The following is a 55565-nucleotide window of genomic DNA, read 5'->3' on the forward strand; positions in this document are numbered from 1 at the left end:
GAACACGAGCACCATCGCCAGGCCATACTTGAGCAGATGGAAGCGGTCAGCCACGTCCACCAGCAGGAAATACAGTGCCCGCAAGCCCATGATGGCGAACAGGTTCGACGTGAAGACGATGAACGGGTCCGTCGTGATGGCGAAGATCGCCGGGATCGAGTCGACCGCGAACACCAGGTCCGTCACCTCGATCAGGATCAGCACGAGGAACAGCGGCGTGACATAGCGCAAACCACCCTTGTTCACGAAGAAACGTTCGCCGTGGTCGCCGTCGGCCACCCGCAGGTGGCGGCGGGCAAAGCGCAGCACCGGGTTGTTCGCCACGTCCGGCTCGGCGTCGGCGGCCACCAGCATGCGGAAGCCCGTCACCAGCAGGAAGGCGCCAAACAGGTACAGCACCCAGCTGAACTCGCTCACCACCCAGGCGCCGGCCATGATCATCACGGCGCGCATGACGATCGCGCCCAGCACGCCGTAGATCAGCACACGGCGCTGGTACTGCATCGGTACCTGGAAGGCGCCGAAGATCAGCAGGAACACGAACACGTTATCAACCGACAGCGCTTTCTCGATCAGGTAGCCGGAGAAAAATTCCAGCGCCTTCTGGTTCGCGATCTCGGGTCCGGCCGTGCCGTTCAGGTACCACCACAGGCCGCCGTTGAACAGCAGGGCCAGGCTGACCCACACGAGCGACCATGTCGCCGCTTCCTTGACGCTGACCTTGTGCGCCTTGTTGCCGCCGAAGACGAACAAATCGAGCGCCAGCATCAGCAATACAAAAGCGATGAAGCCGGCCCACATGGGCGCCGTTGCAATGCTCTCCAGGCCGTTCATCGGCGGCCTCCCTTATTGTCTGTTTCTGTCCTGATGCCCATGGCACTCTCCTTGCATGAATGAGCAGTCATCATAGACGCAATTGAAACATCGAACAAATCGAATATAATTTACGAATACATCGAAAAACTCGATGAATTAACCAAGGATCGACGATGTCCACGCTCAACTTCAAGCACTTGCGCTATTTCTGGATGGTGGCCAAGACGGGCAGCATCGCCCGCGCGGCCGAACAGCTGCACCTGACGCCGCAATCGATTTCCGGCCAGCTCAGCGACTTTGCCGACACCCTGGGCGTGGAACTGTTCCGCCGCAGCGGGCGCAAGCTGGAATTGACGGAAACGGGCAGGCGCATCCTCAGCCATGCGGAAGAGATCTTCAGCACGGGCGACGAATTGCTGGAAATCGTGCGCGACCAGTCGCGCACGGCGACGACCACGTTTCGCGTCGGCTGCGCCGATTCCGTATCGAAGCTGATCGCCTGCCGCCTCGTCGAGCCGGCGCTGGGGCTGGCCGAGCCGCTGCGCATGATCTGCCGCGAAGGCCGGCTGGCCAGCCTGCTGGCGGACCTGGCCGTGCACCGCCTGGACCTGATCATCGCCGACCGCCCCATGCCGTCCCATCTGAGCGTGCGCGGCTACAACCATTTGCTGGGCGAAAGCGGCATGACCCTGTTCGGCACGCCGGCGCTGGCCGCCACGCTGGAAGGCGGCTTTCCCCGCTGCCTGGACGGCGCGCCGCTGCTGCTGCCGGGCGAGGATTTCGCCATCTATGGCCGCCTGCTGCAATGGCTGGGCGAGCACAATCTGCACCCGCGCATCGTCGGCGAGTTCGACGACAGCGCCATGATGCAGGCCTTCGGCCAGTCCGGCGCCGGCCTGTTCTTCGCCCCCACCGTGATCGCGCCCCAGGTGTGCGAACAGCATGGCGTGGTGGCGCTGGGCCGGGTCGACAGCCTCGTCGAGCAGGTGTATGCGATCACCACGGAGCGGCGCCTGAGCCACCCGGCCACCATCGCCATCAGCCAGAGCGCGCGCCACGAGCTGTTCGTCTAGGGCTACTCGGCGCCGACGACGATCTTGCCCGGCTGCCCGCCCCGCTCCAGCAGCACATGCGCGCGCCGCAGGGTGGCCGCGTCCAGCGGCGACAGACGCTGCCGCACCGTAGGGCGCAGCACGCCCTCGTCCAGCAGCGCCGCCACGCGGTGCAGGATGCGGTGTTGCCCGATCATGTCTTCGGTGCCGTACAAAGGCCGCGTAAACACCATTTCCCAGTGCAGCGACACGCTTTTCCCCTTCAGCGGCGCCGCATCGAAAACAGCGTGGTCGTCGATGACGCCCAGCTTGCCGTGCGGCGCGATGATCTGCGTCAAGGCCGCGACATGGCGCGCCGTGTGCGACAGGGCGGCGATGTGCGTGACGGGGGCGACGTGCAATGCCGCCACCTGCTCCGCCATGGGCCGCGCATGGTCGATCACGTGGTGGGCGCCCATGGCGCGGCACCAGTGCGCGCTGTCGTCGCGCGAAGCCGTGGCGATCACGGTAAAACCCGTCAGCCGGCGCGCCAGCTGGATCAGCATCGATCCCACGCCGCCCGCGCCGCCCAGCACCAGCAAGCTGCCCCGTGGCTGCGTGTCGCCGGGCGCAATGGCAAAGCGCTCGAACAGCAGCTGCCACGCCGTCAGCGCCGCCAGCGGCACGCCGGCCGCCTGCGCAAAATCGAGCGTAGCGGGCATGCGTGCGGCAATGCGCTCGTCGACCAGGTGGTACTCGGCGCTGGCGCCCGGGCGGTCGAACGAGCCCGCGTAATACACGGCCTGCCCCGGCGCGAACAGGGTCACGGCGCTGCCCACCGCGTGCACGACGCCGGCTGCATCCCAGCCCAGGGTGGTGACGGCTTGCGGCACGGCGACCCGCCCGGCGCGCACCTTGGTGTCGAGCGGGTTGACGCCCACGGCGCGCACCTGCACCAGCACGTCACGCGGGCCGGGCACGGGCATCGCCCCCGTCATGTCGAACAAGCCATATTCGTCGTCCACGCTGCTGCCCTTGTTGAAACCGATCATCTTCATTGCATGCTCCCAGCTAAATCCGCATGGTAGGCAGCCACGCGACAAAGAAAAATATGCTTCAATGCGTTTCACTGCTGACCAAACTGTCATGAATCATGCAAAACCAGGATACCGATAATCTCTCCGGCGTGGCCCTGTTCGTGCAACTGGCCAAAGCGGGCAGCTTTGTCGCCGCCGCGCGCCAGGCCGGCATTTCACCGTCGGCCGTCAGCAAGAGCCTGGCGCGGCTCGAACAACGGCTGGGGGCGCGCCTGTTCCAGCGCAGCACGCGCCAGCTGAGCCTGACGGCCGAAGGCAAGCTGTTTCTTGCGCGCAGCGAACGCATCCTGGCGGAAATGCAGGCGGCACAGGAGGAACTTGCAGGCAACTTGGCGCCGCACGGCCGCCTGCGCCTGGGCTTGCCGGAACTGGGTGGCCTGTTCCTGCCCGCGCTGGCCGCATTTGCCCAGCTGCATCCCGACATCGCCCTCGACCTCGATTTTTCCGACGCGCTGGCCGACGTCGTCGGCGACGGCTTCGACGCCGTCATCCGCATCGGCGCGCCGCGCGACTCGCGCCTGGCCGCCCGCAAGCTGGGCCAGTTCCGCTCCCGCCTCGTGGCCTCGCCCGCCTACCTGGCGCGCCACGGCACGCCGCAACACCCCCTTGATCTGCAACAACATGCCTGCCTGCACTACCGCTTCCGCCACAGCGGCAAGATCGAAGCGTGGCAGCTGCGCCTGGTCGATGGCGTGGCGCTGCCGGACTTGCCGCTGTCGATGGTGTGCAACAACGTGGAGGCGCGGCTGCACTTCGCGCGGCAAGGCCGGGGCATCGCCTGGCTGCCCGACTTTCATGTGCGCGGCGCCATCGCCGACGGCAGCCTGGTCGAAGTGCTGGCCGACTACGCGACCGGCGAACTTGCGGCCCACGGCTGCTGGCTGCTGTGGCCGTCCGGGCCGCACCTGGCGCCGAAGGTGCGCGCCCTCGTCGATTTCCTGGCCAAAACGGATCTTCTGTTGCCGGCTGCCCACGGATCAAGCACATGAAATACATTTGGACAAATATAGCTTTATAATGGCAAGCCTCCCCGACGCCCTGCGCGCCCCTTCCAGGACTTGCCGCAATGAAGCACTTGCACGACATCCCCTCTGCCTTCAAGCATGAATTTGCCAACCCGCGCCTGTGGTGGTCGCGCGCCGTCGTCGTCGGCATGGCCGCCGTCGCGGGCCTCGTCGTCGTGGGCTTTACGTGGCTGGCGGAAACAGCGCTCGATTGTTTTCTCTTTTTTAATGGCAAGGCCTGGTGGTTCGCCCTGCTGTGGACGCCCGCTTGCGCCGCCCTGCTCGTCTGGCTGACGCGGCGCTACGCCATGGGCGCGGCCGGTTCCGGCATTCCGCAAGTGATGGCCGCCCTGGACGCGGCCGTGGCGCCGGAACAGCGCTCGCTGTTTGTCTCGCTGAAACTCAGCGCCGCGAAGATAGTCCTGACGGCGGGCGGCTTGCTGGGGGGATTGTCGCTGGGGCGCGAAGGGCCGTCCGTGCAGATCGCCGCCGGCGTGATGCTGGCCGCGCGGCGCTGGCTGCCCCGCCACTCGCAGGTGAGCGCCCACTCGCTGCTGGTGGCCGGCGGCGCGGCCGGCATCGCGGCCGCCTTCAATACGCCGCTGGCGGGCGTCATGTTCGCCATCGAAGAACTGTCGCGCTCGCCCGAGCAGCGCAACAGCGGCTTGATTGTCGCCGGCATCGTGCTGGCCGGCATGATGGCCGTCTCCATCCACGGCAACGCCACCCATTTCGGCATCATCCATCCCGGCCCCATCGGCCTGGCGCTGGCCTTGCCGGGTTTGCTGGTCACCCTGGTGGCGGGCGTGGCCGGCGGCCTGTTCGCCCGGCTGCTATTGGCGTCCGCCCGGGGCAATCCGCTGGGGAAGTTGTCCGCGTGGAGAACAGGCCGGCCCGTGCTGTTCGCCGCCGTCTGCGGCCTGCTGGTGGCGGCCATCGGCATCGCCAGCCAGGGCGCCACCTTCGGCAGCGGCACCGTGGCCACGCGCGCCATGCTCGAAGGTTCCAGCGACGTGGCGCCGGCCTTTGTCGCCTTCAAGTACGTGGCGACGTGGCTGACCGTGTGGTCGGGCGTGCCGGCCGGCATCTTCGCCCCATCGCTGGCCATCGGCGCCGGCATCGGGCATGACATTGCGCAATTGCTGCACTATCCGCACGCGCCCGCCCTGATCGCGCTGGGCATGGTGGGTTTCCTGGCCGCCGCCACGCAGGCGCCGCTGACGGCGTTTATTATTGTCATGGAAATGGTCGATGGCCACGGTATGGTGCTGAGCCTGATGGCGTGCGCCGTGGTGGCGAGCACCGTGTCGCGCGTGCTCAGCGAACCGCTGTACGGGGCGCTGGCCCAGCTGCAGCTGCAACGGCTGCCGCATGCCAGCCGGGACACTACATCGTAAACGGAAACGGCTGCAGCCCCGCCTTGCGGTCATCGGGGGCGACGACGGCCAGCAAGGCGCTCAAGCCCCGGTTCAGCTGCGCCAGGCTGTCGGCATCGAGCTGGCCCAGGGCGCTGGGCAACAAGCCGCGTGCCGGCTGCGGCGCGCCGGCGATGACGGCCTGGCCTTGCGCCGTCAGGGTCAGCGTGACCACGCGCTGGTCCGGCTGGTCGCGCGCCTTGCGCACATAATTTTTCTTCACCAGTGCGTCGACCAGGTTGCTGGCCGTCGTCTGGTGTATCGACATCGTGGCGGCCAGCTCGCCCATGCGCAAGCCTGGGTGCTCCAGCAATTCCTGCATTACCCACAGTTGCGCGCCCGACACGCCGCACTGCTTCTCGATCTGCGCCGAGTGCCGCTGCGCCGCGCGCATGACGACGCGCATGTTTTGCAAGGCCAGGCTTTGCGCCTTGACCATCGCCGATACTTCCGCTTCCACCACCGTTGCCTCCAGTTATCCTGCCGGCTTCGCGCCTGCTGGCGGGCCGGAATCCCTGCATGATACCTGCAAAGGCGTGCGGCTCCTAGCGCATGGGCACTGGCTCTCCGGCCTGCCATGCCTGTTCCGGCAGCAGCTTGCCGGCCTCGTCCCACTGGCGTTCGACGCCGTGTTTCCTGCCATGTTCATACGGCACAAGCTGCCGCAGGCTGCCGTCGCCGTACCAGGCTTGCAGCAAGCCGTGGCGCTGGCCGTCGCGCATGGGCGTGACCTGGGCGCGCACGCCATTGTCAAACCACTCGATCACGTCGCCCTGCTCGCGTCCCTGCGCATCCTGTTGCCAGGCAACGGCCGGCTGGCCGTTGGCGCGCCACTTCTGCATGCGCAGCAACTTGCCCTTGCGGTACAGCGCTTTCTGCGCCAACTGGCCATTGTCATGGCTGTCAAACGACCAGCCGTCGGGCTCGCCATTGCGCCATGTCATGCTGGCGAGTACCTTGCCATCGGGCGCCAGGGTGACGGCCTCGCCCTCCTGCTGGTCATGGATGAAATGGCTGCGCTGGAACAGCTTGCCGTCGGCGTAAAACAATTGTTGTAGGCCATGCATCCTGCCGCTCTTCAGGAAAGCGCGGCTGCTGACCTTGCCATTCGGGCCATACGACACATACTCGCCATCGGCCATCTGCTGGCCGTGGTAAGTGATGCGGTTCATCAGCTGGCCATTCTCATGGTAGGTCTCGGCAATGCGGTCGCGCCCGTTCGGCAGCAGGGTCACTTTTTGCTTGAGCCGGCCGCTGTCATAGAACGACGTGCCGCCAGCCGGCGCCTGCGCCTGCGCCGCCAGCGGCAGCACCGTCAGCAGCGCCGCCAGCAGCACCGGCCGTATTGTCTGTCCATGCAGCATGCCGTTCCCCCTACTGCGCCGCAACGGGCTGGCCATCGTGCCAGGCCTGTTCCAGCACCAGCTTGCCGGACTTGTCCCACTGGCGCTCGATGCCGTGCTTCTTGCCGTGTTCGTAGGGCACGATCTGCCGCAGGCTGCCATCGCTGTACCAGGCCTGCAGCAAGCCGTGGCGCTGGCCTTCGACAAACGGCGTCACGCTGGCGCGCACGCCGTTGGCATGCCAGTCGGTCGTGTCGCCGTGGTCGCGTCCCTGCGCGTCTTTCTGCCACGCAAAATTGGGCCGGCCATTCGGGCCCCACGTTTGCAAGCTGAGCACGGCGCCTTTCCGGTACAGTGTCCTGTTCGACACGACGCCATTGCCATGGCTTTCAAACGACCAGCCGTCGGGCTGGCCGTGCACCCAGACGGTCCTGGCCAGCACCTTGCCGTCCTCGGCATACATGACGAACTCGCCCTCGCGCTGGCCATCGACGTGCCGTCCCCTTCGGAACAGCTTGCCATCCGGATAAAACGATTCCTCCACGCCATCTATCTGGCCATTGCGCCGGTACGAGCGGTTGCTGACGGCCCCGTTCGCGCCATACGACACTTGCTCGCCATCGGCCATCTCGTCGCCGTGGTACACGGTGCGGCTCATCAGCTGGCCGTTCTCGTGATACGTTTCCGAGATGCTGTCGCGCCCGTTCGGCAACGCAGTCACTCTTTGCTTGACCTGGCCATTCTCGAAGTACACGCAGCCGCCCAGCAGCTCCTCGCCCTGGGCATTGAAATAGGTTTCGCGCAGCAGCTGGCCATTTTCGTAGTAATACTTGCGAAAACGCAGGAACTTGATCTGGCTCAGGTCCAGGTCCGTGGCATAGGTTTCAAAGGCCAGCACGCCCGGCGTGTCGGGAAATTCGAGCCGCACATGCCAGGCGCCCAGCGCCTCGTCGCGCACGGGCGGCGTGCGCAGCGCATACGCGGCGCGGCGCTGATTGCTCGGCATGAAATTTTCATCCAGATACATGGTGTGGTCCTTGCTCTCGTCCATTGCCTGCGCCGCCTGCCGTAGCGGCTCCGCTTCCTGCGCCGCCAGCGGCATGGCTGCGCTCATGCCCAGTGCGGCGGCCAGCAGCCAGCGCTTCGCCTGTTGATTCGTCATGTTGCTCCATTGTTCATGTTGCCTTACGGCCAGCATCATAAAGGCAAGCGCCGCGCGCCGTGGGCACGATTGCCGCGCCACCATAAAAAAAGGCCGGACCTGCTGGTCCGGCCCCGGTCCGGGGACATGCGCTGGCGCGGCAGGCGTCAGACAGCGCCATCCTTGACAGGCGACAACTGGCTCGCATGCAGCCGCGCATACGCGCCGCCCTGCTGCAGCAAGGCGGCATGGCGGCCCGACTCGACCAGGCGGCCGCCCTGCATGACGACGATGCGGTCGGCGCTTTCGATGGTGGATAATCTGTGGGCGATGACGATGGTGGTGCGGTTGCGCATCAGCACTTCCAGCGCCGCCTGCACCGAGCGCTCCGACTCCGTGTCCAGCGCACTGGTGGCTTCATCGAGCAGCAGTATCGGCGCATCCTTGTACAGGGCGCGCGCGATGGCCAGGCGCTGGCGTTGCCCGCCCGACAGGCGCGAACCGTTCTGCCCCGCCTGGGTTTCGTAACCCTGCGGCAACTGCATGATGAAATCGTGGGCGTAGGCGGCGCGCGCCGACGCTTCGATGCGGGCCATGTCCGGGGCAGGATCGCCGTAGGCGATATTGGCCGCCATCGTGTCGTTGAACAGGATCACGTCCTGGCTGACGAGGGCGAACTGGCGCCGCAGGGCCAGCAAGGCGTAGTCGCGCACGTCCACGCCGTCGAGCAGAATCCGGCCGCCGCTGACGTCATAGAAGCGCGGCAGCAAGCCCAGCAAGGTCGTCTTGCCGCCGCCGGAGCCGCCCACGAGGGCCACCGTTTCGCCGGCGCGGATGTCGAGCGTGATATCGCTCAAGGCGGTGGGCGCATCGGGATCGTCGCTGTTGTAGCGGAAGTGCACGTTTTGCAGGGACAGATTGCCCTGCACGGCGGCCGGGGCGATGGTGCCCGGGTCCGGTTCCAGCGGCGTGTCGATCAGGCCGAAGACGGACTCGGCCGCCGCCAGGCCCCGCTGCAGCGGCTCATTGATCTTGGTCAAATTCTTGATCGGCGACTGCATGGCCATCAGGGCGCCCATGAAGGCAACGAAGGCGCCCGGCGTGATGGCGCCGCTCTGCGCGCGCAGCATGGCGAAGTAGATGACCGACGACAGGGTGACGCCGACGAGCATCATGATGAAGCCGGAATTCATGGCCGACGTGGCCGCATGCTTGACGGCCAGCTGGCGGTTGCGCTTGACGACATCGACGAAGCGCGCCTGCTCGTAATCCTGCCCGCCGAAGATTTTGACGACGCGCTGGCCGGCGATGCTTTCGTCGAGCACGGACGTCAGCTCGCCCACGGCTTGCTGCGAACTCTTGCTCAGGTGGCGCATGCGGCGGCCCGCCAGGGTCACGACGATGGCGACGATGGGCATCGAAGCCATGCAGAACAGGGCCAGTTTCACGTCGATGCTGAACAGCAGGATCAGGTAGCCGACGGTGGCGACGGAATCGCGCACCATCACGTTGAGCACGTTCAAGCCCGCCTGCGAGACCTGGCTGGCGTCGAAGGCCACGCGCGACTGCGTCAGGCTGGTGGTGGTGGTGTCGAAAAAGCGGCTGGGCAGGCGCATGATGGTGGCGAACATCTTTTCGCGCAGGTCCGCCTGCACGCGGCTCGATAGCCATACGGAACCGTAATCGCCGGCAAAACTGGACACCATGCGCAGCACGGCCAGGCCCAGGATGGTGGCGGGGATCACCCACAAGTCCACCTGCCCTGCCTGTGCCGGCAGGAAACGGTCGACCCAGCCCTGCAACATGCCCATCATGCCGGACGTGGGGACCACCTGGGTACCGGCCGTGTCGCGCATGGCGTCGACGACGTTTTGCAACTGGCGGATTAACAACACATCGGTGGCGGACGCCACGCCCACGGCCAGCAAGGTGGCGGCCACGATGGCGCCATAACGGCGAAACTGGCCGGCCAGGCGGAAGAACAGGAGGCGACTTTGCTGCATGCAGGTGATGAAAGTGAGGGTAAAGCGTGATTCTAACCGCTGCCAGACTTAGCTATGAGAAAGTCGTCACCTTGCCGGCGCAGGACCGGCAAGGGAAAGCGCGGACGATCAGCTCTTCGCCACTTTCCACGCGGCCGTGCCAGCCTTGCAGACTTTCAGCTTGAGGGTCTGTTCCTGGCCCTTGGCGTTCAAGCCCACCTGTACCTTGCGGCAGGTTTGCGCATCCGTCTTTTCCGTATCGCTGGCCGTGATGTCGGCGGCGATGCGCACGGAATTGCGCAAGCCTTCATTGCTCCATTGCACGGTTTCGCCATCTTTCTTGTCGTTGAGCACGTCGGTGACGGCTTTCACGAAGACGGGCTTGTCGTTCTTGTTCAGGTAAGCCATCGGCGTATCGGCCAAGAAACCCAGGCCGACGGCGGAAGCGGAGGCACACAGGACGGCGCTGCCGAGGATCAGGGCGGAAAACAGTGGTTTGGTAGGGATACGCATCGGAAGACTCCTGGTAAGAAAGTAAATAAGGGGCAATTGTACGGGCAAGCCGTGCTTTACCGGAATCGGCTGGCGAAATACCGCCCGTTTCAACAAGGCGGCCGCGCGACAGATCGGCAGCATGCTCTGTGAATTTTCATGACCAAAGTTTCTATCTCCATTGCCGAGGCTGCCACTAAGCCGCCGTGACGGCGGAAACACGGGGCAAGCTTACCGTTTGGCAAGCCGATGCTACATTCTTTTCCGTAAAGCAAGTGCACGCTTGACTTGGGACCGCTGGCGGCTTTCAATGGGAATAGTTTCTAATCATTAACTTTGCCTGCTGCCACGCTCCCGGCGCGGCAGCGATGAAAGGATGGCGCGATGGCCCTGGCACACGAGCAGCATCTGGCGGACACGGGGCAGACGGGCGGCTTGAAGCCGCGCGCCTGCGACTGCGGCGGCACCGTCTTCACCATCCTGCACCAGCGCGTGATGGCGGACATGCAGCGCCGGCAATTTCTCGGCGGCACGGCCGCCATGCTGGCGCCGTTCATCGGCCTCGGCCTGTCCAGCGGCAACGCCATCGCCCAGCAGCCGCAAGCCGCCGACCGCCCCCTGTTGCTGACCAATCTGCGCCTGTTCGATGGCACGGGCAAGGCGCCCCGCTCCGGCATCCACGTGCTGGTGACGGGGGCGACGATTACGGCCCTGCTGCCGGCCGGCGAAAAAGTCGAGGGGGCGCAAGTGATCGATTGCCAGGGCAAGCTGCTCATGCCGGGCCTGATCGACGCCCACTGGCACACCATGCTGGCCGCCATCAACCAGGTGACGGCCATGACGTCCGACGTCGGCTATTTATATCTGGTGGCGGCGCAGGAAGCGCGGCGCACCCTGCTGCGGGGGTTCACGTCCGTGCGCGATCCCGGCGGCCCCGCGTTTGCATTGCAACGCGCCATCGATGAAGGCATCGTCGACGGCCCGCGCATCTTCCCGTCCGGCGCCATGATTTCGCAAACCTCGGGTCATGGCGACTTCCGCCTGCGCTCGGAGATTCCCCGCGCGGCCAACGCGCCGCTGGGCATGGCGGAAACGGCGGGCATGGCCATGATCGCCGATGGCGAGGCGGAAGTGCTGCGCCGCGTGCGCGAGCAGCTGATGCTGGGCGCGACGCAGATCAAGATGATGGCCGGCGGCGGCGTCGCGTCCACGTACGACCCGCTCGACAGCACGCAGTATTCGGAACGCGAACTGCGCGCCGGCGTGGAAGCGGCCGCCGACTGGGGCACCTATGTGATGGCCCACGTCTACACGCCGAAAGGCATACAGCGGGCCATCCGCGCGGGCGTGCGCAGCATCGAGCACGGCCAGCTGGCCGATGACGAGTCCGCCCGCATGATGCGCGACGCGGGCACGTGGTGGAGCCTGCAACCGTTCCTGCAGGATGAGGACGCCAATGTGTATCCCGACGCGGCGCGCAAGGCCAGCCAGAGGATCGTATCGGAAGGTACGATACAAGCGTATGCGCTGGCGCAAAAGTACGGCATCAGGACGGGCTGGGGCACGGATATCCTGTTCAACGCGAAAAACACGCCCACGCAAGGCCGCCAGCTGGCCAAGCTCACGCGCTTTTACGACCCCCTGACCCTGCTGGCGCAGGCGACGGGGCAGAATGGACAATTGCTGGCCCTGTCCGGCCAGCGCGCACCCTACCCGGGCGCCCTGGGCAAGCTGGCCGTGGGCGCGCTGGCCGACTTGCTGGTGGCCGAGGGCGACCCCACGAAAAACCTCGATTTCCTCGCGCATCCCGAGGAAAACCTGTTCCTGATCATGAAGAACGGCCGCCTCTACAAGGACAAACTGGGCGCGCCGCTGGCAGGCTGAAGGCGGGCGCGTTGGCAACGGCGGTGGCTTGCCGCATAATGCGCCCATGTTCAAACTGACTTTTCTCGGCACGTCTTCCGGCGTGCCCACGCGCCACCGCAACGTCACGTCGCTGGCCCTGCAAACCACGCACAACCGCGACTGGTGGATGATTGATTGCGGCGAAGCCACGCAGCACCGGCTGCAGCGCCTGCCCTTGTCCGTGCACGACCTGGTGGGCATCTGCATCACCCACGTGCATGGCGACCACAGCTACGGGTTGCCGGGCCTGCTGGCCAGCGCCTCCATGACGGGGCGCAAGAAACCTTTGCTGCTGATCGCCCCGGCCCCCATCAAGGCCTGGATCGACGCCACCCTGCTGCACACGGAACTGTTTTTGACGTATCCGCTGATCCATATCGACGTGGACAGTGTCCCAGTCGTGCATGAAGAAATGGGCCTGACCATCTCGCGCCATGCGCTGTCGCACCGCGCGCCGAGCGTCGCGTATCGCTTCGCGCTGGAAACGAGCAGGTGGAAACTGGACAAGGCGGCCCTGCAGGCGGCGGGCGTGCCGCCCGGCCCCGCCTGGGGGCTGTTGCAGGCGGGCCAGGATGCGCTGCTCGACGATGGCACGGTCTTGCGCGCCGCCGCTTTCCGCCAGACGGAAACGCAGCGCGCCACCGTGGTGATCGGCGGCGACAACGACACGCCAGCGCTGCTGACGGACGCCTGTGCCGGCGCGCAACTGCTCGTGCACGAAGCCACCTACACGGAAGCCATGCTGCACAAGGTGGGCCCCGGCCCCACGCACAGTTCCGTGCAGCGCGTGGCGCAGTTCGCCGAAGCGGTGCGCTTGCCGAACCTGATCCTCACCCACTTCAGCGCCCGCTATCACAATGCGGAAGGCATGGCCGAGCTGGAAGCGGAAGCGCGGCAGCACTACTCGGGTGAACTGTTCCTGGCGCGCGATTTCGACAGCTATGAACTCGATGCGGCCGGCGTGCTCAGCAAGTTACCGGCAAAGAAATCTAGTGGGGATTGACGCCATACTGCGCTGCGTATTCAGCCGCCAGCGCGCGCGCCGCCCGCTGCTGTGAGGGCGTGAGGATTTCCAGCAGCTGGTCGCGGTTCTTGATCGATTGCGCGCTGCCCGCCTCGGCCGGCATGGCGATCCACGCATACGCCTGCACGTAATCGAGGTCCACGCCCTGCCCTTGCGCGTACAGCAAGCCATATTCATTCTGTGCGGACAGGGAACCGGCTTCGGCCGCCTGCTTGTACCAGAACGCCGCCTCGGCGAAGTCTTGCGGTACATCAATACCCTTGCGGTAAGCCTGCGCCAGATTGAATTGCGACTGGCCATCGCCCGCCTCGGCCGCCTGGCGCCCGTAGGCCAGCGACTGCCGCATGTCTTGCGCCACGCCATCGCCGCTCGCATACATCAGGGCCAGGTTGGCCAGCGACGGCGGAAAGCCCGCCTGCGCGGCGGCCGTGAACAGTTCCACCGCCTTCGGCAAGTCTTGCGTCACGCCATGGCCCTGATAATACAGGCTGGCCAATAAATGCTGTCCTGCGGGATCGCCGGCTGCGGCTGCCGCATCAAATTGTCTAAATGCCTCAGCGTGATTGCCGTCGTTATAAGCGAGGATGCCCGCTTCATTCAAAGTTTCAGGCGACGATGTCATCAGAATTCCTTATTCGGGGATTTTTTGGCATTGTACACAGCACTGTTACGCATAGAATGCACGATAGAAACCGTGTGGCGCATTGCCCGAATCCTGCGTTATGATCATTGATCGCACGATTTAATCCAGGCATAAGAACAGTGCCAGCCCAAGAATATCTCCATGAAACTGATTGTTTTGTTTTTATCCCTGCTTTCCTCCTCGGCATATGGCGGCACCTTGCACCTGGACAAAGCTGCGACAGGCAAAGTGCGGCAAGCGGCCGATATCCGCTATGTCAATCACGATGAAAAACAGACGTATCAGATAAAAACCGGCAAGCGGTGGATGGCTGGCAGTTGCAGCAGCAGCGGCACGGGCAATTTGCACGCGCTGCTGGCCGACATGAATTTCGACGGCCATGCCGACCTGTGGGTGACGGGCTACACGGATAGCCAGGGACGCATCCGCTGTTCCGACGTGTGGCTGTGGGATGCGCCAGCGCAGCAATACCGTTTCAACAAACCCATGTCCGCCATTCCGAATCTGGACATTAGCATCGCCGGGCAGAGAATCGAAGGCGGCATCGCCAATTGCGGCTGCGCGGCGCAATGCTTTTATGAAGACAGCTATGCGTGGCGGGCAAATACATTAATCACCACCGCCCGGCGGGCACAGGATTGCGAGCGCTACCGGGAATATCGCCTCAATGATAAAAATGACTTGATCATCGTCAAGGATGAAATCATCGATAGCGCCAATCCCGGCCAGCAAGCCATCGAACAGACCCAAGTCGTTGACTGGCAGCGCCACGCGCAGATCATGCGCAAATCCTGGGAATAAATCCCTCACGACCATCCAACAATGCACACATGACGATACATTCAGCATCGATTACTTTCCATGCCGCTAATGCGGAAGACACCCCGGCCTTCATCGCCTTGCGCGGCAAGACACGGCAGAACGCCGTTTCCCAGGAGCGCCTGGCAGAAGTGGGCATCACGGCCGGCACCTGGGCCGCGATGATGCGCTCGGGCAGCCTGCCCGGCCACGTCTGCCATCACGACGGCCAGCTGGCCGGCTACTGCTTTGGCGCGCGCGACACGGGAGAGATCGTCGTCCTGGCCCTGCTGCCGCAATTCGAAGGGCTAGGCATCGGCAAGACCCTGCTGCAACGGGTAATGGCCGAGCTGCGCGCGCAGGGCCACGAGCGGCTGTTCCTCGGCTGCTCCAGCGACCCCGCCTCGCGCTCCTACGGCTTCTACCGCTACCTGGGTTGGACGGCGACGGGCGAGACGGACAAGTATGGCGACGACGTGCTCGAGTTTCGCTGGACGGCCTAGCGCCTAGCCAGGCACGCGGCGGGCATCCCACACGCACAGGATCTGCGCAATGGCAGAATCAAACACGGCATAGCCCACGCCGTCGCGGGCCTGGATCGCGACGCCCGACAGAAAACTGTCGAACACGGCCGCCAGCGCCACTGCATCCGTCCCCGCCGGCAATTCACCGCTGTCCCTGCCCCGCTCGACGCAATGCACGAAGCCGGCCCGCGTGCGCGCGCGCGAAGCGGTCAGCGGGGCGGCCACGGCCGCGTGCTCGGCCGTCGGCGCGCTCATGCAGCCGAGCGCCACCATGCAGCCGGGCGGGTGGCCCGGCTCGGACTGCATGCGTGCCGACTGGCGCAAGGCCAGCTCGATGGCTTCGCGCGGCGCCAGGCCATCGTCCCATAAACACTCCGTCACGCGGGCAAACGTGTCCAGATAGCATTGCGCCGCTTCGCGGAACAGCGCTTCCTTCGAACCGAACGCCGCATAAAAGCTGGGCGCGGAAATGCCGCCGCCCAGGCTCGCCTTGAGCTGACTCAAGGACGTCGATTCATAACCTTGCTGCCAGAATAAAAACATGGCCTGCTCGACGGCTGCCTGCCGGTCGAACGTGCGCGGCCGTCCCATTTGCGCCATCCATCACTCCTTCTCGTCTATTCACCACCACTTACATACTACTCGATACAGAAGTCATTGACAACGCGGCGCGCCATCGCCTATATTTATACCGATCGATACATATGTACCGCCACAACGGTCAGGGCACTCCTGCGCCTGATCTCTTTACAAGGATGTTTGCCGTGAATCACGCCACACTCACCACCGGAGCCAGCCCCGCGCTGGCCAACCGCCTCCCCGTTTCGGGTTTATTAGCCCTGGCCATGACGGGTTTTATCTGCATCGTCACGGAAACCTTGCCCGCCGGCTTGTTGCCGCAGATCAGCGCGGGGCTCGGCATCAGCGCCGCGCTGGCCGGGCAAATGGTCACGGCCTATGCGCTCGGCTCCCTGCTGGCGGCCATACCGCTGACCATCGCCACGCGCGGCTGGCGCCGCCGCAACGTGCTGCTGCTGACCATCATCGGCTTTCTCGTGTTCAATACCGTCACGGCCCTGTCGTCACACTACTGGCTGACCCTTGCAGCCCGCTTCCTTGCCGGCATGGCGGCCGGACTGGCGTGGAGCTTGCTAGCCGGCTACGCGCGGCGCATGGTGGCGCCCCAGCAGCAAGGCCGCGCCCTGGCGCTGGCCATGGTGGGCGCGCCCGTCGCCCTGTCGCTGGGCGTGCCGCTGGGCACCTTGCTCGGTTCACTGGTCGGCTGGCGCGCCGCCTTCTGGATCATTTCCGCGCTGACATTGGTCCTGATCGCCTGGGTGCTGGCCAAGGTGCCGGACTACCCGGGCCAGCGTGCGCATGAGCGCCTGCCCCTGCGCCGCGTCTTCACGACGCCGGGCGTACGCCCCGTGCTGGCCGTCGTCATCGCCTGGATGCTGGCGCACAATATTCTCTACACCTACATCGCCCCGTTCGTGGCGCCGGCCGGATTGACGGCGCGCATCGACCTGGTGCTGCTCGTCTTCGGCGCGGCGGCCATGGCCGGCATCTGGATCACGGGGAAATTGGTCGAGCGCCACCTGCGCGCCACCGTGCTGGCCAGCCTGGCGACCTTCGCCGCCACGGCCCTCGTGCTGGGCGTCGCGTCGCACTTTCCTGCCGTCATCTATGTCGGCATGGCCGTCTGGGGCCTGAGCTTTGGCGGCGCGGCAACGCTGTTGCAGACGGCTCTGGCCGATACGGCCGGCAGCGGCGCCGACGTGGCCTTGTCGATGAACGTGGTGGCGTGGAATGGCGCGATTGCGGCCGCGGGCGTGGTGGGCGGCGCCCTGCTGGAAACCTGGGGCGCGGACGCTTTCCCGTGGGCCATGGTGGCGTTGCTGCTGCTGGCGTTCGTGGTCGCCTGGTCGGCCCGCGCACACGGCTTCCGGCCGGGACGGCGCAGCGGCGGCGCGCCCGTGCCCGGGCATTGAGTTTGTCTTATTGCGTTGCCGGCACCGTCACGATGCGGGGCACGTGTCCCGTATGCGCGAGGAAACGGACCAGGGTGGCATGCGACAGCGCCACCGTGGCCGTATTGCGCAGCGGATGGGCTTGTATATGGCCGGCATCCCACACGGCCTGGTCCAGCACCAGCTCCACCGCCTGCACGCCGTCATGGATCAGCGCAAACAGGCTGACGGAGCCGGGCGTGATGCCCAGGTGCTGCAGCAGGCGCTCGGGCGAGGCCATGCTCAGCTTACTCGCTGGCAGCAGCCGTCCCAGCGCCGCCAGGTCGACGCGCTTGTCGAAAGGCACGATAACAAGCATATGCCGGCGTCCCTTCTCGTCGCGCACGAACAGGTTTTTCACCATCAGGCCGGGCATGGGCGGCACGTGGATCAGCGCTTCATCGATGGTGTGCACGGCCGGGTGTTCGACCAGGGCGTAATCGCCGGCACTGCTTGCCAGCCAGCGGGAAAGGATCTCTTGCATGGGCATTTCCTCAGCGGGGACGCGTGTGCGATGGGAAATTGTAGCGGATCGCGGCGCAGTCACGGCTACGGTTTTTTCTCCGCCTCGGCCTGATCGGCCGCCGCCAGCCCCCAGTCATTCCAGCCTTCGCCAAACAGCTCGACCGGATGCTGCGTGCGCTCGGAACCGTTTCCGCAGCGCATGGCGTCCGGCGGACAATACTTGTCGCAGCCCCAGCAGATGCGTTCGGGGTTCTTGGGGTTCAAGGGAAAGGGCTTGGCCATGGCGTGGGGATACAGTCGGTTGAGGTCTCTTCGACGACTCTAGACCTGGCGCGGGGGGACGGTCAAACGAATTTCGGCAAGGAATTTGCTTAGGTCAAGTTTGCGAAGATTGCTGCGGCGGCAGCTTGCACCCTGCGTGCCCCCAAGAGACCAGCGAATGTCATTCCCTTTCATAACTGCTTACCGCATCATTGGCATGACTCTTGATGACCTTCATTACTTTGGCATTGCCTTGATATTTCACCTCAAGAATTCTCAGCTGATTTTGCGCCACCTTGCAGTATTGATGTATGTTCTTGAGGAGATCATCCTGCTGCCGCTTCGGTAGCTCCCCATCAAATTCTCCCGCCAAGTGCTCACATGCTTCTGCGTTATGGATAAACCTGCTGACATCTTGAGGGAGTGGCTGGGCTGAAAAGGCAAAAGGAAGAACAAAGCAAATAGGCACTATCAGAAGAAATTTTCGCATGACTTTCCTTTAATAGCCATTATTGGACCAGTGCGGCCGGTCGCTTCCAGGCCCGTTGTATTTCTTTACTCCATATGTTGCAGCGACCGCGATAAGTTGCCTGTTCATGCCGTTTCTCGGCCAAGTGGCAATCCTCACCAGATTACCGCTCGCATCTTTCACCTCAACCGTTCCGCTCCACAGCAAACCCATATCAATCGCCAGACCAGAATTATGCTGCGAGCGCAGTGCGGGCTTGATGGGTAAACGATTAATCTGCAAGACGATCGACATCGCCTTTGCAGCCTTGACAGATGCGTCAATTTCACCGTGATCCCATGCGATATGCACACCCGCCATTTTCGGGATGTGTTGGGGATCAAGCTGTTGTCTTGCGAGTCTCCACGCATAATGCATCAGGTAGGAGCGCTGCGGCGGTCTGTAGGTGGCATTGATTGCAATCCTGATCCCCGCCTCTTTCATTGCATATAGAAAATCTTCCACTGCCAAACGAAAATTTCCTGACAAATCCCTCGTGTTGGTGCTGCCTGGAAATTTTCGCCCCCATCTTTCACCACTGAGTTCCTCATCCATCTCGATTCCATCATGAAATATCCTTAATGTAATGCAAACCTGGAGGGATGGTGTTGACAGGAAACAGGAGGCTTATGGCAGCGCCATCAAGTGAACATAAGGCCTTATGCCGCAGAAACAGACACTTCCAGCACGATCCGCGCATGGCCGATACCACCGTCCGCCGCCGGCGCCTTCAGCTCATCGAGCGCATGGACCATCGTCACCGTGGCGCCGGGCACGAACAGCTTGATATCGTGCTTGTGGTGCGTGTAGATGCTTTCGTCGGCTGTCGAGCCATCGGCCAGGCGCAAAGTAAAGCTATTGACTTCATCGCCACGGCGGCTGTCCTGGCCCGCGAAGTACGTGCGCTCGATGATGCCCGTCAAGGTTTGCGTCTGCAGGCGCCTGGCCGCGATGCTTTTCCACCACGCTTCGGACGCGAACAGGCCGTGCTTGCCTTTCAGGCCCATGCAGGGCCTGGAACTGTCGAGGGTGAGGGCCTGGGTCTTGGCGACGCGGCCGGGGTCTTTTGCCAGGGCTTCGGCGAGGGTGTAGACGGTTTTCATCAGGGCAGGAGTTCCTGGAAGCGCTCGCTCAATGGGTACGCCGGATCACGTAGGCATTGGCGGCAGCTTCAAAACCAAGCGCCGGATAGTAGGCCATGGCGTCGGGCGCGGAGAGCAAAATCAGCGACACTTCGTCGCCGATGATCGCCTGGGTGCGTCTGACCAGCTCCTTGCCGATGCCCAGGCCCTGGTATTGCTTGTCTACCGCCAGATCCGACAGATAGCAGCAATACGCATGGTCGGTCAGCGACCTCGCCAATCCCACCAACTCGCCATCCACCCAAGCCGACAGCAAGAGGCAGGGCGCGGCAAACATGCGCGCAATCCTCGGCAGATTGCCAGTCGGCCGCTTGATGCCGGATTGATCGAAGACACGAACCACATCGGTCGGATCCAGGGGAAAGTTGTGACGATATTCAACGCTCATATTTTTCATTCGTTCAAAAGCGCGAGGCGATCGCGCATGAGGTTACGGGTTGATGATCGGAGCGCAGCAGCTCCTGGCAAACATCGTTCACCCGTGTACGGGTACTCGATGACATTGCGATTGCCGGGCCGCGAGCATACTCTTTATAATGGTCAACAATGATACAGGCAGCTGCGGGCGAGGCATCATGCGCAAAAATTGCGCGGCGCTCAATACCGGTGTACTGCGGCCATTTTGGCCTGCATCTGAGGGCTGGCGCGCCGGTGCAGGCCACGTTTCTGACGTTCAGGGCAGAAATCGCCAAACGCCGGAGAGACCGGCGCGGCCTCCTGAAGCAGCCAATTCGCCGCCTCCCACCTGTAAAAAAATCCAGATTTTAATCAGCCAATCAAGAAAAACTGAAATACTCAAACATAAGGAATGTGCTTAGCTAATGAAAGCCATGATATTTTGCACCAGCTTTATAAAAGATGCCCAATCGTGGGAAAGTCGCTACCAGCGGTGGCTCGACTACTACGAAAACATCCCGATCAATGCCGAAAAAAAGATAATGATAGATGATGGCTCGCCATTTCTTCCGCCTGCCGACATTATCAATACGATTCCGCATGACGCGCCGCTGGCTGCCCATGGCGACAAAAACCTCATCATTCACTTTGATAACAACCTGGGACGACAAAGCGGATCTGATTACCCCGGCTGGTGGCGCAGCTTTCTCCACTCCGTGCAGGTGGCAAATGAATTAGGCGTGGATAAAATCATCCATATCGAATCGGACGCCTATATCATGACGCCCCGCCTGGTAAAGTTTATCAATGAAATAGAATCAGGCTGGAATGTCCTGTGGTCTCCACGCTATCGTTTTCCGGAAACCGCTCTTCAAGTCATCTGCCGGGATCAATTTGCCATCTTTGAGAAATTCAAGAATGACACGCCAGGCCTGAAGTTCCCGGATATTGCGGAACGATTGCTGCCGTTCACCGCTGTACACAAACAGTTCAAAGGCGACCGCTACAGCGATTTCACAAAGAACAGATGGATATTCCGTTCGCGAAGATTCAACAAGATTCCACTCTTCAATCGAGAATTTTTCTGGGAAAAAATACCGGCCGATGCAGACTTCGTCACGCAAGGCATCAGCCGTCAAGAATTCGTCTACCGGCGCGATGAAATAGCGTAAGCGCCACACGACGGGGCAAGCGCCAAGGCTGCGGGCCTGGAACAGCCAGGCTTTATGCGGTTGTCCGGCACTGTTTCAAGAAATCCGTCCCCGCCGCCAGGCCAGCGATCCACGGACCAGCCTGGCAATAGATCCCTGCTCAGCCCCTGATACGGTACAAGCAATGGCTCTTATCCGCCTGAGCGGGCGCAATCAGCTTGCGCGGGCCGGCGTCGGCCAGTTCGCGCGCAGTTTCTGCGCCGAAAGCGATTGCGACGCTGTGCCGGCGGCAACGCAGCGGAACAAGGGGGGCTGCGCGGCAGCCAGACCCGTACGCAAGAGGCCAGCGCCACGCGTGGCGGCGGGCAGATGGCATCGTCTGCCGTCGTGCAAGCATGGCAGCGTGTCGCAAACGTTCAAGACCTGCGTCAACGCGTAAACGATACTCCCCTCATCCTCTGCCAACCGAGGGAGTCCCATGAACACAGCCGCCATGCCCGTCCCGCCTTTGCCGAGGAGGCCAAAGGCGGCGCCAAGCGGCAGGAGGATACCCGCGAGACCATGGCCATGGTGGCCCTCCCCGTGCCGGTACCGCGCCCCCAGCCGGTCTAGCCCCGGCATGCCATGCTGCCGGACAACCGCAAGATACCGCTTCGGCCCCCGAGCGGCGCCACGCCTCGCGATGCGGTGGGCGTCACCAGGGCGCCAGCACAACACAGGCAGAATCGACCCCGTTCAGGAATGCATATGAGCATACGCAAGCTGCACCGCCTGTCGGCCTGTGTCCTGGCCGCCTTTATATTGCTGCATCTTGGCAATCACCTGGCCGCCATTGCCGGCGCCGCCGCACACATCGCCTTCATGGAGGCGATCCGCCCCCTGTATCGCCATGCGGCGGTCGAGCCCGTGCTGCTGGCATGCGTGCTGTTTCAATGTGGCAGTGGAACATGGATGGTGCTGCGGAACTGGAAGAAACGCGCAGTGCTGCCAGCGTGGCTGCAGGCCGGCACGGGCATCTATCTGGCACTGTTCCTGCTGTTGCATGTCGGTGCCGTCCTGTTCGGCCGCGCCGCGCTCGGACTCGACACCAATTTTTACTATGCGGCGGCCGGTTTTGCCCTGATGCCCTATGCATGGTTCTTTGCGCCGTATTACTTCCTCGCCGTGTTCGCCCTGTTCGCGCACCTGGGCTGCGCCGCCTACTGGCAAGTCCAGGCGCGCTCGCCCCTGGTGCGCAGGCTTGCCATCGGCGTTCCGGCGGGCGCCGGCCTGGTGTTCGCCGTGCTGATTGACCTGGCTCTGGCGGGCAAGTTCCACGCGCTCGACATTCCCGCAAAATACCTGACCATTTACCAATAAACGCAGCGGCCAGGCGCCCTGCGGCATGCGGGTGTCCGGCAAGCTTTTATTACCGAATACCTGCGTACATTATCCATGCAAAACAATTCCGGGCATGGCCGCGCCGGATATGCAGCGGCACCACGCGGAGAATCCCGGCAGATATAATGATGGAATGAGTAGCCGGGACAAATCCTCGAAAAACACATTCCGGGCGTTGTCCCCGGTTCCGACCTGACTGATACGACAAGACTGCATGAAAATTAAAATATTATTCACCGCTACGCTGGGAATGCTGTCGCTGATACAAGCGCCATTATCTTTCGCAGAGAATGTCAACGGGAAAAATCTTTATGTACAAAGATGCGCCGTATGCCATGGAGCGGATATCAAGGGCAGCGGCGCATTGGCGAACAAAAGCAATCCCCCCACGCCTGACCTGACGACATCCGCTTTCAAAAAACGCCTGAAGGAATATCCGGGCGTTATCGTGTCATCGGTCATACTCCGCCCCAATGGCGACTTGATTCCAAAAACCTTGCGGGAGAATGGCGTGAAGATACCGCCGTATGCCTGGAAAGTTCAGGATTTTCGCGACCTGAATCAATACATGAGTGGGGTGATTACCAAGAGTCGATGATGTAGCTAAGAAATCAAGAGCCTGCCATTTTATGCATGGATTCCTGTTCGCGATCTCAGAGCGCGATAAAAAAGCCAGTCACATGACTGGCTTTTCTTATGATGCCGGACTCTCTAGAAACTGTTTTGCATTATCACAAATATCATACCATGCGGGCTTGGAGCCAACATAAACATGAAACTGTATTCTTGCCCCTGGGTCGTCATCCAGGCAGTTAAGGGATATGGGAAATGAATCATTCTCCGAGCCGACATCCCCCAACGAAGTGCCGCAGTTTTTGCAAAAAGTTCTTGCATATTGAAAGGGAGGCTCTGGCGCATATCGCTGAATAAATTCGCGCCCCTCCAGCAAGGTAAATGAATTTTTTTCCACGAAGGCCAGGGCACTCGCTCCCGCCTTTTTAAACATTGATACTGTATCTTTACACAGTATTTCTAAAAAGACAATTTATTCATGGATAGTCTTTCAGGACCCGAGCCCAAGAACGGTGCGGGCGCGAGGGCCTGGCTTGTCGTTCGGATACGGCCTGAGGCGTTGGCCGTCGTGCAGGCTGGTTCGGTCGAAAAGCTGATGAGAACCACGCCGCCCTGCGCGCTTCTGGCAAGCAAAAAACCGCCCGAAGGCGGTTTCTTTATTTACTGGCGGAGCGGTGTAATACGAATAGCAAGGAATACAATGCATTCAGAGCACAAGACGAAAACTGTACCTACAAAAATACCTACGCGGAAAATTTTAAATTTATTTACTTCTTTGTACTACTTCCACAAAGCTTATTAAAAAGGAGGAATAAATTATTGTGTGCTCCATCAAACCTAATGTCATCAATACTCTCTGATGCAGGTTTTCCACGACCATCAAGGTAAGAAATTTTTTTACCCGCATGGTCGTAGAACTGGACGAACATTTCATATGTGCGCCGTTTTTGGCAGTTCATTAGATGGGAGTAATCAATGTACGCTCCTGGTTGTAAATTTTTACTTATCGCCCCTCCCCAAGTTGCCAGGCGATCCTTATGTATGTATTCGCGTTCAATTACGTGATAGTTTCCTTTTTCGTTTATCACACTTTGCACATCGTAAAATGTGCCCTCCCTCCCACCAGGAAGTGGCTGCCATTCGGCAGCGGCGACATTGCCGAAAATAAACATTGCTCCCGTTGTTACTGCTAAAAATCTCAAGAAATTCAAATGCATCCCCTTGTATACAATGATATGAAGATTAATTTTTCCACAACTCCAAGCTTGCAGGGGAAATAATAATAGTATCCCAAAAGAACTATTTGTTCTATACCCGTCTTTGGTTACATTACCAAGTTTACCGATTTGAACTGGGTTGGACGCGAGGGGCACGTGGACGCGAGGGTCAGGTCCGCCATTCGGACACGGGCTGAGGCGTCGGGTGCTGTGAAAGCGTACTTAGCAGAGAGCCTAATTAGAACCACGAACGCGCGCCCACGGCGCGCGAGGCTGCCGCGCAGCGGCAGCAGGTGGAGGATTCGGAGAGGGCTGGGCCGGTAGGCCCAGCCCTTCGAATCTCACGCGCAGGGCGCGAAGGCGCCCTGCTCGCTTCCGCCAGGCAATAAAAAACCGCCCGAAGGCGGTTTCTTTATTTCTTGGCGGAAGCGGTGAGATTCGAACTCACGAACAGTGTAACCCGTCGCTAGTTTTCAAGACTAGTGCCTTCAACCACTCGGCCACGCTTCCAGATGGCAGCATTATACATAAAGCGCAGTGGCTTACCAATGGCTAGCGCCGTCAGCAGCATATTTCCGCCCATCGCAAACACTCGGGTCAGATCCGGCGGGTTCAATTCCTCTGCCGGCATAGCCAAGCACGAAGCTTACACGCCCCAGTTTTCCCGCAGCGCCCGCTCGAACTCGCGCGCCGGCAAGGGGCGCGAGAAGAGGTAGCCCTGTACTTCGTCGCAGCCCGAACTCTTCAGGAAGGCCAGCTGCTCGGCCGTTTCCACGCCTTCCGCGATGACTTTGTGGTGCAACTGCTGGGCGATGCTGATGATGGTGCTGGCGATGGCGCAGTCGCTGGCGTCGGTCGGGATGCCGGTGGTGAAGGAGCGGTCGATTTTCAAGGTGTCGATGGGGAAGCGCTTGAGGTAGGACAAGCTTGAGTAACCGGTGCCGAAGTCGTCCAGCGACAGGGCCACGCCCAGGGCCGTGATGCGGTCCATGATGCCGATGACCCTCTCGATGTTGTGCATCAGGGTGCTTTCCGTGATTTCCAGCTCCAGCCAGGCCGCTTCCAGGCCGTAGCGGGCCAGCGTGGCTGCCACCCTGGCGGGCAGGGCTGCCGTGAATTCGCGGGCGGAGACGTTGACGGCCAGGCGGATGGGCGGCAGGCCGGCCAGTTTCCATGCTTGCGCCTGGGCGCAGGCCGCTTCCAGCACCCATTCGCCCACCTGCACCACCAGGCCCGTCGATTCGGCCAGGGGAATGAACTCGGCGGGCGGAATCATGCCGTGCTGCGGGTGGTGCCAGCGCACGAGGGCTTCGGCGCCGATGATGCGCCCGCTGCCCAGCGCGTACTTGGGCTGGTAGTGCAGCAGCAGTTGCTGTTCCGCTAGCGCCTGGCGCAAGCCCGTTTCCAGGCGCATGCGCGCCTGCATGCCCAGGTTCATGTCATGGCTGTAGAAGGCCACGCTTTCCGCCTCGCCGCCGCTGTCCTGCTTGGCGCGGTACATGGCGATGTCGGCCAGGCGCAGCAGGGTTTCCGCGTCCTGCCCGTCCTGCGGATACACGCTGATGCCGATGCTGGCGCCCACGCGCAGGTCGTGGCCTTCGATCAGGAACGGTTCCACCAGCGAGGCCAGCAGCTTTTGCGCCACCATGCTGGCCTCGAAATGCTGGCCGATGTCGAACAGGCCGACGGCGAACTCGTCGCCGCCCAGGCGCGCCACCAGGTCCTGGTCGCGCAATGCTTGGCGGAAACGCAACGAGACCTGGCGCAGCAGTTCGTCGCCGATGCGCCGGCCCAGGGTGTCGTTGATCAGCTTAAAACGGTTCAGGTCGATGAACAGCACGCAGCCGAGCATCTTGCTGCGCTGCGCCACGCTCAAGGCCTGGTCGACCAGCTTGGCCAGCAGGGTGCGGTTGGGCAGGCTGGTCAGCGGATCGTAATACGCCAGGTGGTGCAAGCGCTCTTCGGCCAGCTTGCGTTCCGTGATGTCCGTCAGGTAGGCGATGAGGCCGATGGGCTTGTCGTCCATGTCGTGCAGCGGCGACAGGGACAGGCTGGCCCAGAATATCTCGCCCGACTTCTTGCGGCGGCGCACTTCCATCAGGCGCCCGCCCTGCTCCAGGAAGGCGTCGTGGAAACCCGTGTCCTCGTCGTCGTACAGGAACAGGATGTTGCGCCCCACGGCTTCCACCGAGGTGTAGCCGAACAGGCGCTCGGCGCCCTTGTTCCAGCTGGTGATGTAGCCCGTCAAGTCCATCGTCAGCACGGATTCGTGCAGCTGGTCGAGGATTTGCGTCTGCTGCGCCAGCAGGGCTTCGACTTGCGCAAACGCATGGGTCGAGCGCTGCGCCAGCGAGTGCACCTGCAGCACGCCGGCCGTCAGCGACGCCAGGCTGGCCAGGTGGCGGCGGTCGGCGTCGTTGTAGGCGTTGCGGCCGGCCACGGCGTAATGGCCGAAGCAATGGCCGTCGAAACTGACATCCTGCAGCAGGGCGGGCGTGTCGCGCGCAAACGGCATGCGCGGCGCGGCACCCTGGGCGCTGGCCGCAGGCAGGAATTGGGCATGCGGGCTGGCCGTCACGGCGCCGGCGATGCGGCCCAGTTCGGCCATCAGTGCCGGGCCACGCAAGCGCACGACGGCGTCGCACAGGGCGGCGCTGTCACCGAGGTAATCCGACACCGGCAGCAAGGTCATGCTACAGGTTCCGGCTGACCTGGATGGCCCACTGGTAGGCCTGTAGCAGGCTGCGCCAGTAGGTTTCTCCATCGATGCCGGCGCGGCGCAAGCCGTCGGGCGGGGGCGCGCTGCTTTCCACCAGCGCCAGCAAGGCGCCCAGCTCGCCGTTGCGTTCCAGCAAGGCAGCGCTCACTTCGGGCGCCAGGTTCAGGGTGGCGATGATCTCTTCCATGGGCATGCCCAGCAGGACGTCGAGCAGGGAAAACACGCCCGTCATGAAGGCCAGGTCCTGCGCGTCGCGGTCGCCGCCGCGCAGCTGGCACAGCGCTTCCATCTGCGCCGCGCGCACGGCCGCCAGCGGCAGCAGCGCGTGGATCTTGCCATCGTCCTGTTGCCGCGCATACAGCAGCAGTTGCAGCCAGCGCTGCAGCTGGCGCCGGCCCAGCAGGGTGATGGCCTGGCTGAAGCCGGTAATCGGCGCCGTGAAGCCGAACGCGGCTGAATTGACCAGTTTCAATAAATGATAGCTGAGCGATGGGTCTTGCTTGAGCGGCACTTCCAGCTCGTGCGCGTCGGCATCGCGGGCCAGCAAGCCCAGCAGTGCGAGCACGCGGCGGCGCGAGGTGGCGTCTTCCGGCTCGCTTTGCTGGCGCGCATGGTGCAAGGCGTAGTCGCCGGCAAACCAGCTGACGCCGAGTTCTTGCAATGCAGCAAACTGCTGTGCATTGACGATGTTGTAGGCCAGGTGCGGTCCCGGCAGCGGCAGCAGCTGGTGCAGGCCCGGCAGTTCTCCGCCCGCGTCGATGGCGAGCGCGCGCGCCTCGGCCTGCGCCGCCGCCACGGGACCGGCGCCGGCGCCATCGAGCAGGATGCGGTAGCCGGCATCGCGCCACTGCTGGCATTTCTTCTGGATTTGTTTATCGCCGGCAAAGACAGCCGGCAAACGGAAGATGGTGCGCTGCGGCGCCAGTTGCGCCAGCACGGCCTCGTCCACGCCATGCGGGTCGGCCAGGGGAATGATGCAGTCGAGCGGCGCCAGGAAGGCATACGCGTCGGCAGCGGCCAGCGCCGCCAGCAGCGGCGCCGTCGAGGCCTGCGGCACGTGCAAGGTGACAGCGACCCACTCGTTATGAGCATTGGCAACTGCTTGTAATCCCACCAAAGGAAACAGGTTTGATTCAGACGCTGACATCGGTATCTCAGTGTGGGTAGGGCGCCATAGTAAATAAACTGACCAGCATTGGCAACCCTGGCCCGACAGGGATGCCATTTCGACAGCAAGAATCATTCTATCTGAATCTCACGGACGAAACAGTTTAATATTAGCAATAAATGTTCAAAAAAAACATTTCCCTGGGAGACCAGCCTGTCATGCGGGTTTTAAAAAATACACTGCTTTGCACGCATCCGTTCAGGCGCTGCCGCCATGCGCGTGCTCGACCGCGTATTTGATCAGTTCGGCCTGCCCTTCGATGCCGAGCTTGCGCTTGATGTTCAGCCGGTGCGTTTCCACCGTGCGCACGCTCAGGTCCAGTTCGCGCGCGATCTGCTTGTTCGACTGGCCCGCCGCGATGTGCTGCAGCACCTGCTGCTCGCGCGTGGTGAGGAAGGAGTCGTGGACTTGCGGCCGCGACAGCTGCCGCGCCAGGGCGGCGCTGTAGTAAATGCCGCCGGACATCACCGTCTCGATGGCGAAGACGATATCTTTCCCCGGAGCATCTTTGAGCACATAGCCGCGCGCGCCGGCGGCGATGGCTTGCGACACGTATTCGAGCTTGTCGTGCATGGACAGGATCAGCACGGCAATCTGCGGAAACGCCTGCTTGAACAGGGCCGTCGCTTCGATGCCATTCGTGCCGCGCATATTGATATCCATCAAGACGAGGTCCACCTGGTGAAGGCGCGCCTGGGCCAGCGCCTCGTCGGCACCGCCCGCCTCGGCCACCACGTCGAAATGCGCCACCGCTTCCAGGCGCGCGCGCAGGCCGTCGCGCACGAGGGGGTGGTCGTCCACCAGCAAAATTCGGATCGTGTCGCTCATGGTTCTCATTATTAGTCAATGGAGGAAAGGCCGAGCCGCGCCAGCACCACGGTGCCGGCCGGGGACGAGGTGATGTGCAGGCTGCCGCCGATGGCTTCCATGCGTTCCGTCATGTTGCGCAGGCCGATGCCGCGCTGCGGGTGCAGGGCGATGCCGTCGAAGTCGAAGCCGCCACCATTGTCGCCGATGCGCAGCTCCACCGTCTTGCCCGCCTCGCGCAGGCTGACCTCGACGGCGCTGGCGTGGGCATGGCGCTCGCTGTTCGTCAGCGCTTCCTGGGCGATGCGGAACAGGACGGTATTGACCATGTCGGGCAAGCCCTCGCCCGCCGCCGCGGGGCTGGCCGTGAAACTGGCTTGCGCGCTGCTGCTGTCGTTAAATTCATGCACGAGATGGTCGAGCGCGGCGGCCAGGCCCAGGTCGTCGAGGATGGCCGGGCGCAGGTTGTGTGAAATGCGCCGCACCTCGCCCAGCACCTTGTTGAGCTGCTCGGCGGCCCGCTCGAACGTGGCCGGCGCCTTGTCTTTCTGTTCGGCATTGCCGGCCAGGCGCGCGATGCCCGCCTCGATCTGCAGCTTGATCGACACGAGCCACTGGCTGATGCCGTCGTGCAAGTCACGCGACAGCCGTGCCCGCTCTTCTTCCTGCGACTCGACCACGCGCTGTGCCAGCACTTTCAGCTTGGCGTCGGCCACGCGCAGCTCGCGCAGGTTCAGCGCCAGGCCGCAGGCGGCCACCAGCAGGGCGCCGAAGATGGCGATGGCGGCGATCAGTTCCATGGTCGAGCGGATATTGCGCGACTGCTGGGCATCGACCTTGGCCAGCGCCTGGTCCACGTCATCCATGTAGATGCCGGTGCCCATCATCCAGCCCCATTCCGGCATCAGTATCACATAGCCGAGCTTGGGCGCCGACTTGTTCGTCGACGGCTTGATCCAGTTGTAGCGCTCGAAGCCGCCGCCGCTCCTGGCCCGCTGCATCAGGCGCTGGATGGTCAGGTTGCCGTCCGCGTCCCGCAACTCCCACAGGTTCTGCCCCACCAGTTCGGGCTGGCGCGGGTGCATCAGCGACTTGCCCTGCAAATCATAGATGAAGAAATAGCCATCGTCGCCATAGCTGAGCGAGGCGAGGATGCGCTTGGCTTCCTCTTGCGTGGCGGCATCCTTGCGCCCCGAGCCGTACAGGGAAGCGATGGAATGGCTGGCCAGGGTCACGTAGTGCTTGAGCTCGGCTTCCTTGCTGGCCAGGTAGGCTTGCTGGATGGTGGCGCGCTGCTGTTCGGCCAGGGTGATGGCCTGGTGCCGCACGGCAAAAGCGATCGTGCACAGGGCGAGGATCAGCGGCGTGATGGCCAGGAAGATGACTTTCTGTCTGAGTTTCATGGCCTGGCGCTCCGGCGGCGTCTTTGCTGGTGGGAAGGCGTGATTTTACGTCGCCGCGCGGCGATCGGCCTGCGTAGTAATACTGAGCGTTACTGCGTAGTCTTGCGCTTGCGGCAATTATATGATTCCTGAATACTCGCCATAAGCTGCAAATACACCAAAAGTAACATCAAACTGGCGACGACCAGGCGCAGCACACCATCATCGCACGGCACAGCGCCCGTCACATCTCTGGAGGAAGCATGAACCGCATTTTCAAACAGCTCGGCTGGGCAGCGCTTGCGCTGGCAGGCGCCGGGTCCTTGGGCGTTGTCGCCCTGCAACGTGGCGAACCGATCAGCGCTATCTGGATCGTCATCGCCGCCGTCTGCGTCTACCTGATCGCCTACCGATTCTACAGCCTGTTCATCGCCGACAAGGTGCTGGGACTGGACGCCCGCCGCATGACCCCGGCCTTCAAGCACAATGACGGCCTGGACCACGTGCCAACCAACAAATACGTGCTGTTCGGCCACCATTTCGCCGCGATTGCCGGCGCCGGCCCCCTGGTCGGCCCCGTGCTGGCTGCGCAGATGGGCTATTTGCCCGGCATGCTGTGGATTTTGGCGGGCGTCGTGTTTGCGGGCGCCGTGCAGGATTTCATCGTGCTGTTCATTTCCATGCGCCGCGATGGCCGCTCCCTGGGCGACCTGATCAAGGCTGAACTGGGCGAAATTCCCGGCATGATCGCCTTGCTCGGCTGCTTCATGATCATGGTCATCATTTTGGCCGTGCTGGCCCTGATCGTCGTCAAGGCATTGACGGGTTCCCCTTGGGGCAGCTTCACCGTGATGGCGACGATCCCCATCGCCCTGTTCATGGGCGTGTACTCGCGCTTCATCCGCGTGGGCCGCATCGGCGAGATTTCCATCATCGGTTTTGTCTTGCTGATGCTGGCCATCATCGGCGGCCAGTACGTGCAGGAACACGCGGTCCTCGGCCCGATGTTCACGTTCACGGGCACGGAACTGACGTGGATGCTGATCGGCTACGGCTTCATCGCCTCCGTCCTGCCCGTGTGGCTGCTGCTGGCGCCGCGCGACTACCTGTCGACTTTCCTGAAGATCGGCACGATCCTGGGCCTGGCCATCGGCATCATCGTCGTCGCGCCCTACCTGAAAATGCCGGCCATGACCAAGTTCATCGACGGGTCCGGCCCCGTCTGGTCGGGCAATCTGTTCCCCTTCCTGTTCATCACGATTGCCTGCGGCGCCGTGTCCGGCTTCCACGCGCTGATTTCCTCGGGCACCACGCCGAAGATGATAGAAAACGAAAGCCACGCCCGCTTCATCGGCTATGGCGCCATGCTGATGGAGTCGTTCGTGGCCATCATGGCCCTGGTGGCCGCCTCGACCATCGAACCGGGCATCTATTTCGCCATGAACAGCCCGGCCGCCCTGATCGGCACCACGGCGGAATCGGCCGCCCAGGCGATTTCGCAGTGGGGCTTCTATGTGACGCCGGACATGCTGACGCAGACGGCCAAGGACGTTGGCGAGCACAGCATCATCTCGCGCGCGGGCGGCGCGCCGACCCTGGCCGTCGGCATGGCGCAGATCCTGTCCGGCGCCATCGGCGGCAAGGCCATGATGGCCTTCTGGTACCACTTCGCCATCCTGTTCGAGGCCCTGTTCATCCTGACGGCCGTCGATGCGGGCACGCGTGCCGGCCGCTTCATGCTGCAGGATTTGCTGGGCAGCTTCGTGCCAAGCCTGAAACAGACGGAAAACGTCATCGCCAACCTGCTGGCCACGGGCCTGTGCGTGGCGGCCTGGGGCTACTTCCTGTACCAGGGCGTGGTCGATCCATTGGGCGGCATCAACACCCTGTGGCCGCTGTTCGGCATCGCCAACCAGATGCTGGCGGCCATCGCGCTGATCCTCGGCACTTGCGTGCTGTTCAAGATGAAACGTGGCCAGTATGCATGGGTCACCATCACGCCGACCATCTGGCTGCTGCTGTGCACCTTGACGGCGGGCTGGCAAAAGATTTTCGACGCCAATCCGCGCGTGGGCTTCCTCGCGCATGCGAAGAAATACTCGGCAGCCCTCGATGAAGGCACGCTGCTGGCGCCGGCCAAGTCGGTGGCGCAGATGCGCCAGATCATCTTCAACGACTACCTGGATGCGGGCCTGGCCGCCTTCTTCGTGGTGGTCGTCGTCAGCGTGCTGTTCTTCGGCATCCGCACGATTTTGAAGGCGCGCGCCGACAGCAAGCCTAGCACCAAGGAAACACCGTTCCAGGCCATGCCCACGGTGCAATGATGCTCGACGAAATCATCAAGGCGGGACGGTATCTGGGACAAAGCATGCGGCTCATGTGCGGCTTGCCCGAGTACGACACCTACGTGGCGCACCGGGAAGTGACCCATCCCGGCGAGCCGATGATGACGTATGAAGAGTTCTTCCGCGAACGGCAGGAAGCGCGCTACGGCGGCGCCGGCAAACGCGGCGGCTGCTGTTAGGCTGGCACCTGACCCGGCCCGCTGCACGGCGGTATAGGCGGCTTGCGATGCTCACCGGACTTCAGTACGGTTGCGCTTCTCGGCCGCCTCTCCCTTCCGCTCGCTACGGCTGGGTCAGGTGTTGTTGCTCAGCAATAACTTGAGGGCGGTTCTCCGGGGCCGCCCTTTGTTTCATCTCGTATAAGTTCCCCTCCCCTCTCTTCCCTTAGACCCACATCAATATCTAGGTGTGTCTTCGCGTCTATATTTTTCCAATAGGAATTAAATAACAGTCAACGGGCGACCGGGGAAGCAGCGAATTCATGTTCAATTTCCAACGTTCCAGCATCAGCCAGAAGCTGACCATGATTTCGGTGCTGTCGTCGGGCTGCGCGCTGCTGCTGGTGTTCGTGGCGTTCGCGCTGACGTCCGTGCTCAGCCACAAGAGCGATGAGGGCAAGCAGTTGCTGTCGCTGGCGGGCGTGATCGGCGCGGCGGGGGCGACGCCGTTACTGATCGGCAAGCCGGCGCAGGCGCAGGCGGAACAGGTGCTGGCCGCACTGGCCGCGCGCGACGAGGTGGCCCAGGCGGCCCTGTTCGACCAGGGCGGGCGCCTGTTCGCCCTGTACCGCGCGCCGCAGCACGACAAGGAGCTGGCGGCGCCGGAAGACATGGACCCGGCCCTGCTGGCCGACATGGCCGAGCAGCCCGTCACGCAAGGCTCGGGCACCACCCTGGCGCCCGCCATGCGCTTGTACCGGCCCGTCTACCGGCCGGGCGAGCCGCAGCAGATCATCGGCGCCGTGCTGATCGAAGCGGACCTGAACCACATGTGGCGCGACATCGGCCGCCACGTGGGCGCCATCGGCGGCGCCACCGTGCTGTCCTTCCTGATCGCCGTCTTCCTCGCGCGGCGCTTTAAAAGCGTGATTGCCGAGCCGATCACGAAGCTCATTGATACAGCGCAAAAGGTCTCCAGCAGCCAGACGTATAGTCACCGCATTGCCCACCAGCGCAGCGACGAACTGGGCGTGCTGATCGACAGTTTCAACGACATGCTGGCGCAGATCGACAGCCGCGACAGTACCCTGGCCAATTACCGCGACCAGCTCGAACGCCAGGTGGGCGTGCGCACGGCGCAGCTGGAAAAGGCCAAGGACGCGGCCGAGGCGGCCAGCCAGGCGAAAAGCGCGTTTCTCGCCACCATGAGCCATGAAATCCGCACGCCGATGAACGGCGTGCTGGGCATGACGGAATTGCTGCTGGCCAGCCCATTGAGCCCGCAGCAGCGCCACTACACGAGCATGGTGCAGCGTTCGGGGCAGAATTTGCTGGTGATCATCAACGACATCCTCGACTTTTCCAAGATCGAGGCAGGCAAGCTCAGCGTGGAATACATCCGCTTCAATTTCCGCGAGCTGCTCGACGATATCGAGCACGTGTTCGCGCCGCAGGCGGAAGCGAAGAATATCTGCCTGGAATTCGACATCGCCAACGACATCCCGATCGCCATCTGCGGCGACCCGAACCGCTTGCGCCAGATCATCGTCAACCTGCTGGGCAACGCCATCAAGTTCACGGAAACGGGCAAGGTCACCGTGAAAGTGGAAGTGTGCAGCGAAGACGCGCCCAGCGTGGGCTTGCGCTTCGAGGTGCACGACACGGGCATCGGCGTATCAAGCGAGGCGCGCAGCCGCATCTTCGAATCGTTTTCGCAGGCCGACGGCTCGACCACGCGCAAGCATGGCGGCACGGGCCTGGGCCTGACCATCTCGAAACAGCTGGTCGAGCTGATGGGTGGAAAAATCGGCGTCGACAATGCTTTAACGCAAGGCTCGATCTTCTGGTTCGAAGTAAATTTCGATAAGCGGCGGGTCGACAGCGACGACCCGTCCTTCAACCTGAAAACCACGCGAGGGTTACGCGCCTTGATCGTCGACCACACACCCGCCACGCGCGCCGTGCTGGAGCGGCAGCTGGCCAGCTGGCACATCGTCAGCGACAGCGCCGGCACGGCGGGCGAATGCCTGGGCAAGCTGCGGGCGGCCGCGCAGGCGGGCACGCCGTATGGCGTGGCCCTGCTCGACATGGATTTGCCGCGCACCAGCGGCCTGGCCCTGGCCGCCACCATCAAGAGCGACCCGCTGCTGGCCGACCTCAAATTACTGCTGCTGAGCACGGAGCAGGCCGCGGCCGACCCCGTGCAGCGGCGCGAGGCGGGCGTGGCCTTCCAGCTGATCAAGCCGGCCCGCGAATGCGATCTGTTCGACTGCATCGTCACGCCGCCGCGCGCCGGCGAAAGCCTGCGCACGGCGCCGCCACATGCGCTGCGCCCCGCCGCCCGCGCGCCCGGCCGGCGCCAGCGCCGCCGCGTGCTGCTGGCCGAAGATAACCCTGTCAACGTGGAAGTGGCGCTGGCCATGCTCGACAGCCTGGGCCTGGACGTGGTGTGCGCGCGCAACGGCGAAGAAGCCCTGCAGGCGGCGCGGGGCGGGGATTTCGACCTGATCCTGATGGATTGCCAGATGCCCGTGATGGACGGCTTTGCCGCCACGGCGGAAATCCGCCGCCACGAACAGCAGTGCGGCCACGCGCGCGTGCTGCCCATCGTCGCCATCACGGCCAACGCGCTGCAGGGCGACCGCGAAGCATGCCTGGCGGCCGGCATGGACGACTACCTGAGCAAGCCCTTCACGCAGCAGGACCTGGGCCACACGATCGCCCGCTGGATCACCCTGCCGCGCGCGGCCACCGTGCACCACAGCGAGCAGGCGGAAGCGCCACTGGAGACGCCGCAGGCGCCGCGCCACGAAGCGCCGCCCGAGGCAACGCCGCCATCCGCCGCCCCGCCCTCCGGCCAGCCGCTGAACCGGCAGGCGCTGGAAAACATCCGCGCCCTGTCGCGCACCGATGGCGATGCCTTGCTCGAACGGGTCATCCAGGCCTTTGTCGGCGAGACGCCGCGCCAGTTGACGGCCATGCGCGAGGCCATCGCCGGCGCGGATGCAGAAGCGCTGCGCAAGGTGGCCCACAGCCTCAAGTCGGGCAGCGCCAACGTGGGCGCCGACGGCCTGGCGCAGCTGTGCAAGGACATGGAAAAACTCGGCCGCGCCGGCAGCACCGAAGGCGCGGCGCCCCTGCTGCAGCAGATGCAGCAAGCCTTCCTGGCCGTACGCGAATCGCTGAGCGCCATCCTCGTGAAGGAACACTGACATGACAGCGCCCCTCTCCCCTCCCCGCGGCCTGGTGCTGGTGGCCGACGACGATCCCGTCATGCGCTTGCTGATGCGGCAGATGCTCACGCAGGTGGGCCTGGACGTGATCGAGGCCGAGGACGGCGTGCAGGCGCTGGCCAGCTACAAGCACAGCGGACCGGACCTGGTCATGCTCGACGTCGACATGCCTGCCATGGACGGCTTTGCCGTGTGCCGCGAAATCCGCCACCAGGAAGCGGGCGGCACCGTGCCCATCATCATGGTCACGGGCGGCGACGAACTGGAAGCCGTCACGCGCGCCTACGAGGTGGGCGCCACGGACTTCATTTCCAAGCCCATCAACTGGCCCATCCTCGGCCACCGCGTGCTGTACGTGCTGCGCGCCAGCGACGCCATCGCCCGCCTGCGCATCGCCGACGCGCACAACCGCGCCGTACTGGCCGCCATCCCCGACACCTTCTTCCGCCTGAACCGCGAGGGCTATTATCTCGACTATGAACAGGGCCACGACGCCAGTGCCGGCTTTTCCATCAGCAACTGCGTGGGCAGCCATATCCGCGACGTGCTGCCGCCCGAAATCGCCGCGCGCCTGCTCGACAAGGCGCACGCCGTGCTGGCCACGCAACATATCGGCTCGGTCGACTACACGCTCACGCACGAAGACAGCACCCGCCATTTCGAGGCGCGCCTGGTGGCGACGGGCGCCGACGAAGTGCTGGGCCTGGTGCGCGACATCAGCGAACGCAAGCGTACGGAGGAGCAGATCCGCCGCCTCGCCTATTGCGACAGCCTGACGGGCATCCCCAACCGGCAAGCCTTCCTGGAAACCCTGGAGCGCGAGCTGCTGCGGTCAAAAGAACACGACAAGAAATTCGCCGTGCTGTTCATGGACCTCGACGCCTTCAAGCGCATCAACGACACCCTGGGCCACGACGTTGGCGACCATTTGCTCAAGGTGGTGTCGGAGCGCCTGCGCGAAACCATCCGCCCCAGCGACCTGGTGCTGCGCGCCGAGCACGAGTTCGAATCGTCCTCCGGCGGCAGCAACCTGGCGCGCCTGGGCGGCGACGAATTCACGATACTGATCCCCGACCTGGAGCGGGTGGAAGACGCGCTGAACGTGGCGCACCGGGTCAAGGAAGCCATGCGCCGGCCCTTCATGATCGAGGGGCACGAGATTTTCGTCACGGCCAGCATCGGCATCTCGCTGTACCCGGAAGATGGCGAGGACTGCAACTCGCTGCTCAAATACGCGGACACGGCCATGTACCACGCGAAAAACTGCGGCAAGAACAACGCCAAGCTGTACAGCTCCTCGCTGACGATGGAAATCATGAGCCACGTCAAGATGGAAGTGGGCCTGCGCAAGGCTTTGCAGAACAACGAGCTGTATTTGCTGTACCAGCCGCAGATCGACGTGCCCAGCACGCAGATCGTCGGCGTGGAAGCGCTGGTGCGCTGGCGCCACCCGGAGCGGGGCATCATCTCGCCCACGGAATTCATCCCGCTGGCCGAGGAGACGGGGCTGATCGTGCCCATCGGCGAATGGGTGCTGCGCACGGCCTGCAACCAGGCCAAGGCCTGGCAAAGCGATGGCGGGCGGGCCATCCGCATGGCCGTGAACCTGTCGGCGAAGCAATTCAAGGATGAAAACCTGATGCAGATCGTGCTGTCGGCCCTGGCCGACACGGGCCTCGACGCGCGGCTGCTGGAACTGGAATTGACGGAAGGCACCTTGATGGACGACGCGCGCGCCACCATGGTGACCCTGGAGCAGCTGCGCGGCATCGGCGTGTACCTGTCCATCGACGACTTCGGCACGGGATATTCTTCAATGAATTACCTGAAGCGCTTCGACGTGCGGGCCTTAAAGATCGACAAGAGCTTTATCGCCGGTTTGCCGCAGGACACCGAAAACGCGGCCATCACGCGCGCCATCATCGCCATGGCGCATGGCTTGAAGATGGTGGTGGTGGCCGAGGGCGTGGAGACGGGCGAGCAGCTGCTGATGCTGGAAGAATACGGCTGCGACATGGCGCAAGGATACTTTTTAGGCCACCCGTCGCCGCACGATGCGATCACGGCCATGCTGGCCAGGCAGGCCGGCCAGGCGGCCAGCCTGGAAGCTAGAGCACTTCGAAGGCAAGGATTTGCGTGACTTGCTGCGGATTGAAATTATCGTCCGAAATCATCACCAGGCTGCGGCGGCCGTTGGCCAGGCGCGGTCCCCAGCTGATGCCCTCGATATTGTCGACGCGGGACAGGCCGATCTTTTCCAGGTCCAGCAGCAATCGCTTGCGCGCCGGCACATAAGTAGCGCCCGCCAGGGCGGGGATGGCTTGGATATCGGTGGCGCCATCCGTCTCCATTTCATAGATGCGCACGTGATTCGTGTACAGGCCATCCGCGTTGGACACGCCGGCACGCTCCACCACGAGCACCTGATGGTCGTTGACGGCGAGGATTTCCGACACGCCATTGTCCGCCTCGCGTCCCGGCGCGGGCCGCGACGCCACCGGCTCGATCGGATACGCATACTGGCCCAGCACGGTGCCGGCGCGGTCCAGGCGCGTGATGCGCACGACGGAGCCATTGTCGGGCGTGGTCAGCGGGCCATCCTGGTACAGGGCCGCTTCCATGCCCAGCCACAGGCTCTTGCCGTCGCTGGCAAACGACAGCGCCTCGAAGCTCATGTTGTTGCGCGAGCCGATTGCTTCCTTCGACACATTGAACATGGCGGGCGTGGGCAAGGTGGCGAGGAATTTTCCGTCGCGGTCCGCATGGCGCACGAAGGGGTGCAGTCCCACCTTGCGGTTGCCTTCGCTGCCGTACCACAGGCTGCCGTCCTGCGGATCGACACGGATGGTCTCGATGTCGGGCACCTGCTCGCCCTGCTCCAGTCTTGCATGGGCCAGGTTCGGATAGCGGCTGCCGTCGGGCTGCGTGAAGAAATGCACGCTGTTCAAGGTCACGGCGGAGAACTTCTCGCTGTCGTAGCTGAGCGTGGCGCGGTAGAAACGGGCCGGATTGATTTCCGAGCGGTCATCGCTTTCCATCACCCAGGTATTGCTTGCCGCATCGTAGTCGATGCCGGACAAGCCGCCCACCGTGGTGCCCTGGAAAGCCTGCTTCAGGGCGATGCGCTGCTCGCCGATCAGGCGCAGGCCCGCAATCGGCGCGTCGTGGGGGAAGCTGGCGCAGGCGGAGAGGACGGCGGCGGAGGCCAGGGCAAGCGCGGTACGGAAAAATCGATGCATGACAGGTATCAGTGAGTTGCGTAGGTCGGCTTAGCGTGAAGCGCGTAAGCCGACAACATTGTTGGCTTGGCTGGTGGCGTCGGTATAACGTAGTGGTGTTGGTAACGTGGCGCGGTGGTGTCGGATTACGCGGCTACGCCGCTAATCCGACCTACCCGACCTACCCGCCCTATACCACCCCATCGGCCTTCAGTTGCGCGATGGCGGCCGCATCATAGCCAAGCGACGCCAGCACCTCGTCGTTGTGCTGGCCCAGGGTTGGCCCCAGCCATTGCGTCTTGCCCGGCGTGGCCGACAGTTTCGGGCTGATGGCGGGCAATTTGACGGGCGTGCCGTCGGCGAAATGGTGTTGTTCGAACATATTGCGGGCGAGAAATTGCGGATCGCTCATCATGTCGCGCACGGAGTAGATTTTGCCGGCCGGCACATCGGCCGCTTGCAGCACGGCCAGCGCGCTGTCGATGGTATGCGTGGCGCACCAGGCGCCGATGGCGTCGTCGATTTCCTGCGTGCGCGCCACCCTGCCGTCGTTGCGCGCCAGCTGCGGATCGCCCGCCATGTCGATGCGGCCCATGGCCAGCATCAATCGCTTGAAGATGGCGTCGCCGTTGCCGGCGATGACGATGTTTTCGCCGTCGCCCGTCGTATAGGTATTCGAGGGCACGATGCCGGGCAGGGAGCCGCCCGTGCGCTCGCGCACCACGCCCGCCTGGTCGTATTCGGGCACCAGCGACTCCATCAGGTTGAACACGGATTCGTACAGGGCCACGTCGACCATCTGCCCTTCCCCGCCGTCGCGCCCGCCCGTCGCGTCGCGGTGGCGCAAGGCCATCATGGCGCCGATCACGCCGTGCAGGGCCGCCACGGAGTCGCCGATGGACACGCCGACGCGCACGGGCGGGCGGTCGGCAAAGCCGGAGACATAGCGCAAGCCGCCCATCGATTCGCCGATGGCGCCGAAGCCGGGCAAATCCTTCATCGGCCCCGTCTGGCCAAAGCCGGACAGGCGCACCATGATCAGCGACGGTTTTTCCTTTTTCAGCTGTTCATAGCCGAGATCCCACTTTTCCAGCACGCCGGGGCGGTAGTTCTCGATGATGATGTCCGCTTCCAGGGCCAGCTGGCGCGCAATGGCGCGCCCTTCCGGCATCTTCAGGTTCAGCGTGATACTTTTCTTGTTGCGGGCCTGCACCGACCACCACAGCGAGGTGCCATCCTTGAGCACGCGCCAGGTACGGATGGGGTCGCCGCCATCGGGCGACTCGATCTTGATCACGTCGGCGCCGAATTCGGCCAGCATGCGGGCACAGAACGGCCCCGCGATCAGGGTGCCCAGTTCCAGCACTTTGATGCCCATCAATGGACCAGTGTTCGCGGAGGATGCTGTCATAGTGTGCTCAGGTTGCCCTGCGGTCGAGCATCGCGCGGGCAATCGTGCCCGCGTCGACGTATTCCAGTTCGCCGCCCACGGGCACGCCGCGGGCCAGGCGGCTCACGCGCAAGCCCCGCGCCTTCAGCATTTCGCTGATGTAGTGGGCCGTCGCTTCGCCTTCATTCGTGAAATTGGTGGCCAGCACCACTTCATTGACCACGCCATCGTTGGCGCGGTTCAGCAATTTTTCGAGGTGGATATCTTTCGGCCCGATGCCGTCCAGCGGCGACAAGCGTCCCATGAGGACGAAATACAGGCCTTTGTAGGTGAGCGTCTGCTCGATCATCAGCTGGTCGGCGGGCGTTTCCACCACGCACAGCAAGCGCTTGTCGCGCTCTTCGTCGAGACAGGTCTCGCACACTTCGTGTTCGGTAAAGGTATTGCACAGGCCGCAGTGATGCACGGCATCGACGGCCTGGAACAGGGCGCGCGACAGCATGGCCGCGCCTTCCCTGTCGTGCTGCAACAAATGAAACGCCATCCGCTGCGCCGACTTGGGGCCGACGCCGGGCAGGCGCCGCAGCGCCTCGGTCAGGAATTCAAGCGACTTTGACATGGATCAACCCTGCCCCGTGCCACAGATCGAGCGCATGCGGTGTTGCATCAGAATGGCATTTTGAAGCCGGCTGGCAAGTTCATGCCGCCGGTCAAGCCTGCCATTTTTTCCGCGGACGTCGCTTCCGCCTTGCGCACGGCGTCGTTGAAGGCGGCGGCCACCAGGTCTTCCAGCATGTCCTTGTCGTCAGCCAGCAGCGACGGGTCGATGGACACGCGCTTGACGTCGTTCTTGCACGTCATGACGATTTTCACGAGGCCGGCGCCGGACTGGCCTTCCACTTCCACCAGCGCCAGTTGTTCCTGGGCCTTTTTCATGTTGTCTTGCATTGCTTGCGCCTGCTTCATCAGGCCAGCCAGTTGATTTTTCATCATGAGAATGCTCCGTTAATTCAGTTTGTGAGTGTGTTAATCATCAATGCAGGGTCGGCGCGGCGGAGCCGGCCGGTGCAGGGGTAATCGTTCCCGGCACGACAAAAGCGTCGAATGCACGCTTCATGTCGAGCACGAAGGGGTCGGTTTCTATGGTTTCTTCCGCTTGCCGCTGGCACGCCTCGCGGTGGGCCTGCGCTTCCGCGCTGGCCGTGTACCAGACGGCGCCCAGTTCCGTGTCGACATTGACCTTGCGGCCGAAGCGCTCGCTCAGCGCGGCCGCCAGTTTTTCCACGTTGGCCGGGCTGCGCCACGTGTCGATGGGCACGCGCAGGCGGAACGTGGTGCTGTGGCCGTCGTGCAAGCATTCGATCAGCTCGGCCTGCACGGCCAGCTGCTGGGCCACGCCGCGCAGGGGCAGGACGGCGGCCACGGCCGGCCAGTTGCCGTCCCAGTCCAGGCCCGGCACGGGCGTGATCACATATGGCCCGCTGGGCGCGGCTTGCTTGGCGGCACGCTGCGGCATGACGACGGCCGGCTGCTCGCTGCTTGGCGCGGCGGGCGCGGACACGGCGGCCGAGGCGCTGTCGTCGGAAAATTCGGTGACCCACGGCGGCAGATCGTCGTCGGCGGGCGCCTGCTGTGGCGGCGCCTGGCGCGCCGCTGCCGGCGCTTCCATCACGGCGACCGGTGGCGCATCGTCCCACGGCGCCGGCGCTTTCGCGGCGGCCGGTGGCGGCGGGGCAGCCTGGACGGGCGCTGCCGGGGCTGGCGCCACTACGGCAGCGGCCGGTGCGGGAGCTGCCGGCTTGGGCGCCGACGATGGCGCCGACGGCGCGCTGCCCGGACGGCCTTTCGAGGCGGCGCGGGCCGCTTCCAGCGCCGCATTGATGGCGGCGCGGGCCGAACTGATCGGAGCGCCCGAGGCTGCCGGGGCAGCCGCAGGAACAGGATCGGCGGGCGGCGCCGCCGGTGCCGGGGCTGCTACAGGTGCGGGTGCTGGCACCGGTGCAGCCGCGCGTGGCGGCGGCGCTTCGCTGCGGGCCATGCTGGCCGCTGCGGCGGCCACGACGGCAGGCGGGGTCACGGCCGCATGGCTGGCCACGCTGTTCGTGGCGGCGCGGGCGGCCGGTGCGGACGCGCCAGCGGCGGCGCGCGCGGCAGCCACGGCGGCGGGACGGTTGCCCGCTGCCGCAGCCGGTGCCGCAGCCGGCACGCCTTCGGCGCCGCCTATGCCGGGCCGAAAGGCCAGCATGCGCAGCAAGGTCATGGTAAAGCCCGCGTATTCGTCGGGCGCCAGGCCCAGTTCATTGCGGCCATGCACGGCGATCTGGTAAAACAGCTGCACTTCTTCCGCGTCAAACGCGGCGGCCAGACGCACGATGTCCGCATATTCGGGCAAGTCCTGCGGCAAGGCGGCCGGCACGGTTTGCGCCAGCGCAATGCGGTGCAGCAAGGTGCCCAGGTCCTGCAGGGCGCCGTTGTAGGACAGGCTGCGCGAGGCCATCTCGTCGGCCACGGCCAGGAGATCCGCGCCATCCTGCTGCGCCAGCGCGTCGAGCAGGCGCACCAGGTAGGACTGGTCGAGCGCGCCCAGCATGCCTTGCACGGCGTCGAGCGTGACTTCGCCGGCCGCGTAGGCGATGGCCTGGTCCGTCAGCGACAGCGCATCGCGCATGGAGCCGTGGGCGCCCTGGGCCAGCAGGCGCAAGGCCGGCTGTTCGAAGGCGATGCCCTCCTGCCCCAGGATATTGTCCAAATGGCTGATGATGTGGCCGGGCGGCATCTGCTTGAGGTTGAACTGCAGGCAGCGCGACAGCACGGTGACGGGAATCTTTTGCGGGTCCGTCGTGGCCAGGATGAACTTGACGTGCTCGGGCGGCTCTTCCAGGGTTTTGAGCATGGAATTGAACGCGTGGTTCGTCAGCATGTGCACCTCGTCGATCATATAGACCTTGAAGCGCGCGTTGCTGGGCGCGTAGACCGCCTGCTCCAGCAGCTGCGCCATTTCATCGACGCCGCGGTTCGACGCCGCATCCATCTCGATATAGTCGACAAAGCGTCCCGCGTCGATTGCCGTGCACGCTTCGCAGACGCCGCAAGGCTGGGCCGTGATGCCGCCCGTGCCGTCGGGGCCGATGCAATTGAGCGACTTGGCCAGGATGCGCGACAGGGTCGTCTTGCCGACGCCGCGCGTGCCCGTGAACAGGTAGGCGTGATGCAAGCGGCCGCTGTGCAAGGCATGCGTGAGCGCGCGCACGACGTGCTCCTGGCCGACGAGCGTCTCGAAATTCTTGGGGCGGTATTTACGGGCGAGGACTTGATAGGACATGCTGAGATTTTACCATGCGATTTTGCGGGTGATCCTGCGCGGCGGGCGCAAGCCTCATGGCCGGGCCAGGCAAACCTGGCAAACGCGGCAAAGCAGCAATTGTATAACATGGCCAGCTGGAAATATGGAAAACACGGCAAGCCCGGCAATGCTGCGGCATAACAAAAAAATGGGGCCGTAAAAGCAAAAAAGCTGCCCATGGCAGCTTGATTGTTGATCCTGATTAAAACATTCCCGAAGGAGGCGAGCCTGATCTGCGGCACTCATGGTTAATAGCCGTGGCTGCTTCGTTCCCGACCTGACCAGGTTAGCCATGCCACGATGCGCAGGGGCCCGCCGGGGACAATTATAACCGGTCTGCAGGGAATGGGGAAGTTGGCGCGCAAACCGTCCCTCCCCGCAGGCAACTAACTGATGCCTTACAAGCCCAGCTCCTGCCAGATGCCATCCACTTTCGCCTTCACTTCCGGCGTCATGGCGATCGTCGTGCCCCACTCGCGCGTCGTTTCGCCCGGCCATTTATTCGTCGCGTCGATGCCCATCTTGCTGCCCAGGCCGCTGACGGGCGAGGCGAAGTCCAGGTAGTCGATCGGCGTGTTGTCGACCAGGGTCGTGTCGCGGATGGGGTCGACCCGCGTCGTGATGGCCCAGATGACCTCTTTCCAGTCGCGGATATTCACGTCTTCGTCGACGACGACGATGAACTTGGTATACATGAACTGGCGCAAGAAGCTCCACACGCCGAACATCACGCGCTTGGCGTGGCCCGCGTACTGCTTCTTGATCTGCACCACGGCCATGCGGTAGCTGCAGCCTTCGGGCGGCAGATAGAAATCCGTGATTTCGCTGAACTGCTTTTGCAGCAGGGGCACGAACACTTCGTTCAGGGCCAGGCCCAGCACGGCCGGCTCGTCGGGCGGCTTGCCCGTGTACGTGGAGTGGTAGATCGGGTCGCGGCGCATGGTGATGCGGTCAATGGTAAACACGGGGAAACTGTCCTGCTCATTATAGTAGCCCGTGTGGTCGCCATACGGCCCTTCCAGCGCGTGCTCGTAGCCGCTCGGATGGTTTTCATCGGGGTAGATATGGCCTTCGAGCACGATTTCGGCCGACGCGGGCACGCGCAGCTCGCTGCCGATGGCTTTTACCAGCTCCGTGCGGCTGCCGCGCAGCAAGCCGGCGAACTGGTATTCGGACAGGCTGTCCGGCACCGGCGTGACGGCCCCTAATATAGTAGCGGGATCGGCGCCGAGCGCGACGGCGATCGGATACGGCTTGCCCTTGCTCTGGATCGCGTGCTCGCGGAAGTCCAGCGCCCCGCCCCGATGGGCCAGCCAGCGCATGATGACCTTGTTGCGCCCCAGCACCTGCTGGCGGTAGATGCCGAGGTTTTGCCGCTTCTTGTTCGGGCCCTTGGTGATCACCAGGCCCCACGTGATCAAAGGGGCAACGTCGCCGGGCCAGCAATGCTGGATCGGCAGGCGCGCCAGGTCGACGTCATTGCCTTCCCAGACGATTTCCTGGCATTTGGCGCCGCGCAACTCTTTCGGCGACATGTCCCACACGGATTTCACCAAGGAACCCAGGCCCAGCAGATCCTTGAAATCCTTCGGCGGTTCCGGTTCCTTCAGGCGCGCCAGCACATGGCCGATCTTGCGCAACTCGCTGACGTCTTCCGCGCCCATGCCCAGCGCCACGCGGCGCGTGGTGCCGAACAGGTTGCCCAGCACCGGCATGTCGTATCCCGTCGGATTATTGAACAGCAAGGCCGGCCCGCCCGCGCGCAAGGTGCGGTCGCAGACTTCCGTCATCTCCAAAATCGGTGAAATGGGGGTCGAAATGGGCTTAAGTTCACCCATTTGTTGCAGTTGAGAAATAAAATCTCGCAAATCTGAATATTTCATGTGTTTTTAATTTTTTTTGACGTCGGACGCCGTTGCTGAAGGATCTATGCCAAGTAATTGATTTTATTGGCTTTTGGCACAATGCAAGACAAAAAGTAAGACATAAAAGTAATAAAGAAACGATTCGTTAGTATTGACTTGATATAAAACGGCTTCTACAATTCGCCCAACTTGAAAGAGCACGCCGGCCCAGGGCTTGATTTTAGCGTTTCTCTTTCATTCACGGAGTCGGGGCTCCACATGACATTTTAAGGAGTGTTTTCAAAAGGCGTCTGCCTTACCCCCGGTAAAAGTTGTATTGCGACTGATCCAATACCAGCATGGGACCGATCAGCTCAAGCAAGCAATGACGGCGTTTCTCGCACGCATCCATACGCGGCGGAAACGATGATATTTCTGATGCACGGCATTGGCAGTACCCACAACACCGCGAGACCGCGGAGGGACTGCCTGTTGACGCGACATTTCGGGGAACTCTATGACTCATCGTAGCACTGAAGCAGCCTTGCCTGCTTCAACCGTGGCTGGCCAGCCAGCACTGGCGCGTTTGCGCGCCCGCGCACAAGCCATTTCGGCACGTGGCGTCTTGACCACTGCGCAACACACACTGACAGTCTTCGGCATTTCCGCCCTGGCACTGATCGCCCTGCTGATGTTCCGCCCCGACCTGGGCAAGCAACTGACGCACAGCCTGTTCCCGCTGCCGATGGCAGAGGCGCAAGCCGTCGAAGCGCCGGCCCTGTCGGCACTGATGGAAGCGCCCGCATCCGTGCAGACGGCCGCCGCCAGCGAAGCACCTTTGAGCAAGGAAGAAAAAGCCTTGCTGGGCACGCAAAAGCAGCAGCAATGGGTCACCAACTGGCTCTCAAAGCGCTACCGCGTGGCCAACGACGCGACCAATATGCTCGTCTCGACGGCTTACCTGACGGCCCGTGAAATCAAGCTGGACCCGCTGCTGATCCTGGCCGTGATGGCCATCGAATCGGGCTTGAACCCGTTCGCGGAAAGCCCCGTCGGCGCGCAAGGCTTGATGCAGGTCATGTCGAAAGTGCACCATGAGCGCTTCCAGGAAATGGGCGGCGTGCAAGCGGCGCTGAACCCCGTCGCCAATATCCGCGTCGGCTCGCTGATCCTGAAAGACTACGTCACGCGTGGCGGTTCCGTCGAAGCGGGCTTGAAAACCTACGTGGGCGCCGCCAACTTCGCCACCGACTCGGGCTACGGCTCGCGCGTGCTGGCCGAATACCGCCGCCTGAAGCAAGTATCGGCCGGCCAGCGCGTGCCGACCAGCACGCCGGTGATGGCATCGAACACGCCAGCGCCAGCCAAGGCGCCTGCGCCGGAAAGCGGCATCACCATCAAAGTGCTGCCGCACAACGAGATCGCCGGCCTGTGACCCTTTAAAAGCCCTCACAGGGGCATCCGAAAAGCAACACCCAGTAAAAAAGCCACCGCACGCAAGTGCCGGTGGCTTTTTTATTGCCCTGCGGCAGCAGCCGCAGGAACTACGCTATATATTACTTGCGCTTGTTGGCGCCCACTTCTTCCTCGCGGAATTTCACTGCCAACTTATCGAGCACGCCGTTCACATACTTGTGGCCGTCGATGCCGCCGAACGACTTGGCCAGCTCGACCGCTTCGTTGATGACGACGCGGTACGGGATTTCCATGTTGTTCTTCAGCTCGAACGCGCCGATCAGCAGGATGCCGTGTTCGATGGGCGACAGTTCCGCGATATTGCGGTCGATCAAGGGTGCCATGCTGTCGCGCAGCGCCAGCGAATCCTTGATGGCGCCGTACAGCAGCACCGTGAAATGATCGCCATCGGCCTTGTCGAAGCCGTGGGCCGCGCGAATATTGTTCACGACGGTGGTCGCATCTTCATTGTTCAGCAGCCACTGGTACAAGCCCTGCAGCGCAAACTCGCGCGCGCGGTGACGCGGCGTGCGGTTCTTGCTGGGGTTGGCGAGCAAATTTTTCTCAGTCATGATTGTTACCTGTTCTTAAGTACGTATTTACTGCAAATAGTGACGAATACCGCGGCACGCTGTTGGGCAGCACGCTGCGGCGCAAGCACGATTAATCCTCGTCTGTGTCTTGCAACTCTTCCAGCGCTTGCGCCAGATTGGCCATTTCCACTGCCACGCGTGCCGCTTCGGCTCCCTTGACCAGCATGCGCACTTCCGCCTGCTCGTCGTTTTCGGTCGTCAACACGGCGTTGGCGATGGGGATGCCGTAATCGAGACCGACGCGCGTGATACCCGCGCCCGATTCGTTCGATACCAGCTCGAAGTGGTAGGTTTCACCGCGAATCACGGCGCCCAGTGCGATCAGGGCGTCGAATTGCTCGGTTTCTGCCATTTTTTGCAGAATCAGTGGGATTTCCAGGGCGCCCGGCACGGTCACGTGCAGGATATCTTCATCGGCCACGCCCAGCTTGCTCAACTCTTCCAGGCATGCCGACAGCAAGCCACCACCGACGATTTCATTGAATCGTGCCTGGACGATACCGACGCGCAAACCTTCGCCGGCAAAATTGGTTTCATAGGTTCCTACGGTCATCATAAGCCTCTTTATAAGTGATCAGCGGCGGCGCCATGCGCCAGGCCGCCAAATAGTGTTAATTAATTACTGCTGGCCTGGATGGCACTGAAAACCTGTCACTTCCAGGTCGAAACCAGCCATCGACGGCATCTTGCGGGGGCTGGCCAGCAATTGCATCTTGCTCACGCCCAGGTCGCGCAGGATTTGCGCGCCGATGCCGTAGCTGCGCAGGTCCATGCTGGCGGCGCGGCCTTTCGGCTTGGCTTGCGGCGTATCGAGCGCGGCGAACTGGGCAAACAGCTCGCTCGACGTCTCGCCGCAGTTCAGCAAGACCATCACGCCCCGCTCGGACTGCTTGATGGCGGCCATCGAGGCGGCCACCGTCCACGAGTGGGTGGTCGCTTCGCTTTCCAGCACGTCCAGCAGGGAAACAGGCTGGTGCACGCGCACCAGCGCTTCCAGGCCGGGCGCCAGGTCGCCATGCACGAGGGCCAGGTGGGCCGACGCGCTGGGCTTGTCGCGGAAGGCGATCAAACGGAATTCGCCATGCGCCGTATGCAGGGTACGCTCGGCAACGCGCTCGACCAGCGATTCCGTCTGGCTGCGGTAATGGATCAAGTCGGCAATCGTGCCGATTTTCAGGCCATGCTGCTCGGCAAACACCAGCAAGTCCGGCAGGCGCGCCATGGTGCCGTCGTCCTTCATGATTTCGCAAATCACGGACGCGGGAGTCAGGCCGGCCATGGCCGTCAGGTCGCAACCGGCTTCCGTATGGCCTGCGCGCATCAGCACGCCGCCTTTTTGCGCTTTCAGCGGGAAGATATGGCCAGGCTGGACGATATCGCTGGGCTGCGTACCCTTGGCCACGGCCACCTGGATGGTCTTGGCGCGGTCGGCGGCGGAAATGCCCGTCGTCACGCCTTCGGCCGCTTCGATGGACACGGTGAAGTTGGTGCCATAGGCCGTACCGTTGCGCGACGTCATCATCGACAGGTTCAGCTCGTCGCAACGCTCTTCCGTCAGGGTCAGGCAGACCAGGCCACGCGCATGCGTGATCATGAAATTGATGGCTTCAGGCGTCACGAAATCGGCGGCAAGCACCAGATCGCCTTCATTTTCCCGGTCTTCTTCATCGACCAGTATCACCATGCGGCCGGCGCGCAATTCGGCGACGATCTCTTCGGTGCTGGAAATAGACATTATTCATCCTCGTATGACGCCAGTCAAAACCTGCTGCGCGTCGGTATAGGCGGCCTGCGATGCTCACCGTACCTTCGTACGGTTGCGCTTCTCAGCCACCTCTCCCTTCCGCTCGCGACGGTTTTGCCGGGCGTTGTTAATGTAACTAAAAACTGAACCTGAACCTGAAACATCAAGCGCGAATATTCCGCGAATTTCCGGGAATTTTCTTATAACCTGCTATTTTAAAGGATTTGGCGCTTGCAGGCCTGAAATAAGACAGCTTTGCGGCATGGGCGCCGCAGCCTGCCCCACAAAGCGCCGATTCCTCGATCCGGCGCACACGGCGACGGCAAAACGCGCGCCGCCGGCCTTGCAAAGAGCATAAGATCAGCCAGTCACCGCCACGGCGCTGACACTCCACTCGCAGCGACACCCCACACAGGAGCGGCAACATGAAAACCCATGGATCGGCCATCTGGTCAGGCGGCATCAAGGACGGCAAGGGCGCCATCAGCACGCGCAGCGGCGCCTTGCAGGCATACCCCTACGGCTTTGCCAGCCGCTTCGAAGGCAAGCCCGGCACCAATCCCGAGGAATTGATCGGCGCCGCCCACGCGGGCTGCTTCACCATGGCCCTGTCGCTGATCCTCGGCGAAGCGGGCCTGACGGCCGAAAAGATGGAGACAACGGCCGAAGTCACGCTCGACAAGGTCGATGACGGCTTTGCCATCACGGCCGTCCACCTGATCCTGCAAGCGAAAATTCCCGGTGCGGACCAGGCGAAGTTCGAGGAATTGACGGGCAAGGCCAAGGCCGGCTGCCCCGTATCGAAATTACTTAAAGCCAACATTACCCTGGACGCCACCCTGCTGCCCTAGATTTTATCCACGGGCTTGACCGGCTCCACAGGGGCCACGGGCGCCACCAGCGGCAGGCGCGAGTCGCTGGCCGGCAACGGCCTGTGCATCAGGCCGGGGTTCAGGGCTGCATTGTTCAGGTTATACGCGGCGATGGCCGCCGCCACGGACGGGTCTTGCGACGACGGCGGCGGCACGGCCATGGCCGCATTCTGCGCGGCCAGCTCCTGCGCCTGCGCATAGTCCTGCGCCAGCGGGGCTTGCGCCGTCGCCAGGCCCGCATCGGCTTGCCCCTGCCCCGCGCGCACTTGTCCCTGGGCCGCCCGCGCGGCGTCCTCCTGCTGCGCCAGCTGCTCGGCATTCATGCGTTCACTGTCGATGCGCAGGGCATCGACGCGCTGGCTGTCTGCCCGCTGCGCCTGCAAATCCAGGTTCAGCTCTTCCGCTTCCAGTTGCTGCTGCAATTCCAGTTGCCGTTGTGCAATCGCGGCCGTTTGCGGCGGCGCCTCATCGATGGACTGCGGCTGCGCGGCCGGCAGCGCCGCGCCCGTCAAATCCGCTTCGACACTGGTCGCCACGGGCGCGCCCTGCTGCCGGGCCAGCACGGCGCCCACCTGCGCCAGCACGTCCGTTCCCTGCTGCAAAGCGTCCAGGGTGGCATGGCTGTCGGCCGCATACGCGGCCTGTAAAGTTGCGGGGTTGACATCTTCATTGCGCAAGTCGACGCCGATGCGGGCCAGATCCGCCTGCGTCAGCAGGCTGCCGTCCTGCGCCAGCGCGGCAGCCGCATTGGTCGTGCCGTCGCCCGACAGCAAATCGTAGCGCTGCGCCAGGCTGCCCGCCGTGTCGCCGGCCGTCGCCAGCTGGCTGGCGTCGATGCCGCTTGTTTGCAGCTGGGCGAACGATTCCGTCAGTTGCCGCGCCAGCGCCAGCAAGTCCTCATTGACTTGCACGGGGGTAGCCGCCGCCCTGGCTTCGTCCGTGGCGCCCTGCAAGGCCAGCAGTTGCCGACGTGACAAGGCCACGCCGGACAGGAACTGGCCCAGCGGAGAGAGATCGACCTGGGTCGATGACTGAATGGCAAGGGCTGCCGCCGCGCTGGAAGGCGGCACGGACGTCGCCGGCGCCAGCGGCGCTAGCGTTGCCGCGCCCACGCGGGGCGTGGCCGGGATGGTATTGGGCACGGTTGCGCGCGAAATCGGGTCCATGACTGGCCTCCACTGCGGAAAGCTTCATAGTATGCGCGTCTGAAAGAAAAGCAACGCACGCCTGGCAAGGCAAAGCATGCGTTGCAGTGTACTTATATCAGGAAGCAGCCTTGTCCAGCGACAACATGCGCTCGACATAACGGGCGATCAAGTCGATTTCCAGGTTGACCTTGCCGCCGACCGTCAAATGTTTCAGGGTCGTCATGGCGATGGTGTGGGGAATCAGATTGATCGAGAAACGGCAGCCGTCGATGGCGCCCGCGCCCAGGTCTTCCACGCGGTTGACGGTCAGCGACACGCCGTTGACGACGACGGAACCCTTGAAAGCCAGGTATTTCGCCAGTTCGTGCGGCGCTTCGATGACCAGTTCCCACGATTCGCCCACGGCTTCGAACTTGCGCACGACGCCCAGGCCGTCGACGTGGCCGGACACCAGGTGGCCGCCCAGGCGCTCGGCCAGGGTCAGGGCTTTTTCCAGGTTCACTTCCGTCGTCGTATCGAGGCCCACGGTGCAATTGAGGCTTTCGCGCGAGACATCGACGGCAAAACCCGTGTCCGACTTTTCCACCACCGTCATGCAGGCGCCATTGATGGCGATGGAATCGCCCAGGGCCACGTCGGCCAGCGGCAAGCCGCCCGCGTGGATGGTCAGGCGCACGCCTGCGTCGAGGCCGCCTTCGAGTGCTTGCACGGTTTCAATCTTGCCAATGGCGGCAACAATTCCTGTAAACATGGAGCTAACCTTATAAAAATGATGAAAGTATTAATTGCGCTGGGCGAATCTTGCAAGGATACGCACATCTTCGCCCACTTGCTGGACCTGGTGAAATTGCAAGGTCCGCTGCTGTTTGATATCCGTCAAGGCGGGCAAGGCAAACATGCCTTGCGCATCGCCCAGCAAGGTGGGCGCCAGGTAGACCAGCAGCTCGTCGACGCAGCCTTCGCGTATCAGCGAACCGTTCAGCTTGGCGCCGGCCTCGACGTGGACTTCATTGATTTGCCGGCGTCCCAGTTCCAGCATCAGCGCGGCCAGGTCGACCTTGCCTGCCGCGTTCGGCAGCAGGATGACTTCCGCGCCCAGGGCGCGCAGCTGCGCCTCTTTCTCCGGATTGGCCACGGCCGCCACGATCCATGTGCCGCCGCCGGCAAGAATGCGCGCGTCGATGCTGATGTCGAGGCGGCTGTCGACGACGATGCGGCGCGGCTGGCGTGGCGTTTCGACGGCGCGCACGTTCAATTGCGGATCGTCCGCCTTGACCGTGCCGATGCCCGTCAGGATGGCGCAGGCACGCGCGCGCCAGGCGTGGCCATCGGCGCGCGCCTGCGGCCCCGTGATCCACTGGCTCTGGCCATTATGCAAGGCCGTCATGCCGTCCAGACTGGCTGCCGTTTTCATGCGCACCCACGGCTTGCCGCGCTGCATGCGCGAAAAGAAGCCGATATTCATTTCATATGCCTCGTCGGCCAGCACGCCCGTGCTGACGGCGATACCGGCCGCTTCCAGCTTGGCCAGCCCCTGCCCCGCCACCAGCGGATTCGGGTCCGTCATGGCGGCCACGACGCGTCCCAGCCCCGCGCGCACGAGCGCATCGGAACACGGCGGCGTACGGCCATGGTGGTTGCACGGTTCCAGGGTGACATAGGCCGTGGCGCCGCGCACGTCGTTGCCGCGCGCCGCCGCATTCGCCAGTGCTTGCACTTCGGCATGATCCTGCCCGGCCGCCTGCGTCACGCCGGCACCGATCACCTGGCCATCCCGGACGATCACGCAGCCGATGCGGGGATTGGGCGAGGTCGTGTATAAACCGCGCGCCGCCCATTCCAGCGCCAGGCGCATGCCATCGATATCGTTGAGTATTTCCACGGGCTTCTTTGAGAGTGAGTAATAGATAAGTCGGGTTACGAACTGTCGGCCACGCCGCTGCAATTGGCCGCTTGCTGCTGCGGGTCGCACACGCGCACCCGGCCCAGCATATTGATTTTAATATGGCGCACCTGCTTTCCCAAAGCCAGGGACAAGGTGCCCCAGCGCGCCGCCAGGCTATTGGTCGCGCTGCAACTGCGCCCCGCGCCATTGTAGGCGATATAAAACGGCGCCGTGGCCGAGGAAAACGCGAACTGGGCCGTGATGCCCGCCGGCAATGGTCCCTGGCGGAACAGCAATTCGTCGCCATCGTCGAACACCAGGTTGGTATTGCTATCAATAAACACCAGCCAGCCCGTGCGCCAGTCCGTGCCTCCGGCCCCGGCCGGCATCAGCAGCACGCGCCGGCCGCGCGCCATCGCCTGCGCCCGCGTCAATTCGATGGCCGAAAACAAGTCCGTAGCCGCCGCGCGCACCTGCTGGCGCGCCAGCACCTGCTGCAAGCCCGGTATGGCCGCGGCCGCCAGCAGCGCGGCGATCGCCAGCACGGCCAGCAATTCGGGCAAGGTGTATCCCGCCTGGGGCGGCTGCTTGCGCGTGGCCATGGCCTAGAGCATGGCCTAGAGCCAGCAATGGCTGGCGGGGCCGCTGCTGCCGCGCCGGCCGGTGCTGCTCAAGGACAAGACGCCGCAATCGGGATCACGGAACTGGCCGTCGACCCTGGGCGTGCCCGGCATGGCGCGCAACAGCACGCATTGCCCTATCGTCATGCCGGGGCAGGCGAGCGCCTCGATTTCATACGCGCTGCCGGCCGCCCCCACTTCGCCGGACCACCACGGAAATGCCTGCAGCTGCGGCGCCGGCGAGGCCGAGGAAAATACCAGATAGCGGTTGTTTTGCGAGTAATAGCGCTCCTGCTGCTGCATCAGACGCAGCAGGGCCGCCTGCCCCTGCACCCGCTTGGCGCGCACGACATGGCCGTGATAAGCGGGCACGGCCAGCGCCAGCAGCAGGCTCATGATCGCCAGCGCGGACAACAGTTCGATCAGGCTGAAGCCAGGCGGATTGGCAGCAGGAACGCCACCGTGTGCAGCGAACCAGTTCTGCCTTGCCAACGTCCCCATGCGATTTCCCCCCTTTCCAACAAGCGCCAGCCGATACGATGCGCAGGCCGGCACGCTTGTCACTTGCGACACGCCAGCCATGCCAACGCCTATTTTTTCTTGGCCGCCTCGTGCAGTTCGCGCCAGTTCGCCACTTCGCGCCAGCTGAGGCGCCGCGCGGGCAGCGGCGCGCCGACGACCTTGAGCGCCACCCCGCTGGCCGGGCCGGGCAAGCCCGGTTGCAGCACGGCCAGTTCCTTGCGCCCCTCGGCGCGCCCCGCCGCCGTCGCGGCGCCCACGATGCTGTTCAGCTCCAGCGCCAGCGGCGGCGCGCGCGCCAGGCCGTCGAACAAGCGTCCCGTCTGCGCGCCCGCCTGCACGAGGCCCGCGCCATCGGCGGCAAAGCCACTGAGCACGTCGAGCACGTACAGGCGCGTGGCCGGCCTGGCGCAGGGGTCGCGCCCGGGCAGGACGGTATTGAACAGCACCTTGCCGGCGGCCAAAACGGGACTATTGATGCTGCGCTCGCCCGTTTGCGCCGTATCGAGGAAATCGAGAAACCAGCCGCGCCTGGCACCGCTGCCCGTGTAGCGCAGTTCGGCGCCGTCGACGCGCACGCCACCCGCCGCCTCGCCCAGGCTGCGCTGTTCCAGGTCGGCCCGGCTGCGCGTGGAGGATGTTTCCAGCAAATCGTCGTGGACGGCGTAAAACGATTGCGACAGAAAGGCGGCAGGCCAGGTATCGGCCGCCTCGACCAGCTTGCCCGTGCCAAACAGCAATAAATAGCCGCCATCGGGCGCGTACGCCACTTTCAACTGCTGCGTCACGGGCTGGCGGCGCCCCT

Annotated in this window: 53 protein-coding genes, 1 tRNA gene and 1 other RNA gene (2 of these 55 only partly in view); 17 read left to right on the forward strand and 38 right to left on the reverse strand. The window is 63.4% G+C overall.

The genetic code is table 11. The features are described 5' to 3' along the window. Positions 1–834, reverse strand: the 5' portion of a protein-coding gene (locus tag BXA07_RS20825) for a TerC family protein (RefSeq protein ID WP_076570495.1). Its footprint begins 126 nt before the window's first position; only the first 834 of its 960 coding nucleotides appear in the window; it begins with the start codon at positions 832–834; its stop codon lies off the left edge, out of view. Between the two features lie 155 nt (positions 835–989). On the opposite strand from BXA07_RS20825, the gene nhaR reads away from it, so the two are divergent. Next, entirely contained in the window at positions 990–1889 is a 900-nt protein-coding gene (nhaR, locus tag BXA07_RS20830) for a transcriptional activator NhaR (RefSeq protein WP_076570497.1), read from the forward strand. Between the two features lie 2 nt (positions 1890–1891). Here nhaR and BXA07_RS20835 read toward each other — a convergent pair whose 3' ends face one another. Next, positions 1892–2905, reverse strand: coding sequence for a zinc-binding alcohol dehydrogenase family protein (locus tag BXA07_RS20835; RefSeq protein WP_076570498.1), 1014 nt, complete (start codon positions 2903–2905; stop codon positions 1892–1894). 95 nt (positions 2906–3000) lie between these two features. On the opposite strand from BXA07_RS20835, the gene BXA07_RS20840 reads away from it, so the two are divergent. Beyond that, positions 3001–3933, forward strand: a complete 933-nt coding sequence (locus BXA07_RS20840) for a LysR family transcriptional regulator (RefSeq protein WP_076570500.1) — start codon at positions 3001–3003, stop codon at positions 3931–3933. A 77-nt stretch (positions 3934–4010) separates the two neighbouring features. After that, positions 4011–5345 (forward strand): chloride channel protein, encoded by a 1335-nt coding sequence (locus BXA07_RS20845; RefSeq protein ID WP_076570502.1) that lies wholly within the window; start codon positions 4011–4013, stop codon positions 5343–5345. Here the strand turns inward: BXA07_RS20845 and BXA07_RS20850 are convergent. The 5 genes from BXA07_RS20850 to BXA07_RS20870 all read right to left on the reverse strand — a co-directional run bounded on the left by BXA07_RS20850 (position 5335) and on the right by BXA07_RS20870 (position 10342). Continuing rightward, positions 5335–5823, reverse strand: coding sequence for a MarR family winged helix-turn-helix transcriptional regulator (locus BXA07_RS20850; RefSeq protein ID WP_244556348.1), 489 nt, complete (start codon positions 5821–5823; stop codon positions 5335–5337). The two genes, BXA07_RS20845 and BXA07_RS20850, sit on opposite strands and share 11 nt — an antisense overlap. Positions 5824–5908: 85 nt before the next feature. After that, positions 5909–6727 (reverse strand): toxin-antitoxin system YwqK family antitoxin, encoded by an 819-nt coding sequence (locus BXA07_RS20855; RefSeq protein ID WP_139335681.1) that lies wholly within the window; start codon positions 6725–6727, stop codon positions 5909–5911. 10 nt (positions 6728–6737) lie between these two features. Then, a complete protein-coding gene (locus BXA07_RS20860) occupies positions 6738–7868 on the reverse strand; it encodes a toxin-antitoxin system YwqK family antitoxin (protein ID WP_076570506.1) in 1131 nt (376 codons plus the stop codon). 146 nt (positions 7869–8014) lie between these two features. Next, complete coding sequence (gene msbA, locus BXA07_RS20865; RefSeq protein WP_076570508.1) at positions 8015–9850, reverse strand: lipid A export permease/ATP-binding protein MsbA; 1836 nt, start codon at positions 9848–9850, stop codon at positions 8015–8017. Between the two features lie 108 nt (positions 9851–9958). After that, positions 9959–10342 carry a hypothetical protein gene (locus BXA07_RS20870; protein ID WP_076570510.1) on the reverse strand — a complete coding sequence of 128 codons (384 nt, stop codon included), beginning with the start codon at positions 10340–10342 and terminating at the stop codon, positions 9959–9961. 363 nt (positions 10343–10705) lie between these two features. Between BXA07_RS20870 and BXA07_RS20875 the strand changes: the two genes are divergently transcribed. Both BXA07_RS20875 and BXA07_RS20880 read left to right on the forward strand, forming a co-directional pair. Further along, on the forward strand, positions 10706–12205 hold the full coding sequence (locus BXA07_RS20875) for a metal-dependent hydrolase family protein (protein ID WP_076570512.1): 1500 nt from the start codon (positions 10706–10708) through the stop codon (positions 12203–12205). Positions 12206–12251: 46 nt separating this feature from the next. Next, complete coding sequence (locus BXA07_RS20880) at positions 12252–13229, forward strand: ribonuclease Z (protein WP_076570514.1); 978 nt, start codon at positions 12252–12254, stop codon at positions 13227–13229. Here the strand turns inward: BXA07_RS20880 and BXA07_RS20885 are convergent. After that, a complete protein-coding gene (locus tag BXA07_RS20885; protein ID WP_076570516.1) occupies positions 13216–13872 on the reverse strand; it encodes a tetratricopeptide repeat protein in 657 nt (218 codons plus the stop codon). The two genes, BXA07_RS20880 and BXA07_RS20885, sit on opposite strands and share 14 nt — an antisense overlap. A 162-nt stretch (positions 13873–14034) precedes the next feature. Between BXA07_RS20885 and BXA07_RS20890 the strand changes: the two genes are divergently transcribed. Then, positions 14035–14694 carry an XAC2610-related protein gene (locus tag BXA07_RS20890; protein WP_139335683.1) on the forward strand — a complete coding sequence of 220 codons (660 nt, stop codon included), beginning with the start codon at positions 14035–14037 and terminating at the stop codon, positions 14692–14694. A gap of 29 nt (positions 14695–14723) precedes the next feature. Then, entirely contained in the window at positions 14724–15194 is a 471-nt protein-coding gene (locus tag BXA07_RS20895; RefSeq protein WP_076570521.1) for a GNAT family N-acetyltransferase, read from the forward strand. A gap of 3 nt (positions 15195–15197) precedes the next feature. Here the strand turns inward: BXA07_RS20895 and BXA07_RS20900 are convergent, their stop codons facing one another. Then, on the reverse strand, positions 15198–15815 hold the full coding sequence (locus tag BXA07_RS20900; protein WP_076570524.1) for a TetR/AcrR family transcriptional regulator: 618 nt from the start codon (positions 15813–15815) through the stop codon (positions 15198–15200). A gap of 245 nt (positions 15816–16060) precedes the next feature. Between BXA07_RS20900 and BXA07_RS20905 the strand changes: the two genes are divergently transcribed. Further along, positions 16061–17206, forward strand: a complete 1146-nt coding sequence (locus BXA07_RS20905) for an MFS transporter (RefSeq protein ID WP_212592348.1) — start codon at positions 16061–16063, stop codon at positions 17204–17206. A 7-nt stretch (positions 17207–17213) separates the two neighbouring features. Here BXA07_RS20905 and BXA07_RS20910 read toward each other — a convergent pair whose 3' ends face one another. The 6 genes from BXA07_RS20910 to BXA07_RS20935 form a co-directional block, all read right to left on the reverse strand. Further along, complete coding sequence (locus BXA07_RS20910) at positions 17214–17708, reverse strand: prolyl-tRNA synthetase associated domain-containing protein (protein ID WP_139335684.1); 495 nt, start codon at positions 17706–17708, stop codon at positions 17214–17216. Between the two features lie 65 nt (positions 17709–17773). Beyond that, positions 17774–17971 (reverse strand): DUF3079 domain-containing protein, encoded by a 198-nt coding sequence (locus tag BXA07_RS20915; RefSeq protein WP_076570530.1) that lies wholly within the window; start codon positions 17969–17971, stop codon positions 17774–17776. Between the two features lie 160 nt (positions 17972–18131). Continuing rightward, the gene (locus tag BXA07_RS30325) at positions 18132–18440 is read right to left on the reverse strand and encodes a hypothetical protein (protein WP_076570532.1); all 309 of its coding nucleotides are present in this window, start codon (positions 18438–18440) and stop codon (positions 18132–18134) included. A 9-nt stretch (positions 18441–18449) separates the two neighbouring features. Continuing rightward, positions 18450–19013 carry a hypothetical protein gene (locus BXA07_RS20925; RefSeq protein WP_076570534.1) on the reverse strand — a complete coding sequence of 188 codons (564 nt, stop codon included), beginning with the start codon at positions 19011–19013 and terminating at the stop codon, positions 18450–18452. A gap of 104 nt (positions 19014–19117) precedes the next feature. Continuing rightward, positions 19118–19561 carry a hypothetical protein gene (locus tag BXA07_RS20930; protein ID WP_076570536.1) on the reverse strand — a complete coding sequence of 148 codons (444 nt, stop codon included), beginning with the start codon at positions 19559–19561 and terminating at the stop codon, positions 19118–19120. A gap of 28 nt (positions 19562–19589) precedes the next feature. Further along, entirely contained in the window at positions 19590–19988 is a 399-nt protein-coding gene (locus tag BXA07_RS20935) for a GNAT family N-acetyltransferase (protein WP_076570538.1), read from the reverse strand. Between the two features lie 433 nt (positions 19989–20421). On the opposite strand from BXA07_RS20935, the gene BXA07_RS20940 reads away from it, so the two are divergent. The 3 genes from BXA07_RS20940 (at position 20422) to BXA07_RS20955 (ending at position 23125) form a co-directional block, all read left to right on the forward strand. Then, positions 20422–21168: a hypothetical protein gene (locus BXA07_RS20940; protein ID WP_139335685.1), complete on the forward strand. Its 747-nt coding sequence runs from the start codon at positions 20422–20424 to the stop codon at positions 21166–21168. A 726-nt stretch (positions 21169–21894) separates the two neighbouring features. Next, a complete protein-coding gene (locus BXA07_RS20950) occupies positions 21895–22506 on the forward strand; it encodes a hypothetical protein (protein ID WP_083708438.1) in 612 nt (203 codons plus the stop codon). Between the two features lie 235 nt (positions 22507–22741). Continuing rightward, positions 22742–23125, forward strand: coding sequence for a c-type cytochrome (locus BXA07_RS20955; protein WP_076570546.1), 384 nt, complete (start codon positions 22742–22744; stop codon positions 23123–23125). A gap of 96 nt (positions 23126–23221) precedes the next feature. On the opposite strand, the gene BXA07_RS20960 is transcribed toward BXA07_RS20955, so the two are convergent. From BXA07_RS20960 to BXA07_RS20985, 7 genes are all read right to left on the reverse strand, one after another. Next, positions 23222–23533 carry a GFA family protein gene (locus BXA07_RS20960; protein ID WP_212592347.1) on the reverse strand — a complete coding sequence of 104 codons (312 nt, stop codon included), beginning with the start codon at positions 23531–23533 and terminating at the stop codon, positions 23222–23224. A gap of 334 nt (positions 23534–23867) precedes the next feature. Then, entirely contained in the window at positions 23868–24473 is a 606-nt protein-coding gene (locus tag BXA07_RS30330) for a hypothetical protein (RefSeq protein WP_139335686.1), read from the reverse strand. A gap of 264 nt (positions 24474–24737) precedes the next feature. Further along, positions 24738–24827 (reverse strand) — tRNA-Ser (locus tag BXA07_RS20965). A 136-nt stretch (positions 24828–24963) separates the two neighbouring features. Next, entirely contained in the window at positions 24964–27009 is a 2046-nt protein-coding gene (locus tag BXA07_RS20970) for a putative bifunctional diguanylate cyclase/phosphodiesterase (protein ID WP_076570548.1), read from the reverse strand. A gap of 1 nt (position 27010) precedes the next feature. Further along, positions 27011–28183, reverse strand: coding sequence for an EAL and HDOD domain-containing protein (locus BXA07_RS20975; protein WP_076570550.1), 1173 nt, complete (start codon positions 28181–28183; stop codon positions 27011–27013). Between the two features lie 219 nt (positions 28184–28402). Further along, positions 28403–29032 (reverse strand): response regulator transcription factor, encoded by a 630-nt coding sequence (locus tag BXA07_RS20980; protein ID WP_076570552.1) that lies wholly within the window; start codon positions 29030–29032, stop codon positions 28403–28405. Between the two features lie 11 nt (positions 29033–29043). Then, positions 29044–30414 (reverse strand): cache domain-containing protein, encoded by a 1371-nt coding sequence (locus BXA07_RS20985; RefSeq protein ID WP_076570553.1) that lies wholly within the window; start codon positions 30412–30414, stop codon positions 29044–29046. Between the two features lie 242 nt (positions 30415–30656). Here BXA07_RS20985 and BXA07_RS20990 point away from each other — a divergent pair, with 242 nt between their 5' ends. The 4 genes from BXA07_RS20990 to BXA07_RS21005 all read left to right on the forward strand — a co-directional run bounded on the left by BXA07_RS20990 (position 30657) and on the right by BXA07_RS21005 (position 38269). Next, positions 30657–32717 (forward strand): carbon starvation CstA family protein, encoded by a 2061-nt coding sequence (locus BXA07_RS20990; RefSeq protein WP_076570555.1) that lies wholly within the window; start codon positions 30657–30659, stop codon positions 32715–32717. After that, entirely contained in the window at positions 32717–32917 is a 201-nt protein-coding gene (locus BXA07_RS20995; protein ID WP_076570667.1) for a YbdD/YjiX family protein, read from the forward strand. The genes BXA07_RS20990 and BXA07_RS20995 overlap by 1 nt, the downstream gene beginning before the upstream one ends. Before the next feature lie 302 nt (positions 32918–33219). Beyond that, complete coding sequence (locus tag BXA07_RS21000) at positions 33220–36108, forward strand: hybrid sensor histidine kinase/response regulator (RefSeq protein WP_076570557.1); 2889 nt, start codon at positions 33220–33222, stop codon at positions 36106–36108. Position 36109: 1 nt separating this feature from the next. Beyond that, the gene (locus tag BXA07_RS21005; protein ID WP_076570558.1) at positions 36110–38269 is read left to right on the forward strand and encodes a putative bifunctional diguanylate cyclase/phosphodiesterase; all 2160 of its coding nucleotides are present in this window, start codon (positions 36110–36112) and stop codon (positions 38267–38269) included. On the opposite strand, the gene BXA07_RS21010 is transcribed toward BXA07_RS21005, so the two are convergent. The 7 genes from BXA07_RS21010 to ubiD all read right to left on the reverse strand — a co-directional run bounded on the left by BXA07_RS21010 (position 38238) and on the right by ubiD (position 45963). Next, positions 38238–39368 (reverse strand): esterase-like activity of phytase family protein, encoded by a 1131-nt coding sequence (locus BXA07_RS21010; RefSeq protein ID WP_076570560.1) that lies wholly within the window; start codon positions 39366–39368, stop codon positions 38238–38240. The genes BXA07_RS21005 and BXA07_RS21010 overlap by 32 nt on opposite strands. Before the next feature lie 169 nt (positions 39369–39537). Beyond that, positions 39538–40758 (reverse strand): CaiB/BaiF CoA transferase family protein, encoded by a 1221-nt coding sequence (locus tag BXA07_RS21015; protein WP_076570562.1) that lies wholly within the window; start codon positions 40756–40758, stop codon positions 39538–39540. A gap of 7 nt (positions 40759–40765) precedes the next feature. After that, the gene (recR, locus tag BXA07_RS21020) at positions 40766–41356 is read right to left on the reverse strand and encodes a recombination mediator RecR (protein ID WP_076570564.1); all 591 of its coding nucleotides are present in this window, start codon (positions 41354–41356) and stop codon (positions 40766–40768) included. Positions 41357–41403: 47 nt separating this feature from the next. Next, on the reverse strand, positions 41404–41730 hold the full coding sequence (locus BXA07_RS21025; RefSeq protein ID WP_034759121.1) for a YbaB/EbfC family nucleoid-associated protein: 327 nt from the start codon (positions 41728–41730) through the stop codon (positions 41404–41406). A 40-nt stretch (positions 41731–41770) separates the two neighbouring features. Beyond that, positions 41771–44059, reverse strand: coding sequence for a DNA polymerase III subunit gamma/tau (dnaX, locus tag BXA07_RS21030; protein WP_076570566.1), 2289 nt, complete (start codon positions 44057–44059; stop codon positions 41771–41773). A 239-nt stretch (positions 44060–44298) separates the two neighbouring features. Then, positions 44299–44397, reverse strand: an RNA gene (ffs, locus tag BXA07_RS21035) — signal recognition particle sRNA small type. An 81-nt stretch (positions 44398–44478) separates the two neighbouring features. Further along, positions 44479–45963: a 4-hydroxy-3-polyprenylbenzoate decarboxylase gene (gene ubiD / locus BXA07_RS21040; protein WP_071650179.1), complete on the reverse strand. Its 1485-nt coding sequence runs from the start codon at positions 45961–45963 to the stop codon at positions 44479–44481. Positions 45964–46441: 478 nt separating this feature from the next. On the opposite strand from ubiD, the gene BXA07_RS21045 reads away from it, so the two are divergent. After that, the gene (locus BXA07_RS21045) at positions 46442–47359 is read left to right on the forward strand and encodes a lytic transglycosylase domain-containing protein (RefSeq protein ID WP_170909702.1); all 918 of its coding nucleotides are present in this window, start codon (positions 46442–46444) and stop codon (positions 47357–47359) included. 121 nt (positions 47360–47480) lie between these two features. Here BXA07_RS21045 and nusB read toward each other — a convergent pair whose 3' ends face one another. From nusB to ribBA, 3 genes are all read right to left on the reverse strand, one after another. Next, positions 47481–47951, reverse strand: a complete 471-nt coding sequence (nusB, locus tag BXA07_RS21050; protein WP_071078713.1) for a transcription antitermination factor NusB — start codon at positions 47949–47951, stop codon at positions 47481–47483. Between the two features lie 91 nt (positions 47952–48042). Then, positions 48043–48525 carry a 6,7-dimethyl-8-ribityllumazine synthase gene (gene ribH, locus BXA07_RS21055; RefSeq protein WP_076570670.1) on the reverse strand — a complete coding sequence of 161 codons (483 nt, stop codon included), beginning with the start codon at positions 48523–48525 and terminating at the stop codon, positions 48043–48045. Positions 48526–48591: 66 nt separating this feature from the next. After that, the gene (ribBA, locus tag BXA07_RS21060) at positions 48592–49707 is read right to left on the reverse strand and encodes a bifunctional 3,4-dihydroxy-2-butanone-4-phosphate synthase/GTP cyclohydrolase II (RefSeq protein WP_071078715.1); all 1116 of its coding nucleotides are present in this window, start codon (positions 49705–49707) and stop codon (positions 48592–48594) included. Positions 49708–50141: 434 nt separating this feature from the next. Here ribBA and BXA07_RS21065 point away from each other — a divergent pair, with 434 nt between their 5' ends. Beyond that, complete coding sequence (locus BXA07_RS21065) at positions 50142–50567, forward strand: OsmC family protein (protein ID WP_076570568.1); 426 nt, start codon at positions 50142–50144, stop codon at positions 50565–50567. Here the strand turns inward: BXA07_RS21065 and BXA07_RS21070 are convergent. From BXA07_RS21070 to BXA07_RS21095, 6 genes are all read right to left on the reverse strand, one after another. Continuing rightward, positions 50564–51754, reverse strand: a complete 1191-nt coding sequence (locus BXA07_RS21070; protein WP_076570570.1) for a hypothetical protein — start codon at positions 51752–51754, stop codon at positions 50564–50566. The two genes, BXA07_RS21065 and BXA07_RS21070, sit on opposite strands and share 4 nt — an antisense overlap. Before the next feature lie 97 nt (positions 51755–51851). Next, positions 51852–52487, reverse strand: a complete 636-nt coding sequence (locus tag BXA07_RS21075; protein ID WP_076570571.1) for a riboflavin synthase — start codon at positions 52485–52487, stop codon at positions 51852–51854. A gap of 30 nt (positions 52488–52517) precedes the next feature. Next, positions 52518–53618, reverse strand: coding sequence for a bifunctional diaminohydroxyphosphoribosylaminopyrimidine deaminase/5-amino-6-(5-phosphoribosylamino)uracil reductase RibD (gene ribD / locus BXA07_RS21080; RefSeq protein WP_076570573.1), 1101 nt, complete (start codon positions 53616–53618; stop codon positions 52518–52520). A gap of 35 nt (positions 53619–53653) precedes the next feature. After that, positions 53654–54223 (reverse strand): GspH/FimT family pseudopilin, encoded by a 570-nt coding sequence (locus BXA07_RS21085; protein ID WP_076570575.1) that lies wholly within the window; start codon positions 54221–54223, stop codon positions 53654–53656. Positions 54224–54238: 15 nt separating this feature from the next. Further along, positions 54239–54742, reverse strand: coding sequence for a type IV pilin protein (locus tag BXA07_RS21090; RefSeq protein WP_083708440.1), 504 nt, complete (start codon positions 54740–54742; stop codon positions 54239–54241). Between the two features lie 89 nt (positions 54743–54831). Continuing rightward, positions 54832–55565, reverse strand: partial view of a pilus assembly protein gene (locus BXA07_RS21095; RefSeq protein WP_076570577.1) — the final stretch only. It continues 3136 nt past the right edge of the window; only the last 734 of its 3870 coding nucleotides appear in the window; its start codon lies beyond the right edge, outside the window; its stop codon occupies positions 54832–54834.

Origin of the sequence: Janthinobacterium sp. TND4EL3 (genome assembly GCF_900156175.1) — a bacterium.
Taxonomy (GTDB): Bacteria; Pseudomonadota; Gammaproteobacteria; order Burkholderiales; family Burkholderiaceae_D; genus Janthinobacterium.

What these genes read in the sequence shown, in the direction of transcription:
- BXA07_RS20905 (WP_212592348.1), top strand. Translation starts at nt 16,061, where the DNA reads ATGACGGGTTTTATCTGCATCGTCACGGAAACCTTGCCCGCCGGCTTG.
- BXA07_RS20835 (WP_076570498.1), bottom strand. Translation starts at nt 2,905, where the DNA reads ATGAAGATGATCGGTTTCAACAAGGGCAGCAGCGTGGACGACGAATAT.
- ribH (WP_076570670.1), bottom strand. Translation starts at nt 48,525, where the DNA reads ATGACCGTAGGAACCTATGAAACCAATTTTGCCGGCGAAGGTTTGCGC.
- BXA07_RS20950 (WP_083708438.1), top strand. Translation starts at nt 21,895, where the DNA reads ATGAGCATACGCAAGCTGCACCGCCTGTCGGCCTGTGTCCTGGCCGCC.
- BXA07_RS20935 (WP_076570538.1), bottom strand. Translation starts at nt 19,988, where the DNA reads ATGAGCGTTGAATATCGTCACAACTTTCCCCTGGATCCGACCGATGTG.
- BXA07_RS20855 (WP_139335681.1), bottom strand. Translation starts at nt 6,727, where the DNA reads ATGCTGCATGGACAGACAATACGGCCGGTGCTGCTGGCGGCGCTGCTG.
- BXA07_RS20980 (WP_076570552.1), bottom strand. Translation starts at nt 29,032, where the DNA reads ATGAGCGACACGATCCGAATTTTGCTGGTGGACGACCACCCCCTCGTG.
- BXA07_RS20885 (WP_076570516.1), bottom strand. Translation starts at nt 13,872, where the DNA reads ATGACATCGTCGCCTGAAACTTTGAATGAAGCGGGCATCCTCGCTTAT.
- BXA07_RS20925 (WP_076570534.1), bottom strand. Translation starts at nt 19,013, where the DNA reads ATGGATGAGGAACTCAGTGGTGAAAGATGGGGGCGAAAATTTCCAGGC.
- BXA07_RS21070 (WP_076570570.1), bottom strand. Translation starts at nt 51,754, where the DNA reads ATGGACCCGATTTCGCGCGCAACCGTGCCCAATACCATCCCGGCCACG.
- BXA07_RS20940 (WP_139335685.1), top strand. Translation starts at nt 20,422, where the DNA reads ATGAAAGCCATGATATTTTGCACCAGCTTTATAAAAGATGCCCAATCG.
- BXA07_RS20960 (WP_212592347.1), bottom strand. Translation starts at nt 23,533, where the DNA reads ATGTTTAAAAAGGCGGGAGCGAGTGCCCTGGCCTTCGTGGAAAAAAAT.
- BXA07_RS20890 (WP_139335683.1), top strand. Translation starts at nt 14,035, where the DNA reads ATGAAACTGATTGTTTTGTTTTTATCCCTGCTTTCCTCCTCGGCATAT.
- BXA07_RS21015 (WP_076570562.1), bottom strand. Translation starts at nt 40,758, where the DNA reads ATGACAGCATCCTCCGCGAACACTGGTCCATTGATGGGCATCAAAGTG.
- nusB (WP_071078713.1), bottom strand. Translation starts at nt 47,951, where the DNA reads ATGACTGAGAAAAATTTGCTCGCCAACCCCAGCAAGAACCGCACGCCG.
- BXA07_RS30325 (WP_076570532.1), bottom strand. Translation starts at nt 18,440, where the DNA reads ATGCGAAAATTTCTTCTGATAGTGCCTATTTGCTTTGTTCTTCCTTTT.
- BXA07_RS20990 (WP_076570555.1), top strand. Translation starts at nt 30,657, where the DNA reads ATGAACCGCATTTTCAAACAGCTCGGCTGGGCAGCGCTTGCGCTGGCA.
- BXA07_RS21025 (WP_034759121.1), bottom strand. Translation starts at nt 41,730, where the DNA reads ATGATGAAAAATCAACTGGCTGGCCTGATGAAGCAGGCGCAAGCAATG.
- BXA07_RS20840 (WP_076570500.1), top strand. Translation starts at nt 3,001, where the DNA reads ATGCAAAACCAGGATACCGATAATCTCTCCGGCGTGGCCCTGTTCGTG.
- BXA07_RS21090 (WP_083708440.1), bottom strand. Translation starts at nt 54,742, where the DNA reads ATGGGGACGTTGGCAAGGCAGAACTGGTTCGCTGCACACGGTGGCGTT.
- BXA07_RS20955 (WP_076570546.1), top strand. Translation starts at nt 22,742, where the DNA reads ATGAAAATTAAAATATTATTCACCGCTACGCTGGGAATGCTGTCGCTG.
- BXA07_RS20970 (WP_076570548.1), bottom strand. Translation starts at nt 27,009, where the DNA reads ATGACCTTGCTGCCGGTGTCGGATTACCTCGGTGACAGCGCCGCCCTG.
- BXA07_RS21065 (WP_076570568.1), top strand. Translation starts at nt 50,142, where the DNA reads ATGAAAACCCATGGATCGGCCATCTGGTCAGGCGGCATCAAGGACGGC.
- msbA (WP_076570508.1), bottom strand. Translation starts at nt 9,850, where the DNA reads ATGCAGCAAAGTCGCCTCCTGTTCTTCCGCCTGGCCGGCCAGTTTCGC.
- BXA07_RS21000 (WP_076570557.1), top strand. Translation starts at nt 33,220, where the DNA reads ATGTTCAATTTCCAACGTTCCAGCATCAGCCAGAAGCTGACCATGATT.
- BXA07_RS20895 (WP_076570521.1), top strand. Translation starts at nt 14,724, where the DNA reads ATGACGATACATTCAGCATCGATTACTTTCCATGCCGCTAATGCGGAA.
- BXA07_RS20845 (WP_076570502.1), top strand. Translation starts at nt 4,011, where the DNA reads ATGAAGCACTTGCACGACATCCCCTCTGCCTTCAAGCATGAATTTGCC.
- dnaX (WP_076570566.1), bottom strand. Translation starts at nt 44,059, where the DNA reads ATGTCCTATCAAGTCCTCGCCCGTAAATACCGCCCCAAGAATTTCGAG.
- BXA07_RS21075 (WP_076570571.1), bottom strand. Translation starts at nt 52,487, where the DNA reads ATGTTTACAGGAATTGTTGCCGCCATTGGCAAGATTGAAACCGTGCAA.
- BXA07_RS20930 (WP_076570536.1), bottom strand. Translation starts at nt 19,561, where the DNA reads ATGAAAACCGTCTACACCCTCGCCGAAGCCCTGGCAAAAGACCCCGGC.
- ubiD (WP_071650179.1), bottom strand. Translation starts at nt 45,963, where the DNA reads ATGAAATATTCAGATTTGCGAGATTTTATTTCTCAACTGCAACAAATG.
- BXA07_RS20860 (WP_076570506.1), bottom strand. Translation starts at nt 7,868, where the DNA reads ATGACGAATCAACAGGCGAAGCGCTGGCTGCTGGCCGCCGCACTGGGC.
- BXA07_RS21005 (WP_076570558.1), top strand. Translation starts at nt 36,110, where the DNA reads ATGACAGCGCCCCTCTCCCCTCCCCGCGGCCTGGTGCTGGTGGCCGAC.
- BXA07_RS20900 (WP_076570524.1), bottom strand. Translation starts at nt 15,815, where the DNA reads ATGGCGCAAATGGGACGGCCGCGCACGTTCGACCGGCAGGCAGCCGTC.
- nhaR (WP_076570497.1), top strand. Translation starts at nt 990, where the DNA reads ATGTCCACGCTCAACTTCAAGCACTTGCGCTATTTCTGGATGGTGGCC.
- BXA07_RS20985 (WP_076570553.1), bottom strand. Translation starts at nt 30,414, where the DNA reads ATGAAACTCAGACAGAAAGTCATCTTCCTGGCCATCACGCCGCTGATC.
- BXA07_RS20995 (WP_076570667.1), top strand. Translation starts at nt 32,717, where the DNA reads ATGCTCGACGAAATCATCAAGGCGGGACGGTATCTGGGACAAAGCATG.
- BXA07_RS20880 (WP_076570514.1), top strand. Translation starts at nt 12,252, where the DNA reads ATGTTCAAACTGACTTTTCTCGGCACGTCTTCCGGCGTGCCCACGCGC.
- ribBA (WP_071078715.1), bottom strand. Translation starts at nt 49,707, where the DNA reads ATGTCTATTTCCAGCACCGAAGAGATCGTCGCCGAATTGCGCGCCGGC.
- BXA07_RS20875 (WP_076570512.1), top strand. Translation starts at nt 10,706, where the DNA reads ATGGCCCTGGCACACGAGCAGCATCTGGCGGACACGGGGCAGACGGGC.
- recR (WP_076570564.1), bottom strand. Translation starts at nt 41,356, where the DNA reads ATGTCAAAGTCGCTTGAATTCCTGACCGAGGCGCTGCGGCGCCTGCCC.
- BXA07_RS20915 (WP_076570530.1), bottom strand. Translation starts at nt 17,971, where the DNA reads ATGGCCAAGCCCTTTCCCTTGAACCCCAAGAACCCCGAACGCATCTGC.
- BXA07_RS20975 (WP_076570550.1), bottom strand. Translation starts at nt 28,183, where the DNA reads ATGTCAGCGTCTGAATCAAACCTGTTTCCTTTGGTGGGATTACAAGCA.
- BXA07_RS21085 (WP_076570575.1), bottom strand. Translation starts at nt 54,223, where the DNA reads ATGGCCACGCGCAAGCAGCCGCCCCAGGCGGGATACACCTTGCCCGAA.
- BXA07_RS20870 (WP_076570510.1), bottom strand. Translation starts at nt 10,342, where the DNA reads ATGCGTATCCCTACCAAACCACTGTTTTCCGCCCTGATCCTCGGCAGC.
- BXA07_RS21010 (WP_076570560.1), bottom strand. Translation starts at nt 39,368, where the DNA reads ATGCATCGATTTTTCCGTACCGCGCTTGCCCTGGCCTCCGCCGCCGTC.
- BXA07_RS20910 (WP_139335684.1), bottom strand. Translation starts at nt 17,708, where the DNA reads ATGCAAGAGATCCTTTCCCGCTGGCTGGCAAGCAGTGCCGGCGATTAC.
- BXA07_RS21045 (WP_170909702.1), top strand. Translation starts at nt 46,442, where the DNA reads ATGACTCATCGTAGCACTGAAGCAGCCTTGCCTGCTTCAACCGTGGCT.